Below are 54260 nucleotides of genomic sequence, written 5' to 3'. Positions count from 1 at the left end.
CGTACCATGATCCTGTCGTCCCCTTATTCGGCCGGAACCGCGGCGAGTTCGCCGTCGGTTGCACCATGTTTGGCCAGCACCGCCTCGGTGATCGAACCGGGCAGCGGCAGCGGCTTTTCGAAGCGCGCGATCAGCGGCAGGACGATCAGGAAGTGGGCGAAATAATAAGCCGCCGCGACCTGCGAGATCATCACATAGGGCTCTGCCGCCGGCGCGCCGCCGCAATAGCCCAGGACCACCACGTCGACGCACAATATCCAGAAGAACTTCTTGAACATCGGACGATAGCTGCCCGACCGCACCGGCGAATTGTCCAGCCAGGGCAGGAAGAAGAGCAGCAGGATCGAAGCGAACATCGCCAGCACGCCCAGCAGCTTCGCGGGAATGAAGAAGAAGTCCACGGTGAAGGCGCGCAGGATCGCGTAGAAGGGCCAGAAATACCATTCCGGCACGATGTGCGCGGGCGTCGAGAGCGGGTTCGCCTCGATATAGTTATCGGGGTGGCCCAGATAGTTCGGCGCGAAATACAGCATGATCGCGAAGATGATCAGGAACACGCCGGCGCCAAAGCCGTCCTTCGCGGTGTAATAGGGGTGGAAGGGCACGGTGTCCTGCGGCCCCTTCACGTCCACGCCGATCGGGTTGTTGGAGCCTGGAATATGCAGCGCCCAGATGTGCAGGATGATGACGGCCGCAATCACGAAGGGCAGCAGATAGTGCAGCGAGAAGAAGCGGTTGAGCGAGGCGTTGCCGGGCGCGAAACCGCCCAGCAGCCAGGTCTGAATCGGCTGGCCGACCACCGGGATCGCGCCGAACAGGCCGGTGATGACCTTCGCGCCCCAATAGCTCATCTGCCCCCAGGGCAGCACATAGCCCATGAAGGCGGTGGCCATCATCAGCAGGAAGATGACGAGGCCGAGCAGCCACACCATCTCGCGCGGGGCTTTGTACGATCCGTAGAAGAGGCCGCGGAAGATGTGGAGATAGACCACGATGAAGAAGAAGCTCGCGCCGTTGGCATGTGCGTAACGCATCAGCCAGCCGGCGTTGACGTCGCGCATGGTGTGCTCGACGGTGCTAAAGGCGACCAGGTCATTGGCGCCATAATGCATCGCCATGACCACGCCGGTCACGATCTGGATCATCAGCGCCAGGCCCGAAAGCACGCCGAAGTTCCAGAAATAATTGAGGTTGCGGGGCACCGGATAACCGGCGCCGACCGAGTTGTAGACAAGGCGCGGAAGCGGCAGCTTCTCGTCGATCCACTTCATCAGCGGCGCCTTGGGGGTGTAATGTTCTGCCCAGGGGAAACTCATGGATCTCTACCTCAGCCTACGAGAACGGTTGTGTCGGAAGTGTATTTATACTTCGGCACTTCCAGATTCTTGGGAGCCGGGCCCTTGCGGATGCGCGCGGCGGTGTCATAGCTCGAACCGTGGCAGGGGCAGAAATAACCGCCGAACTCGCCGCGATTCTCCCCCTCGCCGGCACCCAGCGGCACGCAGCCCAGATGGGTGCAGACCCCCATGGTGATCAGCCATTCCTTCTTGCCATCGACCGTGCGCTCTTCCAGCGTCTGCGGATCGCGCAGCGTGCCGGGGTCGACGGCGTCGGCCTTCTTGATCTCATCCGGCGTCAGGTGGCGCACGAACAGCGGCTGGCTGCGGAAGGTCGTCTTGATCGCCTGGCCGGGCGCGATGCCCGACAGGTCGACTTCGCTGGACGCCATCGCCAGCACGTCGGCGCTGGGGTTCATCTGATTGATGAGCGGCAGGATCGCCGCGACCGCACCGACGCCGGCAAAGCTGACAGCAGCGATGTTGATGAAATCGCGACGGCGGACACCGCCCTCGCCGGATGGACCTTCGGTTTCCGTCTGCTCAAGCATCGCCATCAATCATACCCTCGTAGGTCGGTCCCTGTTACCGCCGCCTTCAGCCTTCATCGGCTCTGTTTTCAGGGGTTCTGGACCGGGAGCGCGCGCTACCCCGCCCAATCCCCCTTGGCGTGGTTCGCGGGCCTGATAGCGCCCAAAGGCGTCCTTTGCCAACAGCAATTTGGACGGCGCTATGACAAATTGACGCGGCGCACTATGGAACCGCCATGCGTATCGCCCTTTACCAGCCCGAGATCGCGGGCAATGTCGGCGCCATCATGCGCCTGTGCGCGTGCTTCGGCGTGCCGCTGGACATCATCATGCCGTGCGGATTCGCCTTTTCCGACAAGCACCTGAAGCGCGCCGCCATGGATTATGGCGCGGCCACGGACCTGACCCGCCATGCAGGCTATGACAGCTTCCGCGCCGCGCGGGCGGAGGCCGGCGGACGTGTCGTCCTGTTGTCCAGCCATGGTGCAGCGCCGCTGCCGCAGGTCCGTTTCCAGCCCGACGACGTGCTTTTGCTGGGCAATGAGGGCCATGGCGTGCCCGACGATGTCCATGCGCAGGCCGATCTGCGCGTGCGGATTCCCATGGTCGCGGGATTTCGGTCCTTGAATATCTCGGTCGCGACGGGCATCGCACTGGCCGAAGCGTTGAGGCAGACAGGGCAGTTCCCGCAATGACCCCTTTGGACACTGAGCAACAGGCGGCGCGCGACTGGTTCGAATCGCTGCGGGATCGCATCTGCGCCGCCTTCGAGGCGATCGAGCGGGAGGCCGGCAGCGACGCCGCCTTCGACTATCTCGCCTGGGACCGCGAGGCCGATGGGCTAGCCCCCGGCCAGGGCGGTGGCGGCGTGCGCGGCGTCATGAAGGGCAAGGTCTTCGAGAAGGTCGGCGTCAATGTCTCGACCGTAGGCGGCGCCTTTTCGCCCGAATTTGCCAAAAGCATCCATGGCGCGGGCGACAATCCGGCCTTTTTCGCCACCGGCATCAGCCTGGTCGCGCATATGGCCAATCCGCATGTGCCCGCCGTCCATATGAACACCCGCTTCCTGGTGACGACGAAACGCTGGTTCGGCGGCGGCGCGGACCTCAATCCGCCGATCCCCTATGACGAGGACACCGCCAGCTTCCATGCCGAGATGAAGGCGGCCTGCGACGGCCATGGCCCAGAGTATTACAGCCGGTTCAAGGCATGGGCGGACGATTATTTCTTCATCCCCCATCGCGGCGTCCATCGCGGCGTCGGCGGCATCTTCTACGATCATCTGGAGGGGGATTTCGACGCGAACTTCGCCTTTACCCGCGCGGTTGGGGAAGCCTTCCTCGCCGCCTTCCCGCCGATCGTGCGGCGGCGCATGGGGCTGGCGGCCAGCGCGCAGGATCATGCGCGGATGCTGGAATGGCGCGGGCGCTATGCGGAGTTCAACCTGGTCTATGACCGGGGCACATCCTTCGGCCTGCGCACCGGCGGCAATGTCGATGCCATCCTGATGAGCCTGCCGCCCATGGCCAGCTGGAACTGAGGCCGATGAGCCCGCCTTCATGAGCCGGACGCCATGAGCCTGACGCCGGTAGCACCGGGGCAGATCGCCACCGTCGTCACCCATCTGGAAATACGGGATCGCCCCCGCCCCGCCCCCATCCCGTCCGCGCCATTGCGACTGGTACGGTGGAAGGCGCCGACGCTCGATGCCTATCGCACGCTCTTCCGCCGCGTGGGCGAGGAATGGCTGTGGTTTTCGCGGCTGGTACTGCCCGATGCGCAGGTGGAGGCGATCATCCACGATCCGGCGGTCGAGATTTATGCCGTGTGCGATCCCAAGGGGATCGAGGTCGGCCTGCTGGAGCTGGATTTCCGGTCCCTGCCCGATTGCGAACTGGCCTTTTGCGGGCTGGTCTCCGGCCTGACGGGCAAGGGTTTCGGCCGCTGGCTGCTGGCGCAGGCCAATGCGTTGGCGTGGCGCAAGGGGGTGGGGCGCTTCTGGGTCCACACATGCACGCTCGATCATCCCGCCGCGATCGCCGCCTATCGCCGCGCCGGCTTCATCCCCTATGCGCGGGAGGTCGAGACCTTCGACGATCCGCGCCTGTCCGGCCATCTCCCGCGCGAGGCCGCGCCGCAGATCCCGCTGATCGGCCCGACGCGGGCGTGAGTTTCAGGCCGCGTCGAGCTGACGATAGATGCGCGCGAGCATCACCAGGAAATAGACCTGCACCACCGTCGAGATGATGATGGAGGCAAGCTCGCCGACGGCCTGCGCCGCCGTGGCGCCGCCCAGCAGCCCGGCGATCGAACCGAACACCGCCGCCGCCGCCTGCGTGACCACGAAAGAGAAAATAGCGATCACCAGGATAAAGCCGAACAGCCGCCAGAAATGGCCCCTGGCCAGGGTCCAGCTGCGGCGAATCGCATCGACCGGGCCAAGCGCGGTGTCGATCAGCACCGGATTGAGCAATATCATGCGGACGCCCGCCAGCACGCCCAGAACCATGATGGCCAGCCCCAGCAGGATCGCCAGCACCGCGGCAACGGCCTTCGACAGAAAGCCGAGCCCGACGAAGAGCAGCGTCAGCGCAATGGTGAGCGCCAATAGCGCGCCCATGAAGACCAGCATGATCAGCACCAGCGTCCCAAAGCGCCGCACGCCCAGTTGCAGCGCCTCGGCCACGCTGATCCCCGGCAGAAGGGCCAGCGCATACAGCGCCAGCGACCCGAAGCTGGTGATCAGGCTGGTGAGCGCGACGGCCAGCCAGAAGCTGGGGGGCAGCATCGGCGGATCGCCCTGCGGCGCCATCGCCCACTGGGCCATTTCCGGCGGCACCATCTGCTGCAGGATGGCGACCGGCAGCGCCACGAACAGGAAGGCCACCGGAAACAGCAGCTGCCATTCGCGCCGCACGAATGCGATGCTGTCTTCCCACGCCTTGCCGATCGACAATGTCGCCATGATATTCCCCTGTCGTTCCGGCAAGCCGCACCGGTCCGTTGTCCGGGCGTTTGCCCGGCCCCCGTTCGAAGCGGCAGAGACTTGATCGCTCACGCTGTTCAAGTCAAGGAAGGCGCATGACCATGATCGACCCGATACCGGACAGCCCAGAAGCATTCCCCGCCCCCGAATGGCGGGTGGAGCAGGCGCCCGTCCCCTATCCCGAAGCGCTGGCCGACATGGAGCAGCGCGTTCTGGACATCGCGGCGGGCACCGCCGGGGAACGCATCTGGCTGCTCGAACATCCCCCGCTCTATACCGCCGGCACCAGCGCCGACCGCGCCGAGCTGCTGGACCCGCGTTTCCCGGTCTATGATGCCGGGCGCGGCGGGCGCTATACCTATCATGGGCCGGGGCAGCGCGTGGGCTATCTCAACATCGACCTGGGCAAGCGCGGCAGGGATGTGCGCAATTTCGTCCATGGCGTGGAAGGCTGGGTCATCGACACGCTGGGCGATTTCGGCGTGTCGGCGCGCCGGGCGGAAGGCCGCATCGGCATCTGGACCGACAACCTCGACGGCCGCGAGGCGAAGATCGGCGCCATCGGCGTGCGGGTGCGGCGCTGGGTGACGCTGCACGGCTTTTCGGTGAACATCGCGCCCGACCTCAGCCATTTCAACGGCATCGTGCCCTGCGGCATCAGCGAATTTCCGGTGACGAGCCTGGCCGCGCTGGGCAAACAGGTGTCGATGGCCGCCTTTGACGCGGCGCTGAAAGCCCGTGCGCCGGCATTTCTCGCGGGCTTGCGTCGCTGCGGCGACAAGCCCGTGTGCGTGGCCTGAGCGCCCGATTCCCCTCTTCCCATCCCATCGGAGTATCGCCGGCATGACCCCACGCGAGCTGATCGCCACTGCCCATGTGCCCGGCGGCGAGGATCTGCGCCTGTTCCGGCGCGGCGGCGATTTCATGATCGTGCTCGACCGCAACGAGCTGATGAGCAGCCGGATGAGCGGTTCGGAAGAGGCGCTGGCGGTGATGACCTGCGACCGGCTGGGCACGCGCAAAGCGCCGCACCTGCTGATCGGCGGCTATGGCATGGGCTTCACCCTGCGCGCCGCGCTGGCGAAGCTGGGCGCGGACGCGACGCTGACGGTGGCCGAACTGGTGCCCGACATCATCGCCTGGGCCCGCGGCCCGATGGCGGACCTCGCCGCCGGATGCCTGGACGATCCGCGCGTGCGGGTGATCGAGGGCGATGTCGCGGCGCTGATCCGTGCCAGCGCAGCCACTTATGACGCGATCCTGCTGGATGTCGACAACGGGCCGGACGGCCTGACGCGCGCAGGCAATGACCAGCTTTATTCGGCGCAAGGGCTGGCGGCGGCGAAAGCGGCATTGCGCCCGGGCGGCATCCTGGCCGTGTGGTCGGCGGCGCCCGACACTGTCTTTGCCAACCGCCTGCGCCATGCGGGTTTCTCCGTGGACGAAGTCGGGGTGCGGGCCCGCTCCAACGGCAAGGGGCCGCGCCATGTGATCTGGTTCGGGACGAAGCGATAGCCGCCTGAAACCCTGCAGCCCTGAAACCGGCCCCATGCAGTTCACGTTGAGAAACCCCGGCATGTCATGATAGCCTGAGGCTGAAAATTTTTTTGAGGATGGTTTCACGATGCGGGCGACAACTGCCATTCTTCTCTCCGCTGCGGCATGGACGTTCAGCCTTGCGCCCGCCATGGCGCAGAGCTGGAACACCAGATGGTCGCCGGAGAATGTCGAGAAATCGATATGGGGGGGATGCAAAATCCCGCCATCCTATCTCAGCATCTCGATGGAAACCGATGGCAGGGCATGGGTACAGCAATCGCCGTCGCTGACAGCCGAGCAGACCGCTTGCGTGGCCGATCTGCTGAAACAATATAATATCGAACTGCGCAACGCGAAATAGCCAGGACGGGCCAGGCAGGGTTGCGCGGGGCTTCCGGCGAAACCGGCGCACCGGGAGCGTTTCACATCGGGCGAAAACGCTCTGGTCTCTGATGCCGCGTTTTCGAACCGGCTGAGCGCGCCCTACCGCAACCCCAGATATTTGTGCGTCTGCAAGGTCAGGCGCCAATGCGGCCGCGCCATCACGAAGGCGATGGCCGCGTCCACATTCGCCACGCCGCGCGCGTCGTCCATCGGCTGCAGCAGCAGGTGATCGAAGGCCCAGCCTTCCATCGCCTCCACATCGCTGCCCGGCTGCGGCCAGACCAGCTTCAGCTCATTACCCGATTGCTGGACGACGATGCTCCCCGCCTTGGGGCTGACGCATATCCAGTCGATGCCGGGATGGACGGGGATCGTGCCATTGCTCTCGATCGCGATCTCGAAGCCGCGTGCATGCAATGCATCGACCAAAGCGTCGTCCACCTGCAGCATCGGCTCGCCGCCGGTCAGCACGATATAGCGCTCCGCCTCGCCCTCGCCCCAGAAGGCCAGCGCCGCGTCGGCCAGCGCATCGGCATCCGTAAAGCGGCCGCCGCCAGCGCCGTCGATGCCGACGAAATCGGTGTCGCAGAACTGGCAGATGGCGCCTGCCCGGTCCTGTTCGCGGCCCGTCCACAGGTTGCATCCGGCAAAGCGCAGGAAGACGGCACGCCGCCCTGCCCTCACGCCTTCACCCTGCAGCGTCAGGAACATTTCCTTGACGGAATAGGCCATCGGCTCAGGGTTTCGTCGCGTAGACCGTGGGGTCCGGCAGACCGGCTTCCTCGAACCCCTTGGCGCGCAGGCGGCAACTGTCGCACAGGCCGCAATGCTTGCCGTCGGGCGTGGGATCGTAGCAGGACCAACTCATCCCCGCGTCCAGCCCAAGGCGCGCGGCCTCGCGCACGATATCGGCCTTGCTCATATATTGCAGCGGGGTGTTGATGCGCAGCGGATGGCCCTCGACCCCGGCCTTGGTGGCCAGGTTCGCCATCTTCTGGAAGGCGTCGATGAATTCCGGGCGACAATCGGGATAGCCGGAATAATCCAGGGCGTTGACGCCGATATAGATGTCGTTCGCGCCCGCCACCTCGGCCAGGCCAAGGGTCAGCGACAGGAAGATCGCGTTGCGCGCGGGCACATAGGTAATGGGAATGTCCGTCCCCACGCCGTTTTTCGGCACGGCGATGTCGGCGGTGAGCGCCGATCCGCCGAACGCGGTAAGATCGAGCGGCAGCACGATATGCGACATGGCGTTGAGCGCGGTGGCGATGCGCGCGGCGGCGCGCAGCTCCACCCGGTGACGCTGGTTATAATCGACGGTGAGCGCCAGCAGGCGGAATCCCGCCTCCCGCGCGAGGCCCGCGGCGACCATGGAATCCAGTCCGCCCGAAAGCAGGACGACAGCGAATTTTTTGTTTTTTGCGACCATGGCCCCCCGCTAGACCGAGCAAAGTCGCCGCGCAAGTGGCTGGAAATGCGCGATGCCGCCGCTCGATCGAAGCCAAGGTGTAAGCGGGATCGTTTCCATATTGCAACAATCGCGCTATCGTGCGGGGCGGCATGTCCCAATATGGCGCGCTTCCATCTGGAACGAAAATGGCGCGCTGTTGGCGATGCCCTGGGACTGGATCTGCACAAGGCGCGCCGTCTCGATCCGCAGGTCGGTGCGGCCATTGCCCGCAGCGGCGCAATCATAGGTGACGACGATATGCTGGGCCGTGTCGGTCACGACATAGCGGCGGCAGCTGTTGCGTTGATGCCGGACCTGGAGCAGCACGCGCGGATCGCCCAGGCAGATGTGGGACACAGCGCCGCCCGGCTCGCGCACGCGCAATTCCCAATCCCCGCGCTCAAGCCCGGAGAGGCCCGCAAGCGCCGGCGCCTGCGCCACGCCCGCGCCGCCGATCAGCGCGCCGCCCAGCGCCAACGCTGTCATGACGGCACGCCATCGCCGTGCGATAGCGGACCGGACCACAATGCCGTGTCTCATTCCCCGCCTCCTCCAGCGGTGCGCCACGCTGGCGCGCGATATGCTTCGACGCCCGCTACTGCAGGAATGGGGCGATTTCATAGCAAATGGGGCACGGCCCGCCCCAATTTAAGGTGCAGACCCATTATTAACGAGGATCGAGACATGGTTGTCCGGGATACTGTGGGAGGAGAAGCGCGAAAAACGGGGTCTATGCCCCGTTTGAGCGTTTCGACACTCCACAGCGCCCGGACAATCATGCCCTGCGGGTGGGACGAAAATCGGCGCTGACAGGGAGGGCGAGCAGCCAGATACTGCCAGAAACTATGGGGGTATCTGGCAATCGGCCGACCGCAGCAGCGCCGATTTTCGTCTCCATCTCGACCTCGTTAATAATGGGTCTGCACCTTCATGTGCGAGCGTGACGATCAGTTGGCGAAGCTGGCGAGCGACACCGGGAAAAGGCGCGAGCAGAACGCGCAATCGACCGTGATGATGCCCTGCTCGTCGGCCATTTCCGTCCGTTCGCCGGCCGGGAAGCGGCTGATGACGTCGCGGATATGATTGATGTCGCAGCGGCATCCCTTCGCCACCGGCGCCGCGGTCGTCACCCGCACTTCCTCTTCCTCGTGGAACAGGCGCCAGATGATGTCGGACAGCGGCAGCGCCGTGTCGGTCAGTTCCTCGTTGCGCAGCGTGTCGGCCAGGACCTGGACATGCTCCCATTCGGGATGGTCGTGCCGCACATGCAGGCGCTCGCGCCCCACCTCGCCTTCCGGCAGGTGCTGCAGCAGGATGCCCGCCGCCGTGCAGCCCTGCCCCTTGTCGTGGCGCGTCGCGATCTGGACGAAGCTGGGGATCTGTTCGGACTGGACGAAATAATGCTCCGCCGCCTTGCCCAGCGAATCGCCTTCCAGCGGCACGATGCCCTGATAGCGGTGCGGGCCGGTCGCGCCGTCGGGCGCCTGGTCGAAGGTGATGGCCAGATAGCCCTTGCCGAACAGGCCGAACAGGCTGGGTTCCGGCCCCAGCTCGGCCAGCCGTTCCGGGTCGAACTGGGCATAGCCGCGCACCTCGCCGGCGCGATAGTCCGCCACCAGCAGCCTGACGATGCCATGTTCGGTCTGCGCCTGCATGGTGAGCTGCCCGCCCACATCCTTCAGCGTCGAGCCCAGCAGGGCGGCCAGCACCAGCGCTTCCGCCAGCACCCGCTCGATCGGCGGCGGATAGGCATGCGCGGCGAGCACGTCGTCCAGCGTCGGGCCAAGCCGCACGATCCGCCCGCGCACATGGCGCGAGGGGATGGTAAAGCCGATGGCGCTGTCAAGGTCCATGCCGGTCAAGATGCGGTTCCGTTCACACAGGGTCCAGGGATGTTCAAAGGCGTTCCCAATGCGCTCTCAATGCGTTTCTACTCCAAGGGCCGCCACCCCCGTTGCGCCGGGAATAACGGCCCTTGCCAGCATATAGGATCGGTTCAGAGCTTTCCAAGCGCCCAGAGCAGCACCGATTTCTGGGCGTGGATGCGGTTTTCCGCCTCGTCCCAGACGACGGACTGCGGCCCGTCGATCACCGCTTCCACCACTTCCTCGCCGCGATGGGCGGGCAGGCAGTGGAGGAATTTCGCGCCCGGCTTCGCGCCCGCCATCAGCGCGTCCGTCACCTGATAGGGCATCATCGCCGCGATCTTGTTGTGCGCATGTTCCTGCCCCATCGACACCCAGGTATCGGTGACGACGACATCGGCGCCCGCCGCGACATCGGCGGCATCGCGCGACAGGGTGATCCTGGCGCCGCGCGCGCCGGCCTCCTGCGCAAAGCGGGGATCGGGCTCATAGCCCTGCGGCACGCCGATGCGCACGTCGAACCTCATGAGGCCGGCGGCTTCGATGATCGAATGCAGCACATTATTGCCGTCGCCCAGCCACGCCCACTGGCTGCCGGGCAGCGCCACGCCATGCTCCACCACGGTCAGCAGGTCGGCGACGATCTGGCAGGGATGCGACAGGTCTGTGAGGCCGTTGACGACCGGGACGGTGGCATGCCGCGCCATTTCCTCGATCTTGGCATGATCGTCGGTACGGATCATGATCGCGTCGCACATGCGGGAGAGGACGCGGGCGGTATCCGCCACCGTCTCGCCGCGGCCAAGCTGCATCGACCCTGAATCCATCACGATCGACGTGCCGCCCAGCTGGCGGATCGCCATGTCGAAGGAGACGCGGGTGCGGGTGGAATTCTTCTCGAAGATCATCGCCAGCGTGTGGCCGGCAAGCGGCGCATCGGCATCCGCCTTGCCCTTGGGCCAATCGGCGCGGGCTGTCTTGCGGTCGATGGCATCGGCAATCATGGCAGCGATCGCGTCGCCGCCGGCATCGGACAGGTTCAGAAAATGTCTGGTCATATATGTTCGCCCTTTCCGAACATAGGATTGTGCTCCTGCGCAAGCAGGAGCCCAGGGCGGCGATGGCATTTCCTAACCACCCTGGGCTCCGGCTCAAGGCCGAAGCACATCCATGATTATGCGGCTTCGGCCTTCCCGAAGCTCCGGGCACCGGCCGAGAGCTTCTCGATACATTCGGCGATATGGCTTTCCTCGATCACCAGCGGCGGCAGGATGCGCACCACATTCTGCCCCGCCGAAACGGTGAGCAGGCCATGATGATCGCGCAGATGCGCCACGAAGCTGCGGGCGTCGGCCGTGTCCTTGAGCTTCACGCCCAGCATCAGGCCCATGCCGCGCACATCCTCGAACAGGTCGTCATGATTGGGGATCAGCTGTTCCAGCGCGGCGCGCAGGCGGGTGCCCTTGGCCTTCACATCGTCCATGAAGCCCGGCGCCAGCACTTCGTCCAGCACGGCATTGCCCACCGCCATGGCCAGCGGATTGCCGCCATAGGTGGAGCCGTGCGTGCCGAAGACCATGCCCTTGGCCGCTTCCTCCGTGGCGAGGCAGGCGCCGAGCGGGAAGCCCGCGCCGATGCCCTTGGCCACCGCCATGATGTCCGGCGTGACGCCATATTGCTCATGGGCGAAGAAGGTGCCGGTGCGCGCATAGCCGCACTGCACTTCGTCCAGGATCAGCAGCAGGCCATGCGCGTCGCACAGCTTGCGCAGGCCGGTCAGGAATTCAGGGGTCGCCGGCGTCACGCCGCCTTCGCCCTGCACCGTCTCCAGCAGGAAGCCGGCGGTGTTTTCATCGACCAGCGCGGTTGCCGCCTCCAGATCGTTGAACGGCACCACGTCGAAGCCGGGCAGCAGCGGTTCGAAGCCGTCGCGCATCTTGGGCTGGCTGGTGGCGCTGATCGCGCCCAGCGTCCGCCCGTGGAAGGCGTTGTCGAAGCTGATGATATTATGCCGCTGCGGATTGCCGTTCGCATAATGATAGCGGCGCGCGGTCTTGATCGCGCATTCCACCGCCTCGGCGCCCGAATTGGTGAAGAACACCGTATCGGCAAAGGTGCTGTCGACCAGGCGCTGCGCGAACTTCTCCCCCAGCGGCGAGCCGTAGAGGTTGGACACATGCATGAGCGTCGCGGCCTGATCCGCAATCGTCTTCACCAGCCGCGGATGGCTATGGCCCAGCAGGTTGACCGCGATGCCGCTGGCGAAATCCAGATAGCGTTCGCCGCGCTCGCCGATCAGGTGGCAGCCCTCGCCTCGGACCGGACGCACATCGCACCGGGGGTAAACGGGCATGAGCGGCGTAATCGACATGATACCTTCCCTTTCGCGTAGTGGTCCAACATGGTCCGAAACGCAAAAAGGCGGCCCCCGCCGGGCCGCCCTTTGCGAGAGGCGCCTATACAGGGCAGGCGGGCCAAGCGTCAACCATCGCGCCACGATCGCAATGGGCGACCGGCCCCGCACCTTCGGCCTCTGGACCGCGGGCCGCGCCGCCGCCTATCATCGCGCCCATGACAGCACTCGATTCCTTCGTCTCCGGCCTGCCCAAGGCCGAGCTTCATCTGCATATCGAAGGGAGTCTGGAGCCCGAACTCATGTTCGCGCTCGCCCGGCGCAATGGCGTCGCCATCCCCTTCGCCTCTGTCGAGGAGGTCCGGCGGGCCTATGATTTCAGCAATCTGCAGGACTTTCTCGACATCTATTATGCGGGCGCGGACGTGCTGCGCACGGCGGAGGATTTCCGCGATCTGGCCACCGCCTATTTCACCCGCGCGGCGGTGGACAACGTCGTCCATGCCGAAATCTTCTTCGATCCGCAGACCCATACCGACCGGGGCATCCCCTTCGCGACGGTGATGGAGGGGCTGCTGGCGGGCATGGAGGATGCCGAGCAGCGCCTTGGCGTGACGTCGAAGCTCATCCTCTGCTTCCTGCGCCACCTGGACGAGGACGCGGCCTTCGCCACGCTGGCGGCGGCCGAACCCTGGCTTGATCGGATCGCCGGCGTCGGCCTCGATTCGTCCGAGGTCGGCCATCCCCCGTCGAAATTCGCGCGGGTGTTTGCGCGGGCGGGCGAACTGGGGCTCAAGCGCGTCGCCCATGCCGGCGAGGAAGGGCCGCCCGCCTATGTGCGCGAGGCGCTGGACCTGCTGCATATCGACCGGCTGGACCATGGCAACCGGTCGATGGAAGACGGCCCGCTGGTCGCCCGGCTGGCGCGGCAGGGGATGACGCTGACCGTCTGCCCGCTGTCCAACCTGAAGCTGTGCGTGGTGGACGACATGGCCGCCCACCCGATTCCCGCGATGCTGCGCGCCGGGCTGCGCGTCACCATCAATTCGGATGACCCGGCCTATTTCGGCGGCTATGTGAACGACAATTATCGCGCGGTCGCCGCGACCGGCCTGCTGGGCGCGGCCGATTTCGCGGCCATCGCACGCAACAGCTTTCTGGGTTCCTTCCTGCCCGACGATGTCGTTGCAGGCCATCTTTCCGCCATCGACGCCTATGTGGAGACCAATGCATGAGCAGCCCCGCGCTGTCCCCGATCAGCCAAGACGATTTCGTCGCCGACGTGAAGGCGCTGGCCGCCCTGCTCGCCGTCGACCATTGGACGCCCGACTATCTGATCGGCGTGGGGCGCGGCGGGCTGGTGCCGGCCGCCTATCTCAGCCATGCGTCGGGCGTGACACTGCTGTCGGTGGACTATAGCAGCAAGGAATTCAGCTTCGCCGACGCGCTGCTGCACAAGCTCGCCGCCAAGACGGTGGCCGGGCAGAAGCTGCTGATCGTCGACGACATCAACGACAGCGGCAAGACGATCACCGAATTGCGCCAGGTGCTGGCGCGCGAGGGCGGCGTGGCGGACCATGTGCGCGTCGCGGTGCTGATGAACAACATCCGGTCGCACGCCGTCGCCGACTATTGGGCAAGGGAGATCGACCGGGACACGGACAAGCGCTGGTTCGTCTTCCCCTGGGAAGCGATGGCCCCTGCCGACGTGATTGTCGAGGATGCCGAGGCGGTGCCCGAACGGCTGGCCTGAACGGCCCGGAAACGGCGTCGGATCATCGGATCGCACACCGCTCCAGCCGACGCCGCTCAGTTCCCGATCTGGTTCCAGGCCTCGGCGATTTCGGCGATGATGCCGCGCGCTTTCATGACCTCGTCGGCCGAACGCTGCTGCGCGCCGACGATCAGCAGGCGCCGCGCCTCGCGATAGATCTGCGCCAGGCCGACGGCGATCTCTCCGCCCCGGTCGAAATCCAGCGAGGTTTCGAGGGCATGCAGGATGGACAGGGCGCGGGCATGCTTGTCCGAAGCCTTGGCGCGGTCGCCCTGCCGTTCGGCCAGCGCCGCCGCGTCCATCGCCAGCAGCAGCTCGTCGAACAGGATCTTCACCAGCGCATGCGGGCTCGCCCCCTCTATCCGGCCGCCGGCATGGACCGCCGCATAACGCCGCGTCGCCGCCCCTGCATATCCTTGTCCGTAGAACATCTTATCTGCGTCCCTTGTTATCAGTTACCGGTATTGTTCCATGCGGCGATCTGCTGTTCCATATAGGATTGCGTCGCCTTGAGCGCGGTCAGCTGCTTGTCCATCGCCGCATAGGTCTTGGTCAGCCGCGCTTCATAATTGTCCATGTCGATATTCAGCTTGTCCAGCTGATCGGCCAGCGATGCCTGCAGCTTGTCGAACTTCGACTTGGAGCTGGCGAGCGGGCCGTCATCCGATTCCAGATTGTCGCGGATCTGCTTGACCACGCCGTCGAGCCCAAGGTCGGTGGCGGTGGAGGTCGACGGATTGAGCATCTGGGTGACGGCCGTCGGATCGGCGGCGATGGCGGCGTCCAGGCGGACGGTATCCACCGCCAGCGTGCCGTCGCGGTTGGTCTTCACGCCGATATCGACCAGGGTCTTGTAGGTGCCCGAACCGACCAGCTCGGTCGAAGAGATCTTGGAAAGCTGGCGCATCATCTCGCGCACGCCCGAATCGCCGGCCAGGGCGCCGGCCGTCGAGGCATCGGTGCCCGCGGCCGTCGCATCGTTCAGCGCCTTGCGCAGGGTGTTGTACGCATCGACGAATTCGGTGACGAGGTCGCGCATCGTGGTGGTCGGCTCGCTGGCGGCGATCGTCACATCGGTGCCCACGGCCACCTTGTTGAGGTCCAGCCGGACATAGGGGATCGCCGTGTCGATGGTGTTCGACGCGAATTCCATGTCGACGCCGTCCACCACGATCTTGCTGTTCGCGGCGGTGGAGGTCTTCGCCATGCCGCCGGTCGTGCCGTCGAAGGTGAAGCGCTGCAGATCGGCATCGGCCGTGTCGCTGCCACCCTTGGTCAGGGTGAAGGCGTTGGCGGCCCCGGTCGCGCCCTTCATCACCAGGCGCGATCCGTTGACATCCGTCACGACGGACGCGGTGACGCCGGCATTCTTGGCGTTGATGGCCGCGGCCAGCCCGTCCAGCGTGTTGTTGGCGGACGTGATGTCGATGGCATAGCTGTTGCCGCCCGCCGTCAGGGTCAGCGTGCCCAGGCCCACGGCGGTCGTCGAAGAGGCCAGCGCCACCGACTTCAGCGTCTGCGCCGAGGCGAGCTGCTGCACCTGCACCTGCGCGGGCAGGCCGGTGGGCACGCCGCCGGGCAGCGACGTGGCGGCCACGATCGAGGCGTCATTGGATGCCGGCGTGCCCGAAAAGCCGGTGCCCGACAGCAGCGAGGTCAGCGCGTCCGAAAAGGCGTCCAGCGAGCTTTTGGCCGAAGCAAGCGCGGAAATGCGGGTGTTGTTGGTCGACTGCCGGCTGGTGATCACCGATTGCTTGGGATCGCGGGTCGCAGCCACCAGCTGGGACACCAGCGCAGCGGAATCCACCCCGGTATTGATGCCCAGTGCGCTCGAAATGCTGCTGCTGATCGATGTCATGCCGGTTCTTCCCTTCAGGGGTCAGAACGGCAGGGCCGCGGCGACCTTTAGGCTACCGTCGCAAGAATCTGGTCGACCGTGCCGGGCTTCACATGGGCCTGGGCGACATGGCTGGTGGTAGCCTGGGCCGCCATGTCCTTGGCCAGCTGCGCGACCCGTTCGACCATGTGCCTGTTGGCCGGCGGCAGCGGCACCAGGAAGACGGGCGGCGGCATGAGCGCCACGATCGCCCCTTCGGTGGCGTCGGCGCTGACGGCCTGGCTGCTGCTGCTGGATCGCAGGTCCGCCAGCAGTTCGGCGATCCGCGCATGCACCCTTGCATATTCGGCTGCGCTGGCGAGCTGCTCCTCCGAAAGCGCGCTGAAATCCGCTGCGGTGGCCGGGGCCTTTGCCCCCTCGCGCTGCACGGGCGTTTCCGGCACCGCCTGCCCGATAGGCTGAACTGCGGACACAGCCGCAACCGGCCGGGGCGTTACCCGGTCGATGGGCGAAATCTCGCTGCTTTGAACATAGTCGTTCATGACGCACCATCCTAATGCGTCCCCGTGAAGAGAATACGGACGAATGCGCCTAATGTTTAATTCATGACATCGATCGCATTATTTCAATGCGTTATGCGATGACCTTCGGCATCATAGCGCATATCCTCAGGCACGGTGATGAACGGACGATCCATTTCGCTCGCCATCCTGTTCTCTACACGGAAGACGAAGGCAAGCACGGCTGCCACCGCCATGTAGAGCTTTTCATCCACCACCTGCCCCGTGCGCGAGGTGAAGTAGACGGCGCGGGCAAGCTCTGGATATTGCAGCACCGGCACCTGGCTGGCGTCGCCCAGTTCGCGGATGGCCTGCGCGATCACGTCGCGCCCGCGCGCGACCACGACCGGCGCGAAATCCTGCCCCGGCCGATAGCGCAGCGCGACGGCGAAATGGGTCGGGTTGGTCAGGATGACGCTGGCCTCGGCCACGGCCTTGCGGGTCGAATTGTTCAGCATCTCATGCTGGCGGCGGCGGATATTGCCCTTGGTCTCGGGCGAGCCTTCGCTTTCCTTGTGCTCGTCCCGGATTTCCTGCTTGGTCATGTTGAGGCGCTTGGCGCGCTGGAACAGCTGCGCCGGCACGTCGATCGCGGCGATCAGGAACAGCGCGCCGGCCATGGTGAGGCAGGCGAGGATGAAGATGCTGCCAAGGTCGGAGATGGACGACTGGACGCCGCCACGCCCGACGGCGCTGATCTGGGTCAGCCTGTCCCACAGCAGCCAGAAGCCGATGGCGCCCATCGCCACCACCTTCATCACCGATTTGAACAGCTCGATCAGCCCCTGGAGCCCAAAGATGCGCTTGATGCCGGACGCCGGATTGAGCTTCGACGCCTTGGGCGCGAAGGCGCCGGTGCGGAAGCCGAGCGACCCCAGCATGGCGGGCGCGGCGATGGCGGCGATCACGGTGGCGAGCAGGATGCCGCCGACCGGCAGCATCAGCCCCTCCAGCAAGCCGATGCCGCGCGCGGCGGGGGCGAAGTTCATGATGTCCCGCCGGTCGAAACGCAGCCCTTCGACCAGCATCTGCGACAGCGAACCGAACAGGGTCGGGCCGGTGATCGCCAGCCAGCCGACCCCCGCCATCACCACCAGCGCGGTGGCGAGATCCCGAGACTGGAGGATATCGCCATTTTTCGCGGCGTCCCGCAGCCGCTTGGCTGTCGGTTTCTCGGTCTTCTCGCCGCCGCCGGTGGGATTGTTCGCCATCCGCTAATGCCCCTGGGCGACCTGCTGGGCATGTTCCAGCCCGGCGCGGATGGCATCGACCAATGCCTGCCCCATCACCGGGGCGCCGATGGCGAGCAGGAGGATGCCGGCGAACAGCGCGACCGGCATGCCGACGGAGAACAGGTTGAGCGCGGGCGCCGAGCGCGCCAGCATCGCCATCACCAGCTGGATCAGGATCAGCGCGAAACCGACCGGCAGCGCGATGGTGAGCCCCGCGCCGAGCAAGGTGCCGCCGAAGGTGACGATGCCCCAGGCCGCGTCCGCCGACAGCATCGGTCCGCCCGGCGGCAGCGCGCGATAGCTTTCCACCACATAGCTGACCAGCATCAGATGCCCGTCCATGCCGAGCAGCAGGAAGGTGCCCAGGATCGAGAGGAACTGGCCCACGACCTGCGTCGGCTGGCCCGATTGCGGATCGACCATGGCGGCGAAACCCAGGCCCATGGCGTTGCCGATGGTCTCGCCCGCCACGAACGCGGCGGCATATCCGATCTGGACCGAAAACCCAATGGCGAGGCCGGCCAGCACCTCGCCCGCGACCATCATCACGCCTTCGATGCTGGCGATGCCGTCATGCGGCAGGGTGATGGTGACGCTGTTCAATGCGGCGATGCCGAGGCCGAGCGAGAGGATGAGGCGCAGTTGCAGCGGCACGGCGGGCGCGCCGAAGACGGGGGCGGCGATGAAGGCGGCGCCGGGGCGGATCATCGCGATCAGCCAGACCCATAGCTGGTTCTCGACCCCGACGAAGCCGGGCGCGATGAGCCCCCCGCCCGCGCTCATCGCATGACGTCCGGGATGCGCTCGAATATCTCGCGGGTGAAGTCCGCGATCAGCACCATGATCGACCCGCCGAAGATGACGAGCGTGATGCCCACGACGATCAGCTTGGGCACGAAGCTCAGCGTCGCCTCGTTGATCGAGGTCGCCGCCTGGATCATGCCCAGCAGCAGGCCCGCGATCAGCGCGGGGATGAGGATGGGCGCGGCCGCCAGCGCCGTGATCCACAGCGCCTGATTGGCGAGCCCCATGAAGAAATCGGCGTTCTCCATCCTTCAAGCCCCTAGGTCGCGAAGGAGCTGGCGAGGGAGCCCATGGTCAGCGCCCAGCCATCCACCAGCACGAACAGCAGCAGCTTGAACGGCATGGAGATGATCGTAGGCGAGAGCATCATCATGCCCAGCGCCATCAAGGTGGAGGCGATGACAAGATCGATGATGAGGAAGGGCAGGAAGATCATGAAACCGATCTGGAAGGCGGTCTTCAACTCGCTGGTGACGAAGGCCGGCAGCATGATGCTGAACGGCACGTCCGACACGCTGGCATAGGGCTTGGCCTCGGCAAGGTTGGAGAACAGCATCAGGTCCGCCTGCCGCGTCTGCTTCGCCATGAAGCCGTGCAGCACCTTGGCCGAGCGGCCGACCGCTTCCTCGATCGAAATCTGGCCCGCGCCATAGGGGGTGAACGCCTGCGTGTTGATCTGGTCGATCGAGGGACGCATCACGAACAGCGAGAGGAACAGGGCAAGGCCGACGAGCACCTGATTGGGCGGCGTCTGCTGCAGGCCCAGCGCTTGCCTCAACAACGAGAGCACGATGATGATGCGGGTGAAGCTGGTCATCATCAGCACCAGCGACGGCAGCACCGTCAGCAGGCTCATGAGGACAAGGATCTGGAGGCTGAGCGAGAGCGGGCGGCCCTCGCCCGAGATCGTGCCCATGGCGCGGGTGAGAGCGCCCGAATTGTCCACCGGCGCCGCGGGCACGGCCTGCGCGGCGGCCTGTGCCAGCGCCGGGTTCGTTATCAGGATACCGCCGACCAGAATGGCGCCGGCGAGCAAGACCATCCTAGCGCGCACGGGGTGTCCCCGAGGGGATGGCGCCCGGGCGGCCTTCCGCGATCTTCTCGATCCGGTTGCGGGTGACGGAAATCAACAGGCGCTGTCCCTCGAACTCGACCACGGCCAGCTTGCCGAAGGTGCCCATGGGCAGCGCCTCGACCAGCTTGAGCGCGCGGTCGCCCTGCCCCGCGCCGATCATGCCGGGCTGATATTTGCGCCAGAGCCACAGGGCCCCGAACGCCAGCCCGCCGACCAGCGGAAGCAGAATGACAAGTTTGAGGAAATACCAGAGCATCAACCGCGCCTTTCGACCCCGGCCATCCGCGTTTCCGTCGTTGCAACGTCCACGATGCGAATGCCGTAGCGGCCGTTTACCTGAACGACCTCGCCCTTGGCAATCAGCGCGCCGTTCACCATGATATCCAGCAGATCGTCGGCCTGACGGTCCAGCTCGACCACGCTGCCCTCGGCCAAATCCATGACCTCGGCGAGCTTCAGAGAGGTGGAACCGACCTCCACCGACATGCGCACGGGAATGTCCGCCAGCAGGCGGAACTGGCGGCTGGCGGCCATGCGGTCGATGCCGCCGTCCAGTTCGGCGACGCCCAGCTTCGGCGCTTCGCTCATGTCACTCATTGATGTGTTCCCTGTGCAAGTTTTTCGATCATGAAGGCGGCGCGGCCATCCTGTTCGCCGATGGAGCCATGGGCGACGATGCGGTCCCCCACGATCAGCGGCAGGCTGCGGTTGAGGTTGACGGGGATGATGTCCCCGGCCCTGAGTTTCAGAAGCTCGGCCAGCGACAGGCTGGGCCGGGCCAGCACGGTGCGCGCGGGCAGGCGGATATTGCCCATCTGGTGCGCGATGCGGGCGCGCCAAGCCGGGTCGTCGCGATTGGCTTCGTCGCGCACCTTGGTGCCCAGCAGCGGCTCTATGGCGCGCAGGCCGGCCAGCGGATACAGGATGTCGACCGGCCATTCATCGTCGCCCACCAGGCTGACGATGAAGCGCTGCACGACCATCTGGTCGCTCGGCTGCTGCGTGGCGGCAAAGCCGATGCCGGTTTCGCGCGCGACAAGCCCGGCCTCCAGCGGCAGGGTTTCGGCCCAGCATTCCACCAGCCGCTTCATCAGCGCGTCGGACAGGCGCACGATCACCCGATCCTCGATCGGTGTGAATTCGGCGCGCGCGCCGGACTGGCGGCGGCCGGTGCCGCCATAGAAGCAATCGACGATGGTGGAGATCATGCCGGCGTCCATGCGCAGCAGCACATTGCCCTTGAGCGGCTGCAGGCGATAGACGCCGATGCTGGAAAAGCGCGGCACCTGGCCGGACCAGACGCCGAAATCGGCCACGTCGACCGGCCGGGCCACGACCTTCGGCCGCCCCCCCACCATCGGCTCCAGCAACACGCGCAGACGCCGGCCGAGCTTTTCGCCCAGCCGGTCCACGCCCGACAGCATCATGGGCGACTGCGTATCGCCGCGACCCAGTGCAATTGGTTGAACGTCATCCATTCCCAGTCAGTCCCCCGCCCGAGCGCGAAGGGACTGACCCAGCGCCGGACAGCCCTATTGAATAACGAAATTGGTAAAATAAACGTTATCGACGCCCCCGTAGCCGGTCTTCTGCTTGAGGATATCGTTGATCGTTTTCTTCAGCTGCGCCTGCAGCGCTTCCTTCCCCCGGGGGGTCGAAAGGGCCAGCTGCTGTTGCTCGGCGAGCATCATCAGCACCGCCGAACGGATGGCCATTTCATGGGTTTTCATCGCTTCGATCACGCGGCCGTCATAATAGGTCGAGATCGCGATGGAGATCTGCGCGAAGGAATCGCTGTCCGCCATGTTCGACGTGAAGGGCGCCTGCACCTGGAAATAGGTGGCCTGATATCTGGAGGGATCGCTGGGCACGGGCAGGTCGATTCCGTGCTTTTTGGCGCCTTCATGGCCTCCCGCCGCGTCATGGCCGGCGCCCGCCTCATGCTCGGCGGCCTCGGCCTTGGCCGCGAAGGACTTGCCGACTTCCTCGGCATCCTCGCCCTTGAGGACGAGTTGCGGGCGGTTGAAATCTTCCTTCGGCCCTTCGGCCTTCTTGCTGAAGACGCCGGCCGCATACAGCCCGCCGACCGTGCCCGCGCCGCCCACGACAAGAGCGACGACGAGCATGACGATGAGCTTCATCGACCCGCTCTTCTTTTTTTTCGCTGCCCCCGCTTCGTCGCTCATTTTTCCCAGATCCCCATCAGTTCCGATCACGCATAGCGCGTGCCGCGGCCATCACGCCCGCCACGGTCGTCCCGCCGGTCCTGCGAGTCGCCCGATCCAATTACGGCCGCATCGCGCAAAGCTTTAGCCGCGCCCTGGGCATTTCCGCCGCCATGGCCCGCGCCATTGCCGTTCTGGCTCATATTCTGGGCCTGCGCGGACTGGGACTGGCCCTGCCCCTGGTTCCAGCCGCCCTGCCCCGCCGGATTCTGGCCGCCAGCGTTCGCCTGCGCGCTGTCGGCGACATGATTGACGCGATCGACACGGATGTCGGCGATGCGCACGCCGGGCTGGTTCTCCGCACGGCGAAGATCATTGTCTGCGGACAGCGCCGCGCGGGCGGCCTCCGTCTTCACGGTCAGGTCGGCCTCCGGCCCAAGCGCCGTGTTTCGGATATCGACCCGCATGGCGCCCAGATTTTCGGGCGACAAGTGGAAGCTGCCCTGCCCCTCCCGTGCCACGACATGGGCGATATCCCGCGACACGCCGTCGAGCCACTGGTTGCCGACCGCCAGATCGACAACGCTCTGGCCAAGGCTGGCGCCCAGATCGGGCGTGGCGGTGTTGGTGGCGATCGCGCCCACATCCAGCGAGGCAACGCCGGACGAAGGGTCGGGCGATGCGACGGGCGACGTCAGGGCCGCCAGCGCGGGCGAAACCGGACCGCCATCGCCGTCCGCCACCCTGGCGCGCGCGGCGGCATCCTCATGGCCCTTTGCCGGGGCCGCAGGCTTGATCTGTCCCGCAGCATCCGACGCCACTTCAGGCGCGCGTGGGGAGGAAGCGGGCTTTACCCCGGCAGTCGCCATGCGCGCGGCGACCATCGCCGGGGCCTTGCCGTCAGTCTTCGCCATGTCGGTCGATAGCCCGGCTTGCGCTACCAGTGCGGGGATCACGACAGCCCCGGCCGCTGGTGCGCCCTGCCCCTGCACGCTGCCGGTCGCCGGCGGCGCGACCTTAACGGCCACGCTCCCGTCGTTCGCCATGGCCGGCACGGGCTGGTCGATGGCGGCAGCCATGGTCCGGGAGGCCGCGCGCGGTGGCTGTGCAACAGCCTCGTCTTCGGACTGCAGGACCGGCGGCGAAAGCGGACTGGCGGCATGTTCAGCGCGCGTAACAACCACTGAAACGGGTTCCGACGTCCCTGTCGGGGACTGCGCCGGTGACGGTTGCGCCTGCGCGGGCAATGACGGTGCCGTTGCCGTCTGCACGGATGTCGGCGTCGCCCCCTGCACGGGCATCGGCAATGGTGTCGGGGTGGGCGCGGACGGCATGGCCGCCATCATGACGGCACGCCCTGCGCCGGTTGCCTGACCTGCCCCGGCCACCAGGCCCAGCAAGGCCGTGGCCTCCGCCATCGGCGCTGCCGGCAGGGCCTCGCCGGAAGACGATGGCGGCACCGGCTGGGTGGTCGGCGCTGCCATGCCGGTCGCCCCTTGCGCATGCGGCTGCACGACGGGCGCCGCGACGGCAGCCTGTGCGGTGTGCATCAGCGGCGGCGAAAGCGGATCGGCGGATGTCCTGGCGCGTTCGAGCGGCCCTGTGACCGCCACCGGCGACGACGCAGAAGCCTGCACCGGCCCGGATGTGGCCGGAGCCGGCACCACCTGATCCGCCACGACAGCGGTGGGCGCCTGGGCGGGCGCGGACGTCACCTCGGCGGGGGCAGCCTCCGGCGCGGCATCGGCCGCCTGTTTCCAGGCGGGCTTGTCCGACTTCCTGCCCTTCTTCGTTCCATCGGCCAAAGCCTCATCATGAGCGCCGCGACGGCGCACCGGGGCGGCATCCGCCTTCCCGGCGCTGTCCACCAGCGCGCTGAAATCCGTGGCGGGGTGCTTCCCCCCGGCATGGAGTTTGCCGGCGCGCATCGTCGCCTTCTGTGTCGGCAGGCTGTCGAGCATGGTCACGGTCATGAGTCCCCTTCCCTCATCTGCATCTTGCGGTAGCGCGGCAGTGCGGCGATCTTCGCCTCCACATGCGCGTCGAGTGCGGCCCGTATTCTGTCGCGCAGGCGCTCGGCGATCTCGCGTTCGCGATTGGCCTCCACCCTGCGTCCCTGTTTTTCGTCCAGCTTGCGGCGCGCATCGTACAGCGCGCCATCCAGCTGCCGCCCGGCCTGTTCCAGCCGGGTCGCCAGCTCGCGATAGGCGGCAAAGCTGCCGCCCATGGACACACCGTCGCCCTCGAACAGGCTGGCGCGGACATTTTTGAGGCGTTCCGCATTGCGCGCGATGCCATCGGCCTCTTCCTGCGCGCGCGCGGTTTCCACCACCGCCAGCGCATGCTGGACATGGCGTACCCGCAAGACGCGGTGGCGGCGCTGGAGCATGTTCTTCACCGGCCGAACTCGCTGACGAGCGCGGCGGCGCTGGTATCAAGGTCGATGCGGCTCTTCTGGTCCTGCCGCAGGAAATCGAGCAGCTCCTGCCGGCGCGACACCGCCTCGTCGATCACCGGATCATTGCCGGGGCGATAGGCGCCCATCAGGATGAGATCGCGATTTTCCTCATAGGCAGCCCACAGGCTGCGATAGGCAGCAGCGGCGGCGAGATGCTCGTCGTCCACCACATCGGCCATCACGCGCGACAAGGACTTGCCGATGTCGATCGCCGGGAAGATCGCCTGTTCGGAAAGATGGCGGGAGAGGACGAAATGCCCGTCCACAATGGCACGGGCGGCGTCCACGATCGGATCGTCGGTATCGTCGCCATCGGCAAGCACCGTATAGAGCGCGGTGATCGATCCGCCCGAGCGGCTGTCCACGCCCGCGCGCTCCACCAGGCGCGGGATAAGCGCCAGGGCGGAGGGCGGATAGCCCTTCATCGCCGGCGGCTCGCCCAATGCCAGCCCGATTTCGCGCTGGGCATGGGCGCAGCGCGTCAGGCTGTCGATCAGCAGCAGCACCTTCTTGCCGCGCGCCCGGAAATATTCGGCGATGGCGGTCGCGCGGGAAGCGGCGCGCAGGCGCATCACCGGCGGATGATCGGCCGGCACGGCGACGACGATGCTCTTCTGCAGCAGGCCGCCGGAGAGCTTGGTTTCCAGGAAATCGCTGACCTCGCGCCCGCGCTCGCCGATGAGCCCCGCGACGACGATGTCCGCCTCGGCCCCGGCGATCATCTGGCCCATGAGCACGGACTTACCGACGCCCGAGCCGGCGATGATGGCGATGCGCTGGCCGCGGCCGGCGGTGAGCAGCGCATTGACCGCGCGCACGCCCAGGTCGAACGGCTCGGTCACGCGGCCGCGATCCAGCACATTGCCCTGCACGCCATTGAGCGGCCAGGTGCCGCCGGCGATGATCGGTCCCTTGCGGTCGAGCGGCTGGCCCATCGCGTCGATGACCCGGCCGATCAGCCCCTCGCCCACCTGCACCATGTTCGCCGCGCTGTCCGGTTCCACCCGCGCGCCGCGTTCCAGCGGCGCCCCGGCGTCGAGCGGCACCAGCAGGGTGCGGTTGTTGCGAAAGCCCACCACTTCGGCCCGCGCGACCGTGCCGTCCGTGGCTGTCACCCGCGCGCCCGCGCCGATGGGGCGGGTGAAACCGGTCACTTCCAGCATGCCGGCATCATGCGCGACCAGCCGGCCGACATGGCGCGGCGCCCTGCTGGGCAGCTGCAGATGGTCGAGCAGCGTTTCCGCCTGGGCGAGTCCGGCCTTCAGCATGGGTCAGGCCCGTCCTTCCATATTGTCGAGCAGCGCGTGCAGGCGCGACAGGCGCACATCCGGCCCGTCCTCGATCCAGCCGTCGGCGGTATCGAGCCGCACGGAGCCGCGCCGCATCTGCAGGTCGGCAACCACCGGCACGGCCAGCGTCGCGCCTTCCAGCAGCGGAATATCGTCCGGATGGAGATGCAGGGCGTTCTTGCCGTCGCTCTCGTCCACGCAGGCGGCCACCGCCTCGCAGCGTTCGCGCAGCAACTCCGTATCGATGGCGACTTCGCCCACGATCTGGCCGACAAGGCGGATGACCGCCGCCGACAACATGGTGGAGAGCGTGCCGGGATCGGCGGGCGAGAGCTGTTCCAGCGCGGCGGCAAGCCGCTGGCGCGTGTCATGATCCTCGCCATGGGATTGCGCGGTGATGCGGCAGCCCTCTTCGAAACCCATGGTGAAGGCTTCGACCCGCGCCTGTTCCAGCGGATCGAACGGCGCTTCCGGCTCGGGCTCCGCCGGGCGCTGGGCATGCACTTCCTGGCCATCGGCATAGAGCGCGCGAAAGCTGCTGCGCTGGTTTGCCGCCGCGCGGAAACCGCCAAGGGCGATGGCCGTCACATGCTGCGCATCGGCCGGATTGAGCAGCCTAGACAAAGTCGTTGCCCTTTCCGCCAAGCATGATGGTGCCGGCGTCGGCCATGCGGCGGGCGGTGGCGACGATGACCTTCTGGGCCTCGATCACCTCGGCCAGGCGGATCGGGCCGCGCTCTTCCATCTCGTCGGCAATCGCCTGGGCGGCGCGGCTCGACATGCAGTTGAAGATCTTGCCCTTCAGCATCTCGTTCGCGCCCTTCAGCGCGAAGACAAGCATGTCGTTGTCGATGGTGCGCATCAGCGTGCTGAGGTTCTTCTCGTCCATCTCCACCAGATTGTCGAAGACGAACATCTCCTCCTCGATGGACTGGGCGATGGCCTTGTCGCGCTTGACCAGCGCCTTGATGATCCGCTGTTCATTGTCCTTGCGGACATTGTTCATGATCGCGGCCGCCTCGCTGGTGCCGCCACGCTGGGTCGCCGCGCCCTGGCTGGCGACGGGCGCGCCACGCAGCAGCAGGTCTTCCAGCTCGTCCAGCGCCTCGCTGCTGACCGGGCCGAGCGTCGCGATGCGATAGACCACGTCTTCCTGGCATTCGGCGGGCAGCAATTGCAGCACGTCGGCGGCAATCGGCGGCTCCAGATGGGCGAGCACGATGGCCATCACCTGCGGATGCTCCGCGTCGATGATGGCGGCAACTTCCTTGGGCTCCATCCATTTGAGCATTTCCAGCCGGGTCGAGCGGGTCGGCGGCGTGATCTGCGACAGAATATTCTCCGCCCGGCCGGGGCCGAGCGCCTTGGTCATCGCGCCGCGAATATGCCGGGTCGCGCCATAGCCGATGGTGGTGCGCCGCTTCGCCTTGTTGACGAAATGGTCCAGCGCCTGGTTGACCTCGTCCACCTCGACATCGGCGACGTCGTACATGGCATAGCCAAGCTGGCGCACTTCCTCGGGCTCCAGCCGCGCCAGGATCTGCGCGGCCTCGTCCTCGTCGAACAGCATCAGCAGCACGGCGGCGGCGGCGCTGCCCTTCAGCGCGGGGTCGGCGGATATGGCCCCGGCGCCCATTGCAGCCTCAGGCATTTTCCTTCTTCCCTTCCTTCAGGAGGTCGCGGACGACGAGCGCGGCGCGGTCGGGGTCCTGCTTGACGAAGTTGCGGATCAGGTCGGCGCGCTGGGCATAGTCCGGCGTCGAGGAGATCATGTCGAGCGTGACCGGACGGTCCGGATCATGCGGCGCGGCGCGGGTCATCTCGGCGGAGATCTCGCGGCCGATCTGCTGCCCCTGCGCGGCGCGCTCGGCGGCGGCTTCCTCGCGGGCGGCGGCGCGGCGCTTGAGCAGCGGGCGACCGAGGCCGAAGATCAGCACCAGCGCGACCAGCAGGGCAGAGACGTTGCGGGCAAGCATGGAAACCCAATCGGCCTCATACCAGAGGGCCACCACCTCGGTCGCCTTGGCAAAGCCGCGCGAGGAGAGCGCCACCGTGTCGCCACGGGTCTGGTCGAAGCCGACCGCGCCCTTCACCAGCGCTTCGAGCGCGGCGATTTCCTGTGCCGAGCGCGGCTTGCCATCGGCGCCATTGTCCAGCGCAACCGCGACCGACAGCCGCTTGACGGTGCCGACCGCGTCGCGGGTGACGGAGACTTCGCGGCCCAGCTCGAAATTGCGGTTGAAGGTTTCGGCGGTCTTCATCGGCGCGTCGGCCGGCGTCGCGGGACCGGCGGCGGCCTGCGTGCCATTGGCGGTCTGGGCCGGCGGCGGTGTCGTGGCGGCGGTGGCCGGCGGCGGCGCAGTGTTGGAGATGGCGCCGGGAATACCGCCCGCCTCGCCAACCGCGCCATTTTTGCCGGCTTCCCAGCTGCCCTGTTCGGAACGCAGGCGCGCTTCGTCCTGCGGATAGGTTTCGCGCGTCGCCTGCCGCTCGGCGAAGTTCAGTTCGGCATGGACCTCGGCGGAGAATTTGTCGGCGCCGAGAATGGGCGTCAGCAGGGCGGTGACGGCCTGGCGATAACGTTCCTCCATGCGGGTCTGCGCGGTGAACTGGCGATCGTTTGTGCCATCGGCTTCGTCATTGGACAGCAGGCGGCCATTCTGGTCGACCACCGACACCGCGTCCGGCGTCAGTTCCGGCACCGAAGACGCGACGAGGTGGACGATGGCCTGCACCTGCTCCTGCGACAGGCTGCGGCCATTGGAAAGACGCAGCATCACCGAGGCGGAGGGCTTCACCCGGTCGCGCAGGAACACGCTGGGCGGCTCGACCGCGAGGTGAACGCGGGCGCTCTCGACGGAGTCGATGGCTTCGATGGTGCGGGCAAGGTCCATTTCCCGCGCCGAGCGCAGCTTTTCGCCCTCGACCGCGCGGCTGGCGCCCATGGGCATGGAATCGATCATGCTCGCGCCGTCGGGCGCGCTCTTGGGCAGCCCTTCGGAGGCGAGCAGCATCTTCGCCTTGAAATAATCGTCCTGATTGACGGTGATCGCGCCGGACGAGCTGAAGTCGTGGGTGATGCCCTTCTTGTCGAGCACATCGGCCACGGCGGCCTGATCGGCCTCGGGCAGGCCACGGAACAGGTCGCGCTGCGGCGGCTCGCGCAGGGCCAGCCAGGCAAGCCCCGCCAGCGCGACGACGCCCAGCATGCCGAGCATCGGCAGGCTGCGGGCGATCGCAGGCTGTTTCAGGAAGCCGGTGATCCGGGAACGGAAGGCGTCGACGCCGCCCCCGCCCGAAGCGAGAGCCGGCAGCGCCGGTGCGGATGCGGCCTGGCCGCCATCAAGGGTAAGGTTCGCGTCGCTCATAGCTTACACCGGCATGCTCATGATGTCTTTATATGCGGACAGCAGCTTGTTGCGGACCTGAAGGGTCGCCTCGAAGCCGATGGATGCCTGCTGCTTGGCAAGCATGACCGCGGCGATGTCTGTCGTTTCGCCCTTTTCGAACGCGGTGGCGGCGTCGCCGGCCTTGTTCTGCAGGTCGTTGACCTGGGCGAGCGCGTCGCGCATCGCGCTGGTGAAGTCGGTCGCCTTCGCGCCGGCCGTGCCGCCGATATCGGCCGCGCCGCCAGCCGCGCCGGCCGAGCCGACGTCGCGCAGGGCGGCGTTCTTCTGCAGGATGGCATTGCGGATCGCCATCACGCTGTCTGTCGAGATGCCGGACATGGCTCAGCCCTCCTTCAAGCGGCGGCCAGCTCGCGCATCTCGGCAAGCCGATAGCGCAAGGTGCGTTCGGAAATGCCCAGCTTGCGGGCCGCGAGGGCGCGATGGCCATCGGTCTCGCGCAGGGCATGGCGGATGGCGTCGATCTTCGACATGCGGGCCACATCCTGCAGCCGCATCGGCGGGGCGTTGCGCATCTGCGGCGTGACCGGGGAGGGCGCCGCAGCGACCGGGGCGATCGAAAGGTCTTCCGGCGTGATCCGGCTGCCTTCGCGCAGCACGACGGCGCGCTGGAGCATGTTGCCAAGCTCACGGGCATTGCCGGGCCAGCGATGGTCGAGCAGGCAGTCCATCGCCTCGGCGGTCGGCCAGGGGAAGACATCCTGCGCGCCGGCATGGCGATATTGACGCAGCAGCAGCGCAGCGGTGATCGCGGGAATATCCTGGCGGCGCTCGGCCAGCGGCCGTAGTTCCAGCGGCATCACGTTGAGGCGCCAGTACAGATCGCTGCGGAACCGGCCGGCGTCGCATTCGGCGACGAGGTCGCGGTTGCAGGCCGCGATCACGCGGACATTGACCGGCACCGGATGGGTGGCGCCGACAGGCAGGATTTCGCCTTCCTGCAGCGCGCGCAGCAGCTTGGCCTGAAGGGCGAGCGGCAGTTCGGCGATTTCGTCGAGGAACAGCGTGCCGCCGTCCGCCGCCAGGAACAGGCCGTCCGAAGCTGCCGCCGCGCCGGTGAAGGCGCCCTTGCGGTGGCCGAAGAGCATCGCTTCCATCATGGTTTCGGGCAGCGCCGCGCAGTTGACGGCGATGAAGTCGCGATCGTTGCGGGTGCTGTTGGCGTGCAGGAAGCGCGCCATGCCTTCCTTGCCGGTGCCGGTGTCGCCCTGGATCAGGACGGTGGCGTCGCTGCGGGCGATACGGGCGGCAAGGCCCATCAGCTTCGCGCTGCCAGCGTCGCCCACCGCCGGCATGCCGGCCTGACGGGCCAGCTCGGCGATCAGCGCCATGCCCAGGGAAGCATCGTCAAGGCCGAAGGCGACACGGGCGGGCATGCCGTTGGCGGCGGGCTGATAGCTCGGCGCGCCGGGGCGATAATCCACCAGGATGTCGCGATGGGTCGCATGGGCGATTTCGCCGCTCAGCAGGATGCGGACGGCACCACGCTCGCGCGGCGCATCGGCGCAAACCGTGCCACAGGCAATATAGGCATTGTCGAGCCACAGTCGCAGACCCGGTATCAGGCCGCACACGCCAAGGCTCATGTCCAGTCCAGACATGCAAATCGTCCCCATCTTGCAATGACCGGAGCCCCCGCTCCCGCCACCCCTTTCGATAGGGCCAATCTGACCTGCGATGCTTATGATATGGTTAACGTATGGAAACCCTTGCCGGCAAAGCGGCAAAAAATTTCCGCATCGACCGGCAAACATGCCGCCGGCCGGTATCGAAGGGGTGGCCTTTGCCTTTCACCCCGTCTTTCCCCCTGCCCGGCCCGCACCGGATCGCGCGCAAAAATTCCAATGAATCCCGCGCATTATGCGCGCGCGCTCGTGAGGAAGAAAAAAATGCGGGTGGGCATAAAGGTTCCCGCCAGCGCGTCGTTATCCCCTTTCGAGGCCGCAAGCGCCGCTTGGCAGCGACCTGATCTTGAAGCGGAAAGGGAATATCCATGACTGTCATCAACACCAATGTCGCTGCCCTGCGCGCCAGCAATGCCAGCAACTCGGCCAATATGAGCCTGCAGACCGCGCTGGAGCGCCTGTCGACCGGCAAGCGCATCAACAGCGCCAAGGACGACGCCGCCGGCCTCGCCATCTCTTCGAAAATGACCGCCGAAATCCGCGGCCTGACCGCCGCCGCCCGCAACGCCAATGACGGCATCTCGCTGGCCCAGACGGCCGAAGGCGCGATGGGCGAAGTCGGCAACATCGTGCAGCGTATCCGCGAACTGGCGGTACAGGGCGCCAACGGCACGCTGACCCTGGCCGACCGCACCGGCATCCAGGCGGAAGTCACGCAGCTGACCGACCAGATCACCAGCATCGTCGGATCGACCAAGTTCAACGGCACCGCGCTGCTCGGCGGCGGCGCCACCGGCACGACCTTCACCATCCAGACCGGCAACACCGCCGCCGACACCGTGGACGTCACCGTTGCGGGCATGGCGCTTGCCGACCTTGGCCTTGGCGCGCTGAACTTCGCCGACGCGACCGGCGCCGGCGCATCGGGTGCCCTCGCCACGCTGGACACCGCGATCAACACGATCTCGTCGGCCCGTGCGACCCTGGGCGGTTCGCAGAGCCGCCTGGAAGCGACGGTTTCGAACCTGAACTCCACGATCACCAACATGACCGAAGCCCGCTCGCGCATCGAAGATGCCGACTTCTCGGCCGAAACCACCGCGCTCGCCAAGTCGCAGATCCTCTCGCAGGCCTCGACCGCGATGCTCGCCCAGGCGAACCAGAGCTCGCAGAGCGTGCTCAGCCTGATCCGCTAAAGCATTTTCCAGTCAGGTGGCATCACCTGACGGCTCGGAAAATGAGGCAGAGCAGCGGCACCAGATTGACCGGCTGAGGTATTGGTCCACCGACAGCCGTTCATAAGACCCCCGGCACATCAACAGTCCCCACCGTGCCGGGGGTCCTTCCTTTCGATCGAACGGCCAAGCGAAACCCTCGTCCCCCCGGGCGAGGGTTTCATCGCATTTGCACGGGCCCCGGACTTGGAAATATGTCGAAACATGCCCATGAAGGGGGTCATGTCGTCCTTTTCCCGCCGCGACCTGATCGCCGCATCCAGCGCCGCCGCGCTCTTCCCCTCAGCCCTGCGTGCGCAGACGCGCGGATCGGCGTTCAGCTGGGCCGGCCTGGTCGCGCAGGCGGAAAAACTGTCCCGGTCGCCCTATCGGAACGTGCCGTCCAGGCCGGGGGCGGAGAAGGTCAATTATGACGCGCTCCACAAGGCGGTGTTCAGGGACGAACGCATGCTGTGGGGCGACCTGCCCGGCGACACCGGCGTCCGCTTCTTTCCTGTGCATCAGTTCGCCAGCCAGCCGGTGACGATCAGCGTCGTCGAAGGCGGGCGGGCAAGCCCGGTCCGCTACGATCCCGCGATGTTCGACATGCCGGCAGATCATCCGCTGGCACGGATGGGGCCGGATGCGGGCTTTTCGGGCTTCCGCCTGATGAATGCCGCGCGCGACGGCGACTGGCTGGTCTTCATGGGGGCGAGCTATTTCCGGGCGGCGGGGGCGCAGAAGCAATATGGCCTTTCGGCCCGCGCCATCGCCATCAACACGTCGAAGCAGCCGGAGGAGTTTCCGCGCTTCACCAGCTTCTGGCTGGAGCGGACGGGGGACAATGCGCTGACCGTCTACGCCCTGCTGGACGGCCCCAGCATTGCCGGCGCCTATCGCTTCCGCAACCGCTTCGACAAGGCGGGCGTGCATCAGGATGTGGACGCCGCGCTCTTTCCCCGCCGGGAGATCCCCGAGCTGGGCCTGATGCCGATGACCAGCATGTTCTGGTTCGACGAGGCGCATCGCAGCATCGCCACCGACTGGCGGCCCGAAGTCCATGATTCCGACGGCATGGCGATGCGGTCCGGCGACGGCACCGCCCATTTCCGCCCGCTCGCCAACCCGAAGGCGCCGCGCGTCAGCGTCTTTGCCGAGCGCAATCCGGCCGGGTTCGGCCTGATCCAGCGAGACCGGAATTTCGATCATTATCAGGATGATGGCGTGTTCTACGAACGCCGCCCCTCGCTCTGGGCCACGCCTGCCAGGCCGCTGGGCGAGGGCACGGTGCGGCTCTACGAATTTCCCACCAACAGCGAATATGATGACAATGTGGCGGCCTATTGGGTGCCCGATGCGGCCGTGCGCCCCGGCAAGCGGATCGACGCATCCTACCGGCTCGACTGGACGTCCGCCGATGTCGAGGCGCCATCGCGCGTCGTCGCCGTTCGCAAGGGCAAGATCGAGGTTCCTCCGTCACAACCCGAGAGCAAGGCGGTTCGCCTTGTCGCGGATTTCGCGGGGTTGGACGCAAAGGACGGCATCGTCGCGTGGACGGATGTAAAGGGCGGAACGCTGGACAAGAAGGCGCTTTACCCGATCGTCGGCCAGGCGGGCATGTGGCGGCTCGTGCTGGATATCATGCCCGCGGGCGCTGGCCAGATCGACATTCTGGCCCAGTTGCGCGGCCCTGGCGATCGGCCCGCCAGCGAACTGCTGCATTATCCCTTCTACCCGTGAATGGACCTTTTCCACCCCTGAATTGGAAGTTTACGGGAACCTGTCCGACTGCTTCAGGTTATAGCAAGGCAGAATATTTCAAAATGTAGCAAGAAAATGGGTCATCGGCTTGGTCTGACCAAGCCGCTCAACGGTCGGGAACAACAGTGTGAACAAGGCGGACTTGGGCAACAAGGCAATGGCTGAGCAGCGTGCGGCCAGGCAAGCGCGCCTGTCGCCCTCGCAAACACCCCCCTTCGACAACCTGCCTCCGGATGCGCCGATTGCGATGCCCATCCAGGATTTCGCGCGCCAGCCGCTGATGGGGCGGATGCGTGCCGTGCAGCCGGTCGATTATCACATGGTCGCCCGGCGCATCCTGGTGGTCGCCATGTCCGCTGTGCCGGCCTGGATCGCGATGCGCGAAATGCAGCGGACCATCGGCATGGACGGGCTGTCCGGCTGGGAAGTCCTGTACCTGCTGCTGTTCATCCCGCTCTTCGCCTGGATCGCCTTCGGCTTTTCCACCGGCCTGCTGGGCTTCCTGGTGACGACGGTGCGCGAACAGAAGATCATGCGCCGGCTGGACGCGATGCCGGCGCAGCCGCCCAGGGGCCGCACCGCCATCCTGCTGCCGGTCTGCAACGAGGATTTCCTGGGCGTGCTCGGCCGCCTCTCGATCATGGAGCGGTCGCTGGCCAGGACGATGGGCGCGGATCGCTTCGATGTCTTCATCCTGAGCGATTCCAGCGCCGAAAACGGCGTGATGGAGGCCCAGACCTACAGCCAGATGCGCCGGTCGTTCACGCTGCCCGTCTATTATCGCCGCCGCGCCGAGAATATCGGCCGCAAGCCCGGCAATATCGCCGAATGGGTACGGCGTCAGGGCGGCGGCTATGACTATATGATCGTGCTGGATGCCGACAGCCTGATGAGCGGGCAGACGATGACGCGCCTTGCCGCCGACATGGAACGTCATCCGCATGTCGCGCTGATCCAGACCATCCCCTCCGTCGCCGGCGCGAGTACGCTGTTCGCGCGCTGGCAGCAATTTGCCGGGCGCCTCTACGGCCCGATCTCCGCCATCGGCATGATCTGGTGGTCGGGCTCCGAGGGCATGTTCTGGGGCCATAATGCGATCGTGCGGGTCAGCGCCTTTGCCGAAAGCTGCGGCCTGCCCGAATTGCCCGGCCGCGCGCCCTTTGGCGGCCACATCATGAGCCACGACATGATCGAGGCCGCGCTGCTGCGGCGCAGCGGCTGGTCGTGCCACATGGTGATGGCCGACGACAGTTTCGAGGAATTCCCCCCGTCCCTGCCCGACCTTGCGATCCGCGACCGCCGCTGGTGCCAGGGCAATATGCAGCATGTGCCGTTGCTGAAGAACATCGTCGGCCTGCATCCGGTCAGCCGGTTCCAGCTGCTCGTCGGCGCATCCGCCTATGCGACGTCGCCGCTGTGGCTGGCGATGATCCTGCTCATCATGGCCGGCGAGTTCGCGGGCGCATGGACCACGGTCGCCATGCTGCCTTCGGGATCGCTGCTGGCGCTGACCGCCGTGCTGCTGTTCGGCCCCAAGCTGATGGGCATCGCCTGGGCGCTGTGGGCGCCCGAGCGGCGCGAGGGCTTTGGCGGCACCATGTCGATCCTGCGCGGCGCGACGGCCGATATCATCCTGTCCATCCTGATGGCGCCGATCAGCATGTTGACGCAGACCATCAACCTGGCCGGCATCCTGGCCGGCAGGAAAAGCGCCTGGAACGGCCAGACCCGCGACCGCGACGGCATCGCGTTGCGCGACGCCTTCCGGCTGTTCAGGCCGCATGTCGTCCTGGGCGCGGCAATGGTGGTCGCGGCGATCGCCAGCGGCATTTCGATGATCTGGCTGTCGCCGATCTTCGTCGGCCTGCTGATGGCGCCGTTCGTCGCATCGCTGACGGCGCGCAAGGATCTGGGCCGGGTTGCCGCGGCGCATGGCGTCTTCGAGGTGCGCGATCCCTGGTGGCGCCAGGTGCGCGTGACGGAGCTTGCGCGTCCGGCGCCGATCCTGAGGGGGCGCGAACTGGCGATCCCGGCGCGGCCGCTGGCGCTTGCCGCCAATGACGGCTGGTGAAACCGGCGGTCAGTCCCAGTCGGCGAGCATCGTCCGCAGCTTGTCGAGCGCGGATTTCTTGATCTGGCAGACCCGCGCCGCGCCGATATCCAGCGTCTGGCCGATTTCCTCCAGATTGAGTTCCTCGACGAAATAGAGTTGCAGCACCAGCGCCTCGCGCTGCGGCAGCTTGCCGATGCAGGCGGCGACCGCCGACTTGAGCGATTCGCGCTCAAGGATATCGTCGGCGCGATCCTCGACATCGGCGAACCACATCGACTGGTCCGAATAGACTTCGTCCATGCTGCTGTGCTGCACCATCTCCGCGCTGTCGGCCAGTGCGCGATAATCCGCCGGCGCCAGCCCCATATGGGCGGACATTTCCGCTTCGGTGGGCATGCGCCCGAACTTCTGCTCCAGCACGCCGCGCGCCGCGGCAATCTGCTTGCGGCGCGCCATGCCGGACCGGCACAAGGTGGCGTGGCGGCGCAGATGGTCGATCATCGCGCCGCGAATGCGCATCTGGGCATAGCTGGAAAAGCCCAGCCCCCGGTCCTCGAATCCATTGGCGGCCTCGACCAGCGCGACCATGCCGATCTGCAGCAGGTCCTCGATGTCGATGGCGCTGGAGACGCGGCCATGGACATGCCAGGCGATCTTGCGCACCAGCGGCATGTAGCGCCGGGCGAGATGCTCGGGCGTTTCCCGCGCGCCGGTGCGCCCATAGGTCAGATTACCCTCTGTAACCTTGCTCATGTACATCTGGCGGTCCCTCAGGCGATCCGTTCACGTGCCGGCAGCGGGTCGTGCCGTGGTGCCGGGCGCTGTTCACCGCCTACCACCGCAATTACTTCCACAGGCTTACCGTCGGGAATTTCGAGGAAAGAAAGCACCGGCGTTTCAGGCAGATGGGGCTTGAACAGCCGCATCAGCGCGCGACGTGCCTGGGGCGAGGTGACGATGGCGAAATTGCGCGCCTGCCCCATGATCGGCCGGGCCGCTTCGGTGACGGCGGTGACGATACGGTTGCCCAGCGCCGGTTCGATCGGATGCTTGGCATCGCCCGCAAGGCGCATCGCCTGCGCCAGCATCGCTTCCAGATCGCCGTCCAGCGTGATGACCGGCAGCGGCATCTTCACCGGCACCAGCGCCTGGATGATGAGCGAGCCGATTCGCTGGCGCACCGCCTCGACCAGTTGCTCCTGGCTCATGTCGGGCCGCCAGGCGTCGATCATCGCCTCGCAGATGCGGCGGAAATCCTTGAGCGCGATGCCTTCGGACAGCAGCGCGCGGCACAGCGCGGACACCTGGGCCAGGCTGAACGGATTGGGGGTGAGCCCGTCCACCAGCTGCGGCGCGCTGTCCTTCAGCGCATCCAGCAGCTTGCGCGATTCGTCGAGGCCGAACATCTCGCTCGCGTTCATCATGATGAGGTGGTTGAGGTGGGTGGCGACCACGGTGGCCGGATCGACCACGGTATAGCCCGCGACCACCGCCTCGCTGCGCTTCGATGGCGTGATCCACACCGCGTCGAGGCCGAAGGTCGGGTCCTTCGCCTTGCGCCCGGCGACTTCGCCTTCCAGCGCGCCGCTGTCGAGCGCGAGCAGGTCTTCGGGCCAGATCTCGTCCTCGCCCATGACGACGCCGGCGATGGTGATGCGATAGGCATTGGGTTCCAGCGCCAGATTGTCCTTCACCCGCACCATCGGCACGACGAAGCCCAGTTCGCGCGACAGCTGGCGGCGGATGCCGGTGATGCGCGCCATCAGCGGCGCGCCCTTGCGCTCGTCCACCATGGAAATGAGGCCATAGCCGATCTCCAGGCCCAGCACGGCGCCGTCCGACACATCGCCCCATTCGATATTGGCGGGGTTGGGCGCGGGCGCCACTGCGGGCGGGGTGGATGCGATCTTCTGCGCGGCCTTGCGCAGGCGCCAGGCGATGAAGCCGGCCAGCGCGGCGGCGGGCAGGATCGCCAGATGCGGCATGCCAGGGAGCACGCCCAGGATGGTGAGGATGGCGGCCACCGGCACCCAGGCCCTGCCCGAGCCGAACTGCCCGGCGATCTGGCCGGAAAGATCCTTGTCCGAAGCGACGCGGGTGACGATGGAGGCCGCCGCGATGGAAAGCAGCAGCGCGGGCACCTGCGCCACCAGCGCGTCGCCGATGGCGAGCAGGATATAGGTGCGTGCCGCCTCCGCCATGGTCAGGCCGTGGCTGGCGACGCCCAGGATGATGCCGCCGACGATGTTGATGACGAGGATGAGCACGCCGGCCACCGCATCGCCCTTCACGAACTTGCTGGCACCGTCCATCGAGCCGTAGAAATCGGCCTCGGTCGCCACTTCGGCGCGGCGGGCCTTGGCTTCCTCGGGCGTCAGCAGGCCGGCATTCAAGTCGGCGTCGATCGCCATCTGCTTGCCGGGCAAGGCGTCCAGGGTGAAACGGGCGGAGACTTCCGACACGCGGCCCGCGCCCTTGGTGATGACGACCATGTTGATGATCATCAGGATCGCGAAGACGAAGATGCCGACGACATAGTCGCCGCCGATCAGGAAGTGGCCGAAGGATTCGATCACCTTGCCGGCAGCGTCCGCGCCTTCATGCCCCTGCACCAGCACGACGCGGGTCGAGGCGACGTTGAGCGCCAGACGCAGCAGGGTTGCGAACAGCAGCACCGTGGGGAAGCTGGAAAAATCGAGCGGCTTGGCCGCGTTCAGCGCCACCATCAGCACCGCAAGGCTGATCATGATGTTGGTGACGAAGCCGATGTCCAGCATGACGGCGGGCACCGGCACCACCATGAACATGACGAGCGCGAGGATCGCCATGGGCAGGATCGCGCCCTTGGCCGCGTTCATCCACAGCTTACCGTTGACCTGGCTGCGTGTCATTATGATCCCTTATCGTCCGAAGGTGGCGAGCATGAGGTAGGCGAGCCGCGCCGTTTCCGGCTGCGGCGCGACGGTCGAGATATCGGCCTGCTGCGCGAGGCGCTGGGTCTCGACGCGGACATAGTCAGCGGGCTGCACGGTCCTGCTGCCTTCGGGCAGAGACCAGTCGGACGGCACCGGCACATTGGCGACGCCCATCGCGCTCTGCGCGCCCTTTTCCAGCTTGGCGGCGAAGCCGTCGCGGATTTGCGCGAAGCTGCGGGCATTGCCCTGCCGGTCGTAGAAGATGGAGCGATTGGCGCGCGCGGCGGCGGGGAACATCGACGCCGCCGTCGCATCGGGCGCGCGATCCGCCATGGAAAGGAATTTGGACGCGCCACCGACGCCGAGGAAATGGGCCATATACAGGTCCGCCGGCTCGGCTTCGCGGCCAAGGCGCTGTTCCAGATAGGCCTTGTTGTCGGCAGCATGCTCGGCGGCCATCACCGATGCGGTCTCGGGATGCTTGCGCAGGTCCAGGATCTGCTGGCGAAGATCGGGGTCGGACACATAATAGCGGCCGTTGCTGCCCTGGCTGATCGCATTGGCGGCCCAGCCCAGCCCATATTCCTCGCCATGCTGGTTCACGACCGCGAGCCAGCTCTGGTCGACGAACTGATAGAGGCCGGTGGCGGAGGAGGTCACGGCGCGCGCCGTCGGGTTCAGGCTGCTTTCGATCTTCGCCTGACCCAGCAGATAGGAAAAGTCGACGCCCGTGCGACGGCTCGCCATGGCAATCGCGTTGGTCACGCGATTGCCGGCTGAAACTGCCGTTGCTCCGATGTCGGCATAGGCTGACATGCTCAATCCCCAAATGGTACTGGCATGATTTACGCAAGAGTCGTGCCAGAATGGGACCGGCGAAATCAGGGAGAATAGAGAGCGCGCATTCACGCTTCCGTTCGCCCCCGGATCAGGTCCGGGGCAGGCCCTGCGCGTGTCGAAGGGGCGCTCTTTTCTTCAAGAAAGGACGAGGCTTCGACATGCTCAGCCCGAACGGTTCAGCTGGGCACGGAGCTTCGGTCGCGGGCGGCCATGCCTGCCCGCAGCCGCTATTTCAGCGGCCGTAGGTCAGCGGCGCGGTGCTGGCGCCCCGATCGGCGAGCATCGCCATGCTCTGGCGGGCCTGATCGGAGAGCACATTCGCCCGGATGCGGGCGCTGTCGATCTGCGGCAGCAGCGCCTTGAGACGCGCGCGCAGTTCGGGATCGGCACGCCAGGCGCCGATGGCGCCGGCATGGCTGGTCGCGGCGTGCACATGTTGGCCGGCGGCGTCGATTGCCGCCGGGTCCCTGCCGTCCAGCGCATGGCGCAACCCGTCAAGGGCGGCAGCGATGGCGTCGATGGCGGGCTGGCTCATGGAATGGCTCAGCCGCGCGCCGGCAGGTCGAGCGCGATCATGCGGTCCGCGATCTGCGCGGGGTTGACCGGATAATTGCCCGAGGCGATCGCGGCCTTGATCGCCGCCACCCGGTCCAGATCGACGGGCGCGCCCTGCGCCGCCATGCGGGCCGCGGGGCTGGCGACCGTTTCGGACGCATCGGCGGAAACGGGCGAGGAGACCACGGCGGTCGCACGGGTCTTGCCGCCCTCGCGGAGCTTCGACGCCTCGATGGCGGAGCTGATCGCTTGTCCGACTGAGTTGATCATCACAAAATCCTTCCGTGTCCCGCGATTATATACGGACGGGTTCAGAAATCCTTAAACGAAGAAATGCGCACAACGCCGATTTCCACCACCTGAGCGATGACCGGTGGCGATTTCTTGTCTTCGCGCACGCGGATCATGTCACCCGGCGCGCCGTCTTCATCGGCAACCATCTGGCGCGAAACGCTGAAATTCGCGCCGCCCGCGACCAGTTCGACCGGATCGCCACGCCGCACGACCATTTCTTTCTGCGCGGCGGGCGCCTGACGCATGGCGGCCATGCGGGCCTGCGCCGGCCGCTGCGCAACGGCAGCCGCCGCCGCGCCGCCGGGCACCAGGGGCACGCGAATCCGCCACCCCAGCGCATCGCATTTGACGATGGCAGCACCGAAGACCGGGCCGTCGACATTGGGCACCTGCGGACAGGCGGCGAGCTTCAGGCGCCGGTCGACAGCAGCCACGGGCCCGCCCGGCTGGCCCATATTGGCGCCGACCGTCATGGCCACCAGACTGTCGATCCGGTCCAGATTCTCGAACTTCTGCTGTGCCAGCGCGGGGCCGGCGGCGAAGCTCGACATGGCCAGAAAGGCCAGGAAAATCAGGGTACGCACTGCTTGTCTCCACTGCGATGCGCGATGCTGTTCGCGCCATCCGCAGGGATATTACGCAATTTGCGTGCCAGATGCGGCCCTCCGCGGGTGTCAGCGCTTTACCGAGGCGATGCGGATCACCTGGCCCTTGATGGCCTTGCCGCCCTCATCCGTCAGCGCGCCCTGTGCCTGATCGAGCCCGCGAATGCGCAGCCGCCCCTCGGCGATGCCCGCCGTGCGGAAGGCGCGCGCCACGACGCCCAGCCGGGCCGCCGCCAGATCCCAGGAATCGAACCGGGCCGTCGCGCCATCCTGCCCGAAAGAGGCGATTTCCACGATGCCGCCCGATCTGGAGAACCCGGCCGCGACGGCGGCGATCCGGGCTTGGCCGGCGGGCGTCAGCATCGCTTCATGGGGGACGAACAGGCTGGACGCGGCAAAATTGCGGCTGCCGGCAAAGGGCCGCGCGCCAAATTGCGCGCCGACGCCGGAGATGATCTGGCTGCTGCGGCTGCCGCTGGCCTGCAGCAGCACGAAAAAGCCGAGCAGAAGCAACGCCAGATCGGCAAAACTCGTCGCCCAGCGGGCGCGGCGCTGCATGGTCATGCGACCTCGCGGATGGATGCGCGGCGCACCGGCGCATTTTCACGGCGGGACACGGCGATCATCCGGTCGATCAATGCGCGCTGCCAGGCCAGTTCGCGCTGCGACAGGTCGGCCAGCCGCGCGGCGATCGGCGCGGCGAGGACATTGGCGATCAGCAGGCCGTAGAGCGTGGTGAGCAGCGCCAGCGCCATCGCCGGGCCGATCCGCGCGGGATCGTCCATCGCCGCGAACATGCGGACAAGGCCGATGACGGTGCCCGCCATGCCCAGCGCCGGCGCGGTGTCGGCGATGCTGTTCCACAGATTGGCGGCGGCGGCGTGGCGCTGTTCGCGGTCGGAAAGCTCCTGTTCCGCCCAGATTTCGAACTGTTCCACCCGCTCGCAGGCCGAAAGCCGGGCGATGGCGCGGGCAAGGAAGGGATTGGACGCCTTCACCCGGTCCGTGCAGGCAAGGCCGCGCAGCTGGGCAAGATGATCCACCTGCCGCATCGCGGCGCGGGCGGACTGGCGGTCGCGCTGGGGATCGGCGGTGAACAGGGGTTTCATGGCGGCGATGCCGCCCTTGAGCGCGCCCAGGCCGTTCTGCAGCGTGGCAATGGCGAATGCCGCCCCGATCATCAGTGCCAATGTCAGGGGATCGAACAGATTTGCCAGCAATCCCGTCATTGCGAACCCCCTCGCGCCTGTGATGCGCATGCTGCATGCCGGCAACCGGCAAAAATCTGCCGCAGGCCGGCAAAACCCTGCCGCCCCGGCGCTCCGCAGGGTTCAAGCCCGCGGAATTGCGTGCCTTCCCACCATGACCGAACGGCATGAAGGCAATTGGCACGGTCCTTGCGACTATCTGGCTGGATCACCTGTCCGCACGGCCCGCAATGGCAAGAACGGCAGGCGAGACAGGATATTTAGGGACGAACCGAAAAAAGATGGCGTTGGAAGATTCACTGTTTGGCGTGCATGGAAAGGCACTGGCGCTGCGTTCGCAGCGGCTGAGCCTGCTCGCGTCCAACATCGCGAATGCCGCCACGCCCGGCTACAAGGCCCGCGACATCGATTTCGAGTCCGCGCTCAAGGAAGCCACGGACAAGGGCAGCAGCACGGACGCCGCGGTGAAGGACCAGATGGGATACCGCATCCCGCTGCAGCCCAGCCTGGACGGCAATACCGTCGAGCTTTCCACCGAACAGACCCTGTTTGCCGAGAATGCGGTGAAATACCGCACCACCCTGTCTTTCCTCGAAGGCCGGATCAACACGATCTCGCGCGCGCTGAAGGGAGAATGAGCATGGCCGACGGTCCCATGAACATCTTCGACATTTCGGGCCGGGCGATGTCCGCCCAGCTGGTGCGGCTGAACGCCACCGCATCCAACATGGCGAATGCCGGCAATGTGACGGGCAGCGAGAAGGACGCCTATCGCGCCATCCGCCCGGTGTTCCGCTCCGTCACCGAAAAGCCCGGCGTCTCCACCGTGAAGGTCGAGAATATCGTCGCGACCGACGCCAAGCCGGTGAAGCGCCACGACCCCAACCACCCGCTTGCCGACACCAATGGCGATGTGTGGGAAGCGGCGGTCGATAGCAGCGCGGAGCTGGTCGACATGGTCGAGACCGCCCGCCTCTACCAGAACAACGTGCAGGTGCTGAACACCGCCAAATCCCTGATGATGGAAACCATAAGGATCGGCAAATGACCGTCACCGCTACCACCGACAGCGCCGGCCTTTCGCTCTACGGGGCGAATGCGACCGTCGGCACCGGCAAGGCCGACATGGGGCAGACCGACTTTCTGCGGCTGCTCACCACGCAGATGCAGACGCAGGACCCGTTCGAGCCGATGGACGGATCGCAGATGGTCACGCAGATGGCGACCATCACCAATTCGACCGGCATCGCCGAGATGAACCAGACGCTGAGCGACATCAAGACGCAGCTTGGCGGCAACCGGATCGGCGACGCGGCCAGCTGGATCGGCAAGTCGATGCTGGTCGAAAGCAATATCGCCGCGCCCAACAGCAACGGCGCCTATGCCGGCGTGGTCGCGCTTTCGGACGCCAGCGACAATGTGTCCGTCGACCTGGTCGACGGTACGGGCAATGTCGTCAAGACCATCGACCTTGGCGCCCAGGCAAAGGGCTCCGCCAATTTCTACTGGGATGGCAAGGATGCCGACGGCAACGTCATCGGCAACCAGCCCCTGACCGTGAAGGTCAACGGCGCCGCCACCGACGGCATCGCCACATGGGCCACCGTCGCCGCCGTGCAATCCCCGGCCGACAGCAGCCAGTCGCTGCTGATCACGCCGATCGGCAGCTTCGCCGCCACCGATGCCATCCGCCTGAGTTAAAACCTTTTTCCAAGGAGCAAAGCCATGTCCTTCTACATCTCGCTTTCGGGCCTCAAGGGCGCCCAGTCGGACCTCTCCACGATTTCGAACAATGTCGCCAACGTCAATTCGACGGCATTCAAGAAGAGCAAGGCCGCCTTTGGCGACATCTTCTCCGCCGCGCCGATGCAGACGACGACGCAGGTGTCCGGCCAGGGCACGCGCCTGATCGGCATCTTCCAGCAATATACGCAGGGCACGATCGAAACGACGGACAAGACGCTGGACCTCGCCATCACCGGCGAAGGCTTCTTCACCGTCCGCAACCCGAGCGTCAGCGGCCAGGTCAGCTACACCCGCAACGGCGCGTTCAGCATCACCGAGGACCGTCATGTCGTGGATACGACCGGCGCGCGCGTGCAGGTGCTGCCGGTCGATGCCAGCGGCACCATCACCGGCAACACGGCGGCCGACCTCGCCGACCTGTCGATCCCGCTCACCAAGCCGAGCGATCCGACGGTGCAGCTTTCCAGCGTCTCCGTTTCCGAAACCGGCCTGATCGCCGCCACCTATGCCGACGGCACCACCGAACCCCTGGGCAATGTCGCCATGGCGACCTTCCCCAGCCAGGACGGCCTGCGCCAGAAGGGCGACGCCCACTGGCAGTCGACGGTGGAGAGCGGCAACGCCGTCTTCGGCGCGGCCAACCAGGGCACTTTCGGATCGATCCGCTCGGGCGCGCTGGAGCGCTCGAACGTCGACATCACCGAAGAGCTGGTGGCGCTGATCAGCGCGCAGCGCAACTTCCAGGCCAATGCCAAGGCGATCGAGACCGCGAGCAACATCACGCAGTCCATCGTCAACATGCGCACCTGATGCCTTCGGCTGACACGCATCTGGCTGACAAAAGGGACTAGGGTCATGGACCGGCTGGTTACAACCGCACTGACCGCGATGCGGGGCGCCATGGGGCGGCAGGCGACGATTGCCAACAATCTCGCCAATGCCAACACCATCGGTTTCCGTCAGGAAATCGCCAACGCCACGTCGCAATATATCGACGGACAGACCTTCAAGAGCCGCGTCCAGCAGGCCGAGCAGGTGATCTCCGCCGATATGAACAAGGGCGCGGTGACGCAGACCGGCAACCCGCTGGACGTGGCGATGAACGGCGACGCGATGCTCGCCGTCCAGGCCGATGACGGCAGCGAGGCCTATACGCGGCGCGGCGACCTGAAGCTTAACGACAGCGGCCTGCTGACGACGGGCGACGGGCTGCCGGTGCTGGGCGAAGGCGGGCCGATCACCCTGCCCCCCTATGACAGCCTGAACATCGCGCAGGACGGCAGCATCTGGATCGTCCCGCAGGGTGGAGACCCTGCCCAGCCGCAGCGGATCGACGCGCTGAAGCTGGTGAACCCGACCGGATCGACCATCGCCAAGGGGCTGGACGGCCTGTTCCGCGAGGTCAATGGCGGCGTCGCCGCGCAAGACCCGCTCGCCACCGTCACCGGCGGCGCGCTGGAAGGATCGAACGTCAACGCCACCCAGTCGCTGGTGCAGATGATCGAGGCCAGCCGGGCGTGGGAAACGCAGATCAAGATGATCAACACCGCCAAGGACCTGGACGATGGCGGGGCCAGCCTGATGCGGCTGGACAACTGAAATTCAAGGGGACTGAACCATGAGCAACGCCGCCCTCCACGTCGCCCGCACGGGGCTCGACGCCCAGAACACCAAGATGCGCGTGATCGCCAACAATCTGGCGAACGTGAACACCACCGCCTTCAAGAAGGACCGCGCCGATTTCGAGACGCTGGCCTATCAGCATATCGTGCAGGCGGGATCGCAGGCCGACAGCGAGAACAAGTTCGCGCTGGGCCTGTCGCTGGGCTCGGGCGTGTCGCTGCAGGGCACCAGCAAGCTGGATACCCAGGGCACGTTGCAGGAAACCGGCAACAATCTGGACCTCGCCATCGAGGGCGCCGGCTTCTTCCAGCTGCAGCGGCCCGATGGCACCATCGGCTATACCCGCGCGGGCAATTTCAGCCTGACCGCCGAGGGCACGATCGTCAGCGCCGACGGCCTGCCGCTGATCCCGCAGATCACCGTGCCCGAAGGCGCGAGCCAGGTCAGCATCGGCAATGACGGCACCGTCACCGCCGTGCAGCCGGGCCAGACCGAGCCGACCCAGCTCGGCCAGGTCGAGCTGGCACGCTTCGCCAATGCCTCCGGCCTGGAATCGGTGGGCAACAACCTGCTGATCGAGACCGCCGCATCGGGCACGCCGCAGACCGGCGTCGCCGGCCTTGAGGGGCGCGGCACCATCCGCGCCGGATCGCTCGAAGGATCGAACGTCAACGTCGTGGAAGAGCTGGTCGACATGATCGAGACCCAGCGCGCCTATGAGGTCAACAGCAAGATGATCAAGGCCACCGACGAGATGCTCCAGTACGTCAACCAACAGCTCTGAGCTTTCCGGGGAATTTAGACCGCCATGACCAATTCCGCTCCCTTCGCCCCCATCGCCGCCGGCGCCCTCGTCATGCTCGCGCTGGTGGGCACCGGCGCCGACGCGCAGGCGAAGTCGCGCAAGAAGGAACTGGCCGAACAAGCCTTCGCGCCGACCTATGCCACGCCGCAGGTCCAGCCGGCGCCGGCCAATGGCGCGATCTTCCAGGCGGCAAGCGGCTATGCCGCGCTGACCAGCGGCGCGCGCGCGGCGATGGTGGGCGACGTCATCACCATCACCCTGGTTGAAAAGACCCAGGCATCGAAGAGCAACAGCGCCGACACCAGCCGCGACGGATCGCTGGGGCTGACGCCGCCGACCTCCGGCCCGCTCTCGCTCTTCAAGCCTTCGGATGTCTCCATGGGCGGCACCAACAGCTTCACCGGCAAGGGCGCCGCGACCCAGTCGAACGCGCTGTCGGGCGAAGTCACCGTGACCATCGCCCAGGTCTTTCCCAACGGCAATCTGCTGGTGAAGGGGCAAAAGGCGCTGACGCTCAACCGCGGCGACGAATTCATCCAGATTTCCGGCATCGTGCGCCAGGCGGACATCAGCGCGGACAACCGCGTGCTCTCCACCCGCGTCGCCGATGCCAAGATCACCTATACCGGCAAGGGGGAGATCGCCCGCGCCAGCCGCCAGGGCTGGCTGCAGCGCTTCTTCACCATGCTCAGCCCCTTCTGACGGGATATCCCAAGATGACCGCGCCCTTCCGCCCCGCCCGCGCCTATAACCGCATCCTTGCCATGATGGCCGTGCTGCTGGGCGCGATGTTCGTCATCCTCGCGCAGCCGGCCCATGCCGAGCGGATCAAGGATCTGGGCACGTTCCAGGGCGTGCGCCCCAACCAGCTGACCGGCTACGGCATCGTCGTGGGCCTGGCGGGCACGGGCGACGACAGCCTGGATTATGCGACGCAGGGCATGAAGGGCGTGGTCTCCCGCTTCGGCCTGACTTTGCCGCAGGGCGTGAACCCGGCGCTGAAGAATGCGGCGGCCGTGCTCGTCACCTCGGACCTGCCCGCCTTCGCCAAGCCCGGCCAGAGGCTGGACCTCACCGTCTCGGCGCTGGGCAAGGCCAAGTCGCTGCGCGGCGGCACGCTGATCATGACGCCGATGCGCGGCGCCGATGGCGAAATCTATGCGATGGCGCAGGGCAATCTGGCGGTCGGCGGCCTGGGCGTTTCGGGTGCCGACGGCAGCCAGCTGTCCGTCAACGTCCCCTCGGTCGGCCGCATTCCGGGCGGCGCCACGGTCGAGCGCGCGGTCGCCACCGGCTTCGACACCGCGCCCACGCTGACCTTCAACCTGGCCGAGGCGGACCTGACCACCGCGCTGCGTGTCGCCGACGGGATCAACCACAGCTTCGGCGATCGCCGCGCCCGCGCGATGGACGCCGTCTCCGTCACCATCGACGCCCAGCCGGGTGCCGAGGAACGCATCCTGATGATGGGCCTGATCGAGAATATCGAGGTGAAGCCCGCCGACGCCCCGGCCAAGGTCATCGTCAACGCCCGCTCCGGCACGGTCGTCATCAACGGCGCGGTGCAGATCCATCCGGCCGCGATCGCGCATGGCAAGCTGACCGTCAGCGTCAAGGAACAGCCCCGCGTCGTCCAGCCCGCGCCCTTCTCCCAGGGGCAGACCGCTGTCGAGCAATCGAGCAGCATCCAGGTGGATGAGGAGAAGAAGCCGATGATAAACTTTAAAGGTGGCGCCTCGCTTGCCGATATAGTGAAGGCGATCAACGCCATCGGTGCCTCGCCCGCGGACATGGTCGCCATTCTCGAAGCGCTGAAACAGGCGGGCGCGATGAAGGCGGAACTGGTGGTGTTATGATGCAGATAGCCAATATATCCTCCGCCGCCACGGCCGCGACCGCAACGGCATCCGGTGGGGGCAAGCGCGCCATCGACCCGGCCCTTGCCAAGGTGGCGACGCAGTTCGAGGCGATCTTCATGCGGCAGATGATCGGCGCGATGCGGTCGGCGAGCCTTGGCGAAGGGCTGACCGATTCCAGCGCGACCGACCAGTTCCGCGACATGGCGGACGCGCGCACGGCGGACAGCATGGCCGCGACCGGCACCTTCGGCATCGCCGAGCTGCTGATGAACCAGTTTTCAGGCCGCGTGCCGGCAAGCCCGGCAACCGATGCGGGCGCGGCGGCAGCCCCCGCCACGAACATCCCCCCGGTCCCTGAGGCATGAGCGACCTCTTCATCATCGGTGCCTCGGGCACCAAGGCCTATCGCACGGCGATGGCCGCCATTTCCGAGAATATCGCCAATGCGAGCACCGACGGCTATACGCGCCGCTCGGTGACGACGCGGGAATCCGGCTCGTCCTCCGCGACGATGGTCTTCTACCAGAATCGCGAGATGTTCGGCGGCACCTATGTCTCCAGCGTCAACCGCGCGGTCGACCCCTATCTGGACGCGACAGTGCGGATGACCAGCCAGTCGCTGTCCAGCTCCACGTCGCGCCTGCGGTGGATGACCGATGTGCAGACCGCCCTCAACGACGGCAGCACCGGCATCGGGCAGCGGCTCTCGACCATGTTCGGCACCATGGAAAAGCTGGCCGCCAGCCCCAATGACACGTCGCTGCGCACCACCACCCTGTCGAGCATCGAACAGGTCGCCGAAGCGTTCCGCGCCACCGCCGCCGACCTTAAGGACAGTTCCGCCGGCATCGCGACCGAGGCGCAGGCCAGCGTCGACAAGGTGAACAGCGCGCTGGACGAACTGGCCAGGGTCAACAACAGCCTGCTGCGCGCCCAGCCGGGCTCCTCCTCCTATGCCCAGCTGCTCGACAGCCGGGATGCCGCGGTCAAGACGGTGACGGACGCGCTGGACGTGAGCGTCACGTTCAGCGGCAACGACCAGACGAGCATCAGCTTCGGCGGCACCACGCTGCTGGCCAATACCACCGCCACCCCGCTGACGCTCACCGTCAACGGCGACGGCACGCTGGCGCTGGGCACCGCGGCCGGGGCGCTGGCGACGCCGGGCAACGGCACGCTGGGCGGCCTGTTCACCAGCGCCGGCGTGGCGGCGCAGCAGCGTACCGCGCTCGATACGCTCGCGGCGCAGTTCGTGACCGACATGAACGCCTGGCATGCGCAGGGGCTGACGACACCGACAACCGCCGACCCGGCCGGCCATGCGGGCATTCCGCTGCTCTCCATCGGGACCGGCGCGGACAGCATCGCCATGCTGGTGACGGACACGGCCGAACTCGCCACGCGCTCCAGCGACGGCACGCTCAACGGCAATCTGCTCAATGCCACGACCGCATTGCGCGGCACCGGCAGCGTCGAACAGGGCTGGACCGCCCTGGTCGCCGGCCATGCCACACTGACGGCATCCACCAGCGCGGAACAGACGGCGGCGCAGACCCGCAACGACCAGGCCGTGACCGCGCGCGAGAATGTGAGCGGCGTCGACCTCGACATGGAGGCGGCCGACCTGCTGCGCATCCAGCAGGCCTATTCGGGCTGCGCCAAGATTCTTCAGGCCGCGCGGGACACCGTCGACGCCATTTTGCAGATCATGTGAGCGAGGGGAGCTGAACCATGGTAGGGATTACCGCCAAGCTGGTTGCCGCCGAAATCCGCCGGCAACGCGACCTTTCGCTCAGCATCGCCGACGATCAGACGAAGATTTCGACCGGCATCGCGCTCACCACGCCATCGCAGGACCCGCTGGCCTGGGTGCAGGTGTCCGACATCGGCCGGGCGCAGGCGCAGCAGAGCGCCTGGGCAACCAATGTGTCCTACGGCCAGTCCCGCGCGGCCAAGGCCGAATCGAACCTGGGGCAAATCTACACGCTGTTCACGCGCGCGCAGGAGCTGATGGTGTCGTCCTCCACCGCCGTGCTGGACGACAGCGGCCGCACCGCCATCGTGGAGGAGCTGAAGAATCTGCGCCTCACCATGGCCGACCTGCTGAACGAGAAGGATTATCAGGGCACGCCCGTTTTCGACGACGGGGCGAGCACGCTGGTGCCCGTGAGCCGCGGGCTCAACCTGCCGGTCGTAGGCACGCGCCAGAGCATTTCCGAAGGCATCAATGTCGGCGGCACGACGCTGTCGCTGGACGATATGGTCGGCAACGCCATCAGCGCGATCCAGAGCGGCGACAGCGCCGCCATGTCCACCGCATTGACGCAGGTTCGCGGCGGGCTGGACCATATCATCGTGCAGCAATCGGTGCAGGGCGTGCGGGGCGACCGGCTGGACACCGCCGGCGAGCGGCTGACCGAGGTCGACCTGAACCTCACCGAGCGGCGCTCGTCGCTCGAATCGACCGACCTCACCACCACGCTGGCGACCGTGAAGGCCAAGCTGCTTTCGCTCGAGGCGGCCCAGTCCGCCTATGCGCGGATCAACCAGCAGACGCTGTTCGACCTGATCAACTGATCCGCCGATCGGGTATGATGGAAAGGCAGTTCCTGCCATCGAAAGGTCGTCACCCTGAACCTGATTCAGCATGACGACCTTGATGTGACAGGATAAAACCGCCGCTTTTCATCCAAATCCGGCACAAAAGCATTTTAGCCTAAACCCCGCGCTAACCAATCCGTTTGTAAGAGGGAATGACTGCCACCGGCCTTCCGTGCCGGCCGGCTTTTCGCGGGGAACAGCATGTTTGCAATCATCGGTCTCGTCGTCCTGCTCGGCATGGTGTTCGGTGGGTTCATTTTCACCGGCGGCGACATCGAACCCGTGCTGCATGCCTTGCCGCACGAAATGATCATCATCGGCGGCGCCGCCGTCGGCGCGCTGATCATCGGCAATTCGGGCGCCGACCTGAAGGCGCTGGGCGGCGGCCTGGGCAAGGTGTTCAAGGGCCCCAAATACAAGAAGCAGGATTTTCTCGACTGCATCTTCCTGGTCAGCAAGCTGATGAAGGCCCTGCGCGTCGAAGGCCCGGTGGCGCTGGAACCGCATATCGAGGACCCGAACAGCTCGGCCATCTTCGCCGAATATCCCAAGCTGCTGAAGGACAAGACGCTCGTCCACCTCATCTGCGACACGCTGCGGCTGGTCGTCGTGTCGTCCGGCACGCTCGATCCCCATGCGGTGGAAGAGGTGATGGACAACGGCCTCAAGACCCACCACCACGAAGCATTGAAGCCGGCCGACAACCTCCAGGGCCTGGCCGACGCGTTGCCGGCGCTGGGCATCGTCGCCGCCGTGCTGGGCGTGGTGAAGACCATGGGGTCGATCGACCAGCCACCCGCCATATTGGGCGGCATGATCGGCTCCGCGCTGGTCGGCACCTTCCTGGGCGTGCTGCTCGCCTATGGCATGGTCAATCCCTTCGCCAATCGCTGCCGCGCGGTGATCGAGGCGGATGGCGCGATCTACCATGTCGTCAAGCAGATCATCATCGCATCGCTCCACGGCCATCCGCAGCCGCTGGTGATCGAAGCCGCGCGCTCCAGCCTGATCCACGCGAACCAGCCCGGCTTTGCCGAGGTGTTCGACGGCATGCGGGGCAAATAAGCGATGGCGGGGGAAAAAAAGCGCGGCGCCAACGAGCCCGAACCACGGCCGATCATCGTCAAGAAGATCATCGCCGAGGGGCATGGCGGCCATCATGGCGGCGCCTGGAAGGTCGCCTATGCCGATTTCGTGACGGCGATGATGGCCTTCTTCCTGCTGATGTGGCTGCTGGGCGCAACCACCGAGAAGCAGCGCAAGGGGCTGGCGGACTATTTCACGCCCACGCTCACCACGATGAAGGAAGGCTCCGCCGGGTCGAACGGCATGTTCGGCGGCGACAGCCTGATCGCGAAGGAAAATTATCCGACCACCGGCGGCCAGGGCAACCAGGCGATCACCATCCCGCGCGACGCGACCGGCACGAAGGAACAGGGCGGGCGCAATGTGAAGGCCATCGACCGCGCGAAATTCGAGCAGATCAAGAAGGCGATCGAGCAGCGCATGGCCGCCGACAAGGGGCTGCGCAAGCTGATGAAGAATATCCGCTTCATCGAAACCCGCGAGGGGCTGCGCATCGACGTGATCGACCAGTCGGACTTCTCGATGTTCGCACTCGCGACCGACCGGCTGCTGCCGCAAGCACGCCAGCTGATCGGCGAGGTGGCGAAGGTGCTGCAGACCATGCCCAACGACATCATCGTGCGCGGCCATACCGACGGCCTGCCCTATGCGGCGGGACGGACGATGAACAACTGGATGCTTTCATCGGCTCGCGCCGAGGCGACGCGCAAGGCGCTGAGCGACTTCGGCATCGGCGGCAACCGCTTCGCCCGGATCGAGGGCGTGGCCGATCGCGACCCCTTCGTGCCCGGCGACGCCTATGACCCGCGCAACCGGCGCATGTCCATCGTCCTTGCCTGGAGCCAGAATGGCGCGCGCGACGGGCAGGATGGCGACACACCCGAGGATGCCGCCGGGATCGCCGCCGCCGCGCGTGAACGCGACTCCGCCGAAACCCATGCGCGCGAGCTGGACATGGGCCACACCGCCCTGCCCGCCGGTGCCGTCTTCTACGGCGCGCAGCCCGGCGGCGAGGCCAAGGGCAAGAGCAAGGGGCCGCCCAAGCCGGGGCATTGACGTTCGGCCCATATGGGCCTGCGAAGCGCGCTGTCCTGCGCTCGGGTGCTCCACCTGAACGGGATGGCTCCTACAGCCCCGGCACCACCCGCCAGAGGCTGCACAACAGCGCGACCAGGATGGCCGGGGTGAAGGCGATCAGCATGGTCCCGCGCCCCGGCCGGGCGCCATGGCCAAGGTCGCTGGCCGCGATGAGCAGCGCGATGGCAGTGCCCACGATGGTCCAGAGGTGATAGCGCATCTCCGCCGCCACGCTCATCCACAGATAGCCAAAGCCATAGAACAGGACCGACAGCGTCAGCGGCACCAGCACGCCGCGCGAAGGCAGGGATCGCGCGATCGCCAGCACGCCCAGCGCCGCCGCCAGCCATAATATCGGCCAGCCCAGCGGCGTGTGCGCCATGGCCAGCGCCGCGCTGTCGATCATGGCGCGCGCGCCGTTGGGCGGCACCCGATAGCCCCAGGGGTTGGGCGCGGACTGGTCCTGCACCGGGCGTTCCACCTCATCGTGGATCAGGAAGCGGCTGTTGATGTTGAAATGGTGCAGCCGGTGCTCGGCATAGGCGAGCGGATGGGTGAGGATCGCCCCCAGCCAGGCCATGAAGGGGCTCCGGTGATGCGCCTTGAACGTCTGGCGGACCAGTTCGAAACCGATCGGGCATGGCTGGTCGACCCACCAGCTATAGCTGTCCCACTTCACCGGCGTGTAGCAATGATGGTTGACCGCGACGGGATTGCGCACCGGCAGGGTCGGGAAGACATCGACGCCGCTATATTCGGTGATGCCGCCCATGTCGAAGATCATCTGCGACAGGGCGACGTCGGTCGGCTCGGCACCGATCAGGCGGTTCGCCACGGGCAGGCAGGCGACAAGCAGCAGCCCCGCCCCGCCGATCGCCAGCACCCGGCGCGGCCAGCCTGCGACCCAGCCCGCCGGCATCAGCGCGACCAGCAGCGGCAGCCCGGCCAGAAAGGCGTTGAAGCGCAACATCGCCGCAAAGCAGACCAGCCCCGCCGCCGCCAGCCGCAGCGCACGATCCCGCCCCGGCCGCGCCAGCGCGACGGCCGCCGTCGCCCACAGGAGCGCGCCCGTCATCAGGCAATCCTTCAGGATCGTGCCCATGATCGCCAGCGGGATGGGCAGCAACCCGGCCAGCAGCAGCGCGCAGGCGAGTGTCCGCCGCCGCTGCCTCCACGCCCAGCCGGCAATCAGCGCAAAGCCGCTCCAGTAGAGCAGCAGCTGCAACAGCAGCATCGGCGCCGGGCCGGACATGAGGACATGCAGCTGCCGCCAGATCCACCCCATCACGGGGGGATGCCAGTCATCGAAGGCGCCGCTCAGCGCCTGATCATATTGGCGCACCGAATC

Annotated in this window: 63 protein-coding genes (2 of these 63 running past the window's edge); 25 read left to right on the top strand and 38 right to left on the bottom strand. The window is 66.5% G+C overall.

What is annotated here, in order from left to right; translation table 11 throughout:
- The 3 genes in view from WFP78_RS05795 to petA are tightly spaced (at most 15 nt apart) and all read right to left on the bottom strand, a layout consistent with a single transcriptional unit that may run on beyond the window.
- On the bottom strand, positions 1-8 hold the 5' portion of the coding sequence (locus tag WFP78_RS05795; protein WP_336959647.1) for a cytochrome c1. Its footprint begins 835 nt before the window's first position; only the first 8 of its 843 coding nucleotides appear in the window; the start codon lies at positions 6-8; its stop codon lies beyond the left edge, outside the window.
- Between the two features lie 15 nt (positions 9-23).
- On the bottom strand, positions 24-1316 hold the full coding sequence (locus WFP78_RS05790; RefSeq protein WP_336959645.1) for a cytochrome b: 1293 nt from the start codon (positions 1314-1316) through the stop codon (positions 24-26).
- An 11-nt stretch (positions 1317-1327) separates the two neighbouring features.
- Complete coding sequence (gene petA / locus WFP78_RS05785) at positions 1328-1894, bottom strand: ubiquinol-cytochrome c reductase iron-sulfur subunit (protein WP_336959643.1); 567 nt, start codon at positions 1892-1894, stop codon at positions 1328-1330.
- 209 nt (positions 1895-2103) lie between these two features.
- Here petA and WFP78_RS05780 point away from each other — a divergent pair, with 209 nt between their 5' ends.
- From WFP78_RS05780 to WFP78_RS05770, 3 genes are read left to right on the top strand one after another with little or no spacing between them, the layout of a single operon-like run.
- Positions 2104-2562 carry a tRNA (cytidine(34)-2'-O)-methyltransferase gene (locus WFP78_RS05780; RefSeq protein WP_336959641.1) on the top strand — a complete coding sequence of 153 codons (459 nt, stop codon included), beginning with the start codon at positions 2104-2106 and terminating at the stop codon, positions 2560-2562.
- Positions 2559-3407 (top strand): oxygen-dependent coproporphyrinogen oxidase, encoded by an 849-nt coding sequence (gene hemF, locus WFP78_RS05775; protein ID WP_336959639.1) that lies wholly within the window; start codon positions 2559-2561, stop codon positions 3405-3407. Before WFP78_RS05780 ends, hemF begins: the two co-directional genes overlap by 4 nt.
- A 33-nt stretch (positions 3408-3440) precedes the next feature.
- The gene (locus WFP78_RS05770) at positions 3441-4037 is read left to right on the top strand and encodes a GNAT family N-acetyltransferase (protein ID WP_336959637.1); all 597 of its coding nucleotides are present in this window, start codon (positions 3441-3443) and stop codon (positions 4035-4037) included.
- A gap of 3 nt (positions 4038-4040) precedes the next feature.
- On the opposite strand, the gene WFP78_RS05765 is transcribed toward WFP78_RS05770, so the two are convergent.
- Positions 4041-4832: a DUF7847 domain-containing protein gene (locus WFP78_RS05765; RefSeq protein WP_336959635.1), complete on the bottom strand. Its 792-nt coding sequence runs from the start codon at positions 4830-4832 to the stop codon at positions 4041-4043.
- 122 nt (positions 4833-4954) lie between these two features.
- Here WFP78_RS05765 and lipB point away from each other — a divergent pair, with 122 nt between their 5' ends.
- The 3 genes from lipB (at position 4955) to WFP78_RS05750 (ending at position 6753) form a co-directional block, all read left to right on the top strand.
- The gene (lipB, locus tag WFP78_RS05760; RefSeq protein ID WP_336959950.1) at positions 4955-5653 is read left to right on the top strand and encodes a lipoyl(octanoyl) transferase LipB; all 699 of its coding nucleotides are present in this window, start codon (positions 4955-4957) and stop codon (positions 5651-5653) included.
- A gap of 43 nt (positions 5654-5696) precedes the next feature.
- Positions 5697-6368: a spermidine synthase gene (locus tag WFP78_RS05755; protein ID WP_336959633.1), complete on the top strand. Its 672-nt coding sequence runs from the start codon at positions 5697-5699 to the stop codon at positions 6366-6368.
- Positions 6369-6477: 109 nt separating this feature from the next.
- A complete protein-coding gene (locus WFP78_RS05750; protein WP_336959631.1) occupies positions 6478-6753 on the top strand; it encodes a hypothetical protein in 276 nt (91 codons plus the stop codon).
- A gap of 122 nt (positions 6754-6875) precedes the next feature.
- Here the strand turns inward: WFP78_RS05750 and queE are convergent, their stop codons facing one another.
- The 6 genes from queE to WFP78_RS05720 all read right to left on the bottom strand — a co-directional run bounded on the left by queE (position 6876) and on the right by WFP78_RS05720 (position 12462).
- Complete coding sequence (gene queE, locus WFP78_RS05745; protein WP_336959629.1) at positions 6876-7508, bottom strand: 7-carboxy-7-deazaguanine synthase; 633 nt, start codon at positions 7506-7508, stop codon at positions 6876-6878.
- 4 nt (positions 7509-7512) lie between these two features.
- Positions 7513-8205, bottom strand: a complete 693-nt coding sequence (queC, locus tag WFP78_RS05740) for a 7-cyano-7-deazaguanine synthase QueC (protein WP_336959627.1) — start codon at positions 8203-8205, stop codon at positions 7513-7515.
- Positions 8206-8319: 114 nt separating this feature from the next.
- On the bottom strand, positions 8320-8712 hold the full coding sequence (locus WFP78_RS05735; protein WP_336959625.1) for a hypothetical protein: 393 nt from the start codon (positions 8710-8712) through the stop codon (positions 8320-8322).
- Between the two features lie 461 nt (positions 8713-9173).
- Positions 9174-10079 (bottom strand): Hsp33 family molecular chaperone HslO, encoded by a 906-nt coding sequence (gene hslO / locus WFP78_RS05730; protein WP_336959948.1) that lies wholly within the window; start codon positions 10077-10079, stop codon positions 9174-9176.
- Between the two features lie 143 nt (positions 10080-10222).
- Positions 10223-11149 (bottom strand): ornithine carbamoyltransferase, encoded by a 927-nt coding sequence (gene argF, locus WFP78_RS05725; protein WP_336959623.1) that lies wholly within the window; start codon positions 11147-11149, stop codon positions 10223-10225.
- Between the two features lie 116 nt (positions 11150-11265).
- Positions 11266-12462 (bottom strand): aspartate aminotransferase family protein, encoded by a 1197-nt coding sequence (locus WFP78_RS05720; protein ID WP_336959621.1) that lies wholly within the window; start codon positions 12460-12462, stop codon positions 11266-11268.
- A 200-nt stretch (positions 12463-12662) separates the two neighbouring features.
- Here WFP78_RS05720 and WFP78_RS05715 point away from each other — a divergent pair, with 200 nt between their 5' ends.
- Positions 12663-13679: an adenosine deaminase gene (locus WFP78_RS05715; RefSeq protein WP_336959619.1), complete on the top strand. Its 1017-nt coding sequence runs from the start codon at positions 12663-12665 to the stop codon at positions 13677-13679.
- Positions 13676-14197: a phosphoribosyltransferase gene (locus WFP78_RS05710; RefSeq protein WP_336959617.1), complete on the top strand. Its 522-nt coding sequence runs from the start codon at positions 13676-13678 to the stop codon at positions 14195-14197. Before WFP78_RS05715 ends, WFP78_RS05710 begins: the two co-directional genes overlap by 4 nt.
- A gap of 56 nt (positions 14198-14253) precedes the next feature.
- Here the strand turns inward: WFP78_RS05710 and WFP78_RS05705 are convergent, their stop codons facing one another.
- The 19 genes from WFP78_RS05705 to WFP78_RS05615 all read right to left on the bottom strand — a co-directional run bounded on the left by WFP78_RS05705 (position 14254) and on the right by WFP78_RS05615 (position 30646).
- The gene (locus WFP78_RS05705) at positions 14254-14649 is read right to left on the bottom strand and encodes a flagellar export chaperone FliS (RefSeq protein WP_336959615.1); all 396 of its coding nucleotides are present in this window, start codon (positions 14647-14649) and stop codon (positions 14254-14256) included.
- 20 nt (positions 14650-14669) lie between these two features.
- A complete protein-coding gene (gene fliD / locus WFP78_RS05700) occupies positions 14670-16076 on the bottom strand; it encodes a flagellar filament capping protein FliD (RefSeq protein WP_336959613.1) in 1407 nt (468 codons plus the stop codon).
- Between the two features lie 47 nt (positions 16077-16123).
- A complete protein-coding gene (locus WFP78_RS05695; RefSeq protein ID WP_336959612.1) occupies positions 16124-16597 on the bottom strand; it encodes a hypothetical protein in 474 nt (157 codons plus the stop codon).
- An 83-nt stretch (positions 16598-16680) separates the two neighbouring features.
- Positions 16681-17826 (bottom strand): EscU/YscU/HrcU family type III secretion system export apparatus switch protein, encoded by a 1146-nt coding sequence (locus WFP78_RS05690; RefSeq protein WP_336959610.1) that lies wholly within the window; start codon positions 17824-17826, stop codon positions 16681-16683.
- Positions 17827-17829: 3 nt separating this feature from the next.
- Positions 17830-18630 carry a flagellar biosynthetic protein FliR gene (gene fliR / locus WFP78_RS05685; RefSeq protein WP_336959608.1) on the bottom strand — a complete coding sequence of 267 codons (801 nt, stop codon included), beginning with the start codon at positions 18628-18630 and terminating at the stop codon, positions 17830-17832.
- Positions 18627-18899, bottom strand: a complete 273-nt coding sequence (gene fliQ, locus WFP78_RS05680; protein ID WP_336959606.1) for a flagellar biosynthesis protein FliQ — start codon at positions 18897-18899, stop codon at positions 18627-18629. The genes fliR and fliQ overlap by 4 nt, the downstream gene beginning before the upstream one ends.
- Before the next feature lie 11 nt (positions 18900-18910).
- A complete protein-coding gene (gene fliP / locus WFP78_RS05675; protein WP_336959604.1) occupies positions 18911-19693 on the bottom strand; it encodes a flagellar type III secretion system pore protein FliP in 783 nt (260 codons plus the stop codon).
- Position 19694: 1 nt separating this feature from the next.
- Positions 19695-19982, bottom strand: a complete 288-nt coding sequence (locus WFP78_RS05670; protein WP_336959602.1) for a FliO/MopB family protein — start codon at positions 19980-19982, stop codon at positions 19695-19697.
- Positions 19982-20323 (bottom strand): flagellar motor switch protein FliN, encoded by a 342-nt coding sequence (gene fliN, locus WFP78_RS05665; RefSeq protein ID WP_336959600.1) that lies wholly within the window; start codon positions 20321-20323, stop codon positions 19982-19984. The genes WFP78_RS05670 and fliN overlap by 1 nt, the downstream gene beginning before the upstream one ends.
- Positions 20320-21204 (bottom strand): flagellar motor switch protein FliM, encoded by an 885-nt coding sequence (locus tag WFP78_RS05660; protein ID WP_336959598.1) that lies wholly within the window; start codon positions 21202-21204, stop codon positions 20320-20322. The genes fliN and WFP78_RS05660 overlap by 4 nt, the downstream gene beginning before the upstream one ends.
- Positions 21205-21258: 54 nt before the next feature.
- The gene (locus WFP78_RS05655; protein ID WP_336959596.1) at positions 21259-21912 is read right to left on the bottom strand and encodes a flagellar basal body-associated FliL family protein; all 654 of its coding nucleotides are present in this window, start codon (positions 21910-21912) and stop codon (positions 21259-21261) included.
- A gap of 26 nt (positions 21913-21938) precedes the next feature.
- A complete protein-coding gene (locus WFP78_RS05650; protein ID WP_336959594.1) occupies positions 21939-23864 on the bottom strand; it encodes a hypothetical protein in 1926 nt (641 codons plus the stop codon).
- Entirely contained in the window at positions 23861-24280 is a 420-nt protein-coding gene (locus WFP78_RS05645) for a hypothetical protein (protein WP_419722926.1), read from the bottom strand. Before WFP78_RS05645 ends, WFP78_RS05650 begins: the two co-directional genes overlap by 4 nt.
- Positions 24281-24285: 5 nt before the next feature.
- Entirely contained in the window at positions 24286-25617 is a 1332-nt protein-coding gene (locus WFP78_RS05640; RefSeq protein WP_336959590.1) for a FliI/YscN family ATPase, read from the bottom strand.
- A 3-nt stretch (positions 25618-25620) separates the two neighbouring features.
- A complete protein-coding gene (locus WFP78_RS05635) occupies positions 25621-26262 on the bottom strand; it encodes a FliH/SctL family protein (RefSeq protein ID WP_336959587.1) in 642 nt (213 codons plus the stop codon).
- Positions 26255-27289 (bottom strand): flagellar motor switch protein FliG, encoded by a 1035-nt coding sequence (gene fliG / locus WFP78_RS05630; protein ID WP_336959585.1) that lies wholly within the window; start codon positions 27287-27289, stop codon positions 26255-26257. The genes WFP78_RS05635 and fliG overlap by 8 nt, the downstream gene beginning before the upstream one ends.
- Positions 27282-29006: a flagellar basal-body MS-ring/collar protein FliF gene (gene fliF, locus WFP78_RS05625; RefSeq protein WP_336959583.1), complete on the bottom strand. Its 1725-nt coding sequence runs from the start codon at positions 29004-29006 to the stop codon at positions 27282-27284. Before fliF ends, fliG begins: the two co-directional genes overlap by 8 nt.
- 3 nt (positions 29007-29009) lie before the next feature.
- Positions 29010-29366: a flagellar hook-basal body complex protein FliE gene (gene fliE, locus WFP78_RS05620; protein WP_336959581.1), complete on the bottom strand. Its 357-nt coding sequence runs from the start codon at positions 29364-29366 to the stop codon at positions 29010-29012.
- Positions 29367-29380: 14 nt separating this feature from the next.
- Complete coding sequence (locus tag WFP78_RS05615; protein WP_336959579.1) at positions 29381-30646, bottom strand: sigma-54 interaction domain-containing protein; 1266 nt, start codon at positions 30644-30646, stop codon at positions 29381-29383.
- Between the two features lie 98 nt (positions 30647-30744).
- Here WFP78_RS05615 and WFP78_RS05610 point away from each other — a divergent pair, with 98 nt between their 5' ends.
- From WFP78_RS05610 to mdoH, 4 genes are all read left to right on the top strand, one after another.
- A complete protein-coding gene (locus WFP78_RS05610; protein WP_336959577.1) occupies positions 30745-31014 on the top strand; it encodes a hypothetical protein in 270 nt (89 codons plus the stop codon).
- 24 nt (positions 31015-31038) lie between these two features.
- Positions 31039-31866, top strand: a complete 828-nt coding sequence (locus WFP78_RS05605) for a flagellin N-terminal helical domain-containing protein (protein WP_336959575.1) — start codon at positions 31039-31041, stop codon at positions 31864-31866.
- Positions 31867-32127: 261 nt separating this feature from the next.
- The gene (locus WFP78_RS05600; protein ID WP_336959573.1) at positions 32128-33624 is read left to right on the top strand and encodes an OpgD/OpgG family glucan biosynthesis protein; all 1497 of its coding nucleotides are present in this window, start codon (positions 32128-32130) and stop codon (positions 33622-33624) included.
- 178 nt (positions 33625-33802) lie between these two features.
- Positions 33803-35716 (top strand): glucans biosynthesis glucosyltransferase MdoH, encoded by a 1914-nt coding sequence (gene mdoH, locus WFP78_RS05595; RefSeq protein WP_336959946.1) that lies wholly within the window; start codon positions 33803-33805, stop codon positions 35714-35716.
- A gap of 9 nt (positions 35717-35725) precedes the next feature.
- On the opposite strand, the gene WFP78_RS05590 is transcribed toward mdoH, so the two are convergent.
- The 8 genes from WFP78_RS05590 to WFP78_RS05555 form a co-directional block, all read right to left on the bottom strand.
- Positions 35726-36457 carry a sigma-70 family RNA polymerase sigma factor gene (locus tag WFP78_RS05590; protein ID WP_336959571.1) on the bottom strand — a complete coding sequence of 244 codons (732 nt, stop codon included), beginning with the start codon at positions 36455-36457 and terminating at the stop codon, positions 35726-35728.
- Between the two features lie 11 nt (positions 36458-36468).
- On the bottom strand, positions 36469-38589 hold the full coding sequence (gene flhA / locus WFP78_RS05585; protein ID WP_336959569.1) for a flagellar biosynthesis protein FlhA: 2121 nt from the start codon (positions 38587-38589) through the stop codon (positions 36469-36471).
- Between the two features lie 9 nt (positions 38590-38598).
- Entirely contained in the window at positions 38599-39429 is an 831-nt protein-coding gene (locus WFP78_RS05580) for a lytic transglycosylase domain-containing protein (RefSeq protein ID WP_336959568.1), read from the bottom strand.
- A gap of 256 nt (positions 39430-39685) precedes the next feature.
- Positions 39686-39988, bottom strand: a complete 303-nt coding sequence (locus tag WFP78_RS05575) for a hypothetical protein (protein WP_336959565.1) — start codon at positions 39986-39988, stop codon at positions 39686-39688.
- 8 nt (positions 39989-39996) lie between these two features.
- The gene (gene flgM / locus WFP78_RS05570; RefSeq protein WP_336959563.1) at positions 39997-40278 is read right to left on the bottom strand and encodes a flagellar biosynthesis anti-sigma factor FlgM; all 282 of its coding nucleotides are present in this window, start codon (positions 40276-40278) and stop codon (positions 39997-39999) included.
- Positions 40279-40319: 41 nt separating this feature from the next.
- Positions 40320-40853: a flagella basal body P-ring formation protein FlgA gene (locus WFP78_RS05565; RefSeq protein ID WP_336959944.1), complete on the bottom strand. Its 534-nt coding sequence runs from the start codon at positions 40851-40853 to the stop codon at positions 40320-40322.
- Between the two features lie 123 nt (positions 40854-40976).
- On the bottom strand, positions 40977-41471 hold the full coding sequence (locus WFP78_RS05560; protein ID WP_336959561.1) for a flagellar motor protein MotB: 495 nt from the start codon (positions 41469-41471) through the stop codon (positions 40977-40979).
- Entirely contained in the window at positions 41468-42136 is a 669-nt protein-coding gene (locus tag WFP78_RS05555) for a motility protein A (protein ID WP_336959559.1), read from the bottom strand. The genes WFP78_RS05560 and WFP78_RS05555 overlap by 4 nt, the downstream gene beginning before the upstream one ends.
- Before the next feature lie 260 nt (positions 42137-42396).
- Between WFP78_RS05555 and flgB the strand changes: the two genes are divergently transcribed.
- The 13 genes from flgB to WFP78_RS05490 all read left to right on the top strand — a co-directional run bounded on the left by flgB (position 42397) and on the right by WFP78_RS05490 (position 52891).
- Complete coding sequence (gene flgB, locus WFP78_RS05550) at positions 42397-42753, top strand: flagellar basal body rod protein FlgB (RefSeq protein WP_336959942.1); 357 nt, start codon at positions 42397-42399, stop codon at positions 42751-42753.
- Positions 42750-43163 carry a flagellar basal body rod protein FlgC gene (gene flgC, locus WFP78_RS05545; RefSeq protein WP_336959557.1) on the top strand — a complete coding sequence of 138 codons (414 nt, stop codon included), beginning with the start codon at positions 42750-42752 and terminating at the stop codon, positions 43161-43163. The genes flgB and flgC overlap by 4 nt, the downstream gene beginning before the upstream one ends.
- Complete coding sequence (locus WFP78_RS05540) at positions 43160-43816, top strand: flagellar hook assembly protein FlgD (RefSeq protein ID WP_336959555.1); 657 nt, start codon at positions 43160-43162, stop codon at positions 43814-43816. The genes flgC and WFP78_RS05540 overlap by 4 nt, the downstream gene beginning before the upstream one ends.
- Positions 43817-43840: 24 nt before the next feature.
- On the top strand, positions 43841-44671 hold the full coding sequence (locus WFP78_RS05535) for a flagellar hook-basal body complex protein (RefSeq protein WP_336959553.1): 831 nt from the start codon (positions 43841-43843) through the stop codon (positions 44669-44671).
- 45 nt (positions 44672-44716) lie between these two features.
- Positions 44717-45460: a flagellar basal body rod protein FlgF gene (locus tag WFP78_RS05530; protein ID WP_336959551.1), complete on the top strand. Its 744-nt coding sequence runs from the start codon at positions 44717-44719 to the stop codon at positions 45458-45460.
- 19 nt (positions 45461-45479) lie between these two features.
- Positions 45480-46268 carry a flagellar basal-body rod protein FlgG gene (gene flgG / locus WFP78_RS05525; RefSeq protein WP_336959549.1) on the top strand — a complete coding sequence of 263 codons (789 nt, stop codon included), beginning with the start codon at positions 45480-45482 and terminating at the stop codon, positions 46266-46268.
- A 24-nt stretch (positions 46269-46292) separates the two neighbouring features.
- Positions 46293-46991 (top strand): flagellar basal body L-ring protein FlgH, encoded by a 699-nt coding sequence (locus WFP78_RS05520; protein ID WP_336959548.1) that lies wholly within the window; start codon positions 46293-46295, stop codon positions 46989-46991.
- 62 nt (positions 46992-47053) lie between these two features.
- Entirely contained in the window at positions 47054-48145 is a 1092-nt protein-coding gene (locus WFP78_RS05515) for a flagellar basal body P-ring protein FlgI (protein ID WP_336959940.1), read from the top strand.
- A complete protein-coding gene (locus WFP78_RS05510; RefSeq protein ID WP_336959546.1) occupies positions 48145-48513 on the top strand; it encodes a rod-binding protein in 369 nt (122 codons plus the stop codon). Before WFP78_RS05515 ends, WFP78_RS05510 begins: the two co-directional genes overlap by 1 nt.
- The gene (flgK, locus tag WFP78_RS05505) at positions 48510-49862 is read left to right on the top strand and encodes a flagellar hook-associated protein FlgK (RefSeq protein ID WP_336959544.1); all 1353 of its coding nucleotides are present in this window, start codon (positions 48510-48512) and stop codon (positions 49860-49862) included. The genes WFP78_RS05510 and flgK overlap by 4 nt, the downstream gene beginning before the upstream one ends.
- A gap of 17 nt (positions 49863-49879) precedes the next feature.
- Positions 49880-50725 carry a flagellin gene (locus WFP78_RS05500; RefSeq protein WP_336959542.1) on the top strand — a complete coding sequence of 282 codons (846 nt, stop codon included), beginning with the start codon at positions 49880-49882 and terminating at the stop codon, positions 50723-50725.
- A gap of 225 nt (positions 50726-50950) precedes the next feature.
- The gene (motA, locus tag WFP78_RS05495; protein WP_336959540.1) at positions 50951-51814 is read left to right on the top strand and encodes a flagellar motor stator protein MotA; all 864 of its coding nucleotides are present in this window, start codon (positions 50951-50953) and stop codon (positions 51812-51814) included.
- A 3-nt stretch (positions 51815-51817) separates the two neighbouring features.
- Positions 51818-52891 (top strand): flagellar motor protein MotB, encoded by a 1074-nt coding sequence (locus tag WFP78_RS05490; protein WP_336959538.1) that lies wholly within the window; start codon positions 51818-51820, stop codon positions 52889-52891.
- Between the two features lie 70 nt (positions 52892-52961).
- On the opposite strand, the gene WFP78_RS05485 is transcribed toward WFP78_RS05490, so the two are convergent.
- Positions 52962-54260, bottom strand: the 3' portion of a protein-coding gene (locus WFP78_RS05485; RefSeq protein WP_336959536.1) for a hypothetical protein. It continues 105 nt past the right edge of the window; the window shows 1299 of its 1404 coding nt (coding positions 106-1404); its start codon lies beyond the right edge, outside the window — the gene reads right to left on this strand; it ends in the stop codon at positions 52962-52964.

Origin of the sequence: Sphingobium aquiterrae, assembly GCF_037154135.1 — a bacterium.
GTDB lineage: Bacteria > Pseudomonadota > Alphaproteobacteria > Sphingomonadales > Sphingomonadaceae > Sphingobium > Sphingobium aquiterrae.
Note: the sequence above shows the minus strand (reverse complement) of the source record. Positions and strands in the feature narration are given on the sequence as shown.

Coding starts and splice junctions, on each gene's coding strand:
- WFP78_RS05610 (WP_336959577.1), top strand. CDS start 30,745: ATGGAAACCCTTGCCGGCAAAGCGGCAAAAAATTTCCGCATCGACCGG.
- queC (WP_336959627.1), bottom strand. CDS start 8,205: ATGGTCGCAAAAAACAAAAAATTCGCTGTCGTCCTGCTTTCGGGCGGA.
- WFP78_RS05640 (WP_336959590.1), bottom strand. CDS start 25,617: ATGCTGAAGGCCGGACTCGCCCAGGCGGAAACGCTGCTCGACCATCTG.
- WFP78_RS05690 (WP_336959610.1), bottom strand. CDS start 17,826: ATGGCGAACAATCCCACCGGCGGCGGCGAGAAGACCGAGAAACCGACA.
- flgG (WP_336959549.1), top strand. CDS start 45,480: ATGAGCAACGCCGCCCTCCACGTCGCCCGCACGGGGCTCGACGCCCAG.
- WFP78_RS05615 (WP_336959579.1), bottom strand. CDS start 30,646: ATGTCTGGACTGGACATGAGCCTTGGCGTGTGCGGCCTGATACCGGGT.
- mdoH (WP_336959946.1), top strand. CDS start 33,803: ATGGCTGAGCAGCGTGCGGCCAGGCAAGCGCGCCTGTCGCCCTCGCAA.
- WFP78_RS05715 (WP_336959619.1), top strand. CDS start 12,663: ATGACAGCACTCGATTCCTTCGTCTCCGGCCTGCCCAAGGCCGAGCTT.
- WFP78_RS05565 (WP_336959944.1), bottom strand. CDS start 40,853: ATGTCGAGCTTCGCCGCCGGCCCCGCGCTGGCACAGCAGAAGTTCGAG.
- WFP78_RS05510 (WP_336959546.1), top strand. CDS start 48,145: ATGCAGATAGCCAATATATCCTCCGCCGCCACGGCCGCGACCGCAACG.
- WFP78_RS05755 (WP_336959633.1), top strand. CDS start 5,697: ATGACCCCACGCGAGCTGATCGCCACTGCCCATGTGCCCGGCGGCGAG.
- WFP78_RS05530 (WP_336959551.1), top strand. CDS start 44,717: ATGGACCGGCTGGTTACAACCGCACTGACCGCGATGCGGGGCGCCATG.
- flgB (WP_336959942.1), top strand. CDS start 42,397: ATGGCGTTGGAAGATTCACTGTTTGGCGTGCATGGAAAGGCACTGGCG.
- motA (WP_336959540.1), top strand. CDS start 50,951: ATGTTTGCAATCATCGGTCTCGTCGTCCTGCTCGGCATGGTGTTCGGT.
- WFP78_RS05705 (WP_336959615.1), bottom strand. CDS start 14,649: ATGTTCTACGGACAAGGATATGCAGGGGCGGCGACGCGGCGTTATGCG.
- WFP78_RS05765 (WP_336959635.1), bottom strand. CDS start 4,832: ATGGCGACATTGTCGATCGGCAAGGCGTGGGAAGACAGCATCGCATTC.
- WFP78_RS05660 (WP_336959598.1), bottom strand. CDS start 21,204: ATGGATGACGTTCAACCAATTGCACTGGGTCGCGGCGATACGCAGTCG.
- fliN (WP_336959600.1), bottom strand. CDS start 20,323: ATGAGTGACATGAGCGAAGCGCCGAAGCTGGGCGTCGCCGAACTGGAC.
- WFP78_RS05600 (WP_336959573.1), top strand. CDS start 32,128: ATGTCGTCCTTTTCCCGCCGCGACCTGATCGCCGCATCCAGCGCCGCC.
- fliE (WP_336959581.1), bottom strand. CDS start 29,366: ATGTCCGGCATCTCGACAGACAGCGTGATGGCGATCCGCAATGCCATC.
- petA (WP_336959643.1), bottom strand. CDS start 1,894: ATGGCGATGCTTGAGCAGACGGAAACCGAAGGTCCATCCGGCGAGGGC.
- WFP78_RS05710 (WP_336959617.1), top strand. CDS start 13,676: ATGAGCAGCCCCGCGCTGTCCCCGATCAGCCAAGACGATTTCGTCGCC.
- WFP78_RS05735 (WP_336959625.1), bottom strand. CDS start 8,712: ATGACAGCGTTGGCGCTGGGCGGCGCGCTGATCGGCGGCGCGGGCGTG.
- WFP78_RS05750 (WP_336959631.1), top strand. CDS start 6,478: ATGCGGGCGACAACTGCCATTCTTCTCTCCGCTGCGGCATGGACGTTC.
- WFP78_RS05515 (WP_336959940.1), top strand. CDS start 47,054: ATGATGGCCGTGCTGCTGGGCGCGATGTTCGTCATCCTCGCGCAGCCG.
- flgC (WP_336959557.1), top strand. CDS start 42,750: ATGAGCATGGCCGACGGTCCCATGAACATCTTCGACATTTCGGGCCGG.
- WFP78_RS05655 (WP_336959596.1), bottom strand. CDS start 21,912: ATGAGCGACGAAGCGGGGGCAGCGAAAAAAAAGAAGAGCGGGTCGATG.
- hslO (WP_336959948.1), bottom strand. CDS start 10,079: ATGGACCTTGACAGCGCCATCGGCTTTACCATCCCCTCGCGCCATGTG.
- fliG (WP_336959585.1), bottom strand. CDS start 27,289: ATGCCTGAGGCTGCAATGGGCGCCGGGGCCATATCCGCCGACCCCGCG.
- WFP78_RS05695 (WP_336959612.1), bottom strand. CDS start 16,597: ATGAACGACTATGTTCAAAGCAGCGAGATTTCGCCCATCGACCGGGTA.
- WFP78_RS05535 (WP_336959553.1), top strand. CDS start 43,841: ATGTCCTTCTACATCTCGCTTTCGGGCCTCAAGGGCGCCCAGTCGGAC.
- fliQ (WP_336959606.1), bottom strand. CDS start 18,899: ATGGAGAACGCCGATTTCTTCATGGGGCTCGCCAATCAGGCGCTGTGG.
- WFP78_RS05500 (WP_336959542.1), top strand. CDS start 49,880: ATGGTAGGGATTACCGCCAAGCTGGTTGCCGCCGAAATCCGCCGGCAA.
- WFP78_RS05790 (WP_336959645.1), bottom strand. CDS start 1,316: ATGAGTTTCCCCTGGGCAGAACATTACACCCCCAAGGCGCCGCTGATG.
- hemF (WP_336959639.1), top strand. CDS start 2,559: ATGACCCCTTTGGACACTGAGCAACAGGCGGCGCGCGACTGGTTCGAA.
- WFP78_RS05720 (WP_336959621.1), bottom strand. CDS start 12,462: ATGTCGATTACGCCGCTCATGCCCGTTTACCCCCGGTGCGATGTGCGT.
- WFP78_RS05780 (WP_336959641.1), top strand. CDS start 2,104: ATGCGTATCGCCCTTTACCAGCCCGAGATCGCGGGCAATGTCGGCGCC.
- WFP78_RS05560 (WP_336959561.1), bottom strand. CDS start 41,471: ATGACCATGCAGCGCCGCGCCCGCTGGGCGACGAGTTTTGCCGATCTG.
- argF (WP_336959623.1), bottom strand. CDS start 11,149: ATGACCAGACATTTTCTGAACCTGTCCGATGCCGGCGGCGACGCGATC.
- WFP78_RS05540 (WP_336959555.1), top strand. CDS start 43,160: ATGACCGTCACCGCTACCACCGACAGCGCCGGCCTTTCGCTCTACGGG.
- flgK (WP_336959544.1), top strand. CDS start 48,510: ATGAGCGACCTCTTCATCATCGGTGCCTCGGGCACCAAGGCCTATCGC.
- WFP78_RS05575 (WP_336959565.1), bottom strand. CDS start 39,988: ATGAGCCAGCCCGCCATCGACGCCATCGCTGCCGCCCTTGACGGGTTG.
- WFP78_RS05645 (WP_419722926.1), bottom strand. CDS start 24,280: ATGCTCCAGCGCCGCCACCGCGTCTTGCGGGTACGCCATGTCCAGCAT.
- WFP78_RS05555 (WP_336959559.1), bottom strand. CDS start 42,136: ATGACGGGATTGCTGGCAAATCTGTTCGATCCCCTGACATTGGCACTG.
- WFP78_RS05605 (WP_336959575.1), top strand. CDS start 31,039: ATGACTGTCATCAACACCAATGTCGCTGCCCTGCGCGCCAGCAATGCC.
- queE (WP_336959629.1), bottom strand. CDS start 7,508: ATGGCCTATTCCGTCAAGGAAATGTTCCTGACGCTGCAGGGTGAAGGC.
- lipB (WP_336959950.1), top strand. CDS start 4,955: ATGATCGACCCGATACCGGACAGCCCAGAAGCATTCCCCGCCCCCGAA.
- WFP78_RS05670 (WP_336959602.1), bottom strand. CDS start 19,982: ATGCTCTGGTATTTCCTCAAACTTGTCATTCTGCTTCCGCTGGTCGGC.
- flhA (WP_336959569.1), bottom strand. CDS start 38,589: ATGACACGCAGCCAGGTCAACGGTAAGCTGTGGATGAACGCGGCCAAG.
- fliR (WP_336959608.1), bottom strand. CDS start 18,630: ATGAGCGCGGGCGGGGGGCTCATCGCGCCCGGCTTCGTCGGGGTCGAG.
- fliP (WP_336959604.1), bottom strand. CDS start 19,693: ATGGTCTTGCTCGCCGGCGCCATTCTGGTCGGCGGTATCCTGATAACG.
- WFP78_RS05490 (WP_336959538.1), top strand. CDS start 51,818: ATGGCGGGGGAAAAAAAGCGCGGCGCCAACGAGCCCGAACCACGGCCG.
- WFP78_RS05650 (WP_336959594.1), bottom strand. CDS start 23,864: ATGACCGTGACCATGCTCGACAGCCTGCCGACACAGAAGGCGACGATG.
- fliD (WP_336959613.1), bottom strand. CDS start 16,076: ATGACATCGATCAGCAGCAGCATTTCGAGCGCACTGGGCATCAATACC.
- fliF (WP_336959583.1), bottom strand. CDS start 29,006: ATGAGCGACGCGAACCTTACCCTTGATGGCGGCCAGGCCGCATCCGCA.
- WFP78_RS05520 (WP_336959548.1), top strand. CDS start 46,293: ATGACCAATTCCGCTCCCTTCGCCCCCATCGCCGCCGGCGCCCTCGTC.
- WFP78_RS05580 (WP_336959568.1), bottom strand. CDS start 39,429: ATGTCAGCCTATGCCGACATCGGAGCAACGGCAGTTTCAGCCGGCAAT.
- WFP78_RS05770 (WP_336959637.1), top strand. CDS start 3,441: ATGAGCCTGACGCCGGTAGCACCGGGGCAGATCGCCACCGTCGTCACC.
- WFP78_RS05590 (WP_336959571.1), bottom strand. CDS start 36,457: ATGTACATGAGCAAGGTTACAGAGGGTAATCTGACCTATGGGCGCACC.
- flgM (WP_336959563.1), bottom strand. CDS start 40,278: ATGATCAACTCAGTCGGACAAGCGATCAGCTCCGCCATCGAGGCGTCG.